Annotated in this window: 50 protein-coding genes, 1 pseudogene and 1 riboswitch (2 of these 52 only partly in view); of the genes and pseudogenes, 9 read left to right on the top strand and 42 right to left on the bottom strand. The window is 71.8% G+C overall.

The annotated features are described in order from the left end of the window. A protein-coding gene (locus ACQP2F_RS09935; RefSeq protein WP_433302711.1) for a hypothetical protein crosses the window boundary here: on the top strand, window positions 1–89 show its 3' portion. It extends 37 nt beyond the left edge of the window; the window shows 89 of its 126 coding nt (coding positions 38–126); its start codon lies off the left edge, out of view; the stop codon is at window positions 87–89. On the opposite strand, the gene hisF is transcribed toward ACQP2F_RS09935, so the two are convergent. Continuing rightward, window positions 86–847 carry an imidazole glycerol phosphate synthase subunit HisF gene (gene hisF, locus ACQP2F_RS09930; protein ID WP_433302709.1) on the bottom strand — a complete coding sequence of 254 codons (762 nt, stop codon included), beginning with the start codon at window positions 845–847 and terminating at the stop codon, window positions 86–88. The two genes, ACQP2F_RS09935 and hisF, sit on opposite strands and share 4 nt — an antisense overlap. Next, on the bottom strand, window positions 844–1,737 hold the full coding sequence (locus tag ACQP2F_RS09925) for an EamA family transporter (RefSeq protein WP_433302707.1): 894 nt from the start codon (window positions 1,735–1,737) through the stop codon (window positions 844–846). The genes hisF and ACQP2F_RS09925 overlap by 4 nt, the downstream gene beginning before the upstream one ends. Before the next feature lie 73 nt (window positions 1,738–1,810). Here ACQP2F_RS09925 and ACQP2F_RS09920 point away from each other — a divergent pair, with 73 nt between their 5' ends. Beyond that, window positions 1,811–2,746: a LysR family transcriptional regulator gene (locus ACQP2F_RS09920; RefSeq protein WP_433302705.1), complete on the top strand. Its 936-nt coding sequence runs from the start codon at window positions 1,811–1,813 to the stop codon at window positions 2,744–2,746. On the opposite strand, the gene priA is transcribed toward ACQP2F_RS09920, so the two are convergent. The 7 genes from priA to hisD are packed head-to-tail and all read right to left on the bottom strand — an operon-like array spanning window position 2,698 to window position 7,577. Further along, window positions 2,698–3,417: a bifunctional 1-(5-phosphoribosyl)-5-((5-phosphoribosylamino)methylideneamino)imidazole-4-carboxamide isomerase/phosphoribosylanthranilate isomerase PriA gene (gene priA, locus ACQP2F_RS09915; RefSeq protein WP_433302703.1), complete on the bottom strand. Its 720-nt coding sequence runs from the start codon at window positions 3,415–3,417 to the stop codon at window positions 2,698–2,700. The genes ACQP2F_RS09920 and priA overlap by 49 nt on opposite strands. Window positions 3,418–3,428: 11 nt before the next feature. Next, window positions 3,429–3,746, bottom strand: a complete 318-nt coding sequence (locus ACQP2F_RS09910) for a hypothetical protein (protein ID WP_433302702.1) — start codon at window positions 3,744–3,746, stop codon at window positions 3,429–3,431. A 6-nt stretch (window positions 3,747–3,752) separates the two neighbouring features. After that, entirely contained in the window at window positions 3,753–4,376 is a 624-nt protein-coding gene (gene hisH, locus ACQP2F_RS09905; protein ID WP_433302701.1) for an imidazole glycerol phosphate synthase subunit HisH, read from the bottom strand. A 51-nt stretch (window positions 4,377–4,427) separates the two neighbouring features. Then, window positions 4,428–4,586 carry a hypothetical protein gene (locus ACQP2F_RS09900; protein WP_433302699.1) on the bottom strand — a complete coding sequence of 53 codons (159 nt, stop codon included), beginning with the start codon at window positions 4,584–4,586 and terminating at the stop codon, window positions 4,428–4,430. Next, window positions 4,586–5,197 (bottom strand): imidazoleglycerol-phosphate dehydratase HisB, encoded by a 612-nt coding sequence (gene hisB, locus ACQP2F_RS09895; RefSeq protein WP_433302697.1) that lies wholly within the window; start codon window positions 5,195–5,197, stop codon window positions 4,586–4,588. Before hisB ends, ACQP2F_RS09900 begins: the two co-directional genes overlap by 1 nt. Then, window positions 5,194–6,270 carry a histidinol-phosphate transaminase gene (locus tag ACQP2F_RS09890; protein WP_433302695.1) on the bottom strand — a complete coding sequence of 359 codons (1,077 nt, stop codon included), beginning with the start codon at window positions 6,268–6,270 and terminating at the stop codon, window positions 5,194–5,196. Before ACQP2F_RS09890 ends, hisB begins: the two co-directional genes overlap by 4 nt. Beyond that, window positions 6,267–7,577 (bottom strand): histidinol dehydrogenase, encoded by a 1,311-nt coding sequence (gene hisD / locus ACQP2F_RS09885; RefSeq protein ID WP_433302694.1) that lies wholly within the window; start codon window positions 7,575–7,577, stop codon window positions 6,267–6,269. Before hisD ends, ACQP2F_RS09890 begins: the two co-directional genes overlap by 4 nt. Window positions 7,578–7,681: 104 nt before the next feature. Between hisD and ACQP2F_RS09880 the strand changes: the two genes are divergently transcribed. After that, window positions 7,682–8,398, top strand: a complete 717-nt coding sequence (locus ACQP2F_RS09880) for an LON peptidase substrate-binding domain-containing protein (RefSeq protein ID WP_433302692.1) — start codon at window positions 7,682–7,684, stop codon at window positions 8,396–8,398. 124 nt (window positions 8,399–8,522) lie between these two features. Here ACQP2F_RS09880 and ACQP2F_RS09875 read toward each other — a convergent pair whose 3' ends face one another. The 26 genes and pseudogenes from ACQP2F_RS09875 to mraZ form a co-directional block, all read right to left on the bottom strand. Next, window positions 8,523–9,455 (bottom strand): hypothetical protein, encoded by a 933-nt coding sequence (locus tag ACQP2F_RS09875; RefSeq protein WP_433302691.1) that lies wholly within the window; start codon window positions 9,453–9,455, stop codon window positions 8,523–8,525. A 291-nt stretch (window positions 9,456–9,746) separates the two neighbouring features. After that, window positions 9,747–13,283, bottom strand: coding sequence for a DNA polymerase III subunit alpha (gene dnaE / locus ACQP2F_RS09870; RefSeq protein ID WP_433302690.1), 3,537 nt, complete (start codon window positions 13,281–13,283; stop codon window positions 9,747–9,749). A 76-nt stretch (window positions 13,284–13,359) separates the two neighbouring features. After that, complete coding sequence (locus tag ACQP2F_RS09865) at window positions 13,360–14,838, bottom strand: MinD/ParA family ATP-binding protein (protein ID WP_433302688.1); 1,479 nt, start codon at window positions 14,836–14,838, stop codon at window positions 13,360–13,362. Window positions 14,839–14,961: 123 nt separating this feature from the next. Beyond that, on the bottom strand, window positions 14,962–16,029 hold the full coding sequence (locus tag ACQP2F_RS09860; protein ID WP_433302686.1) for a hypothetical protein: 1,068 nt from the start codon (window positions 16,027–16,029) through the stop codon (window positions 14,962–14,964). Between the two features lie 16 nt (window positions 16,030–16,045). Next, window positions 16,046–16,930: an RluA family pseudouridine synthase gene (locus ACQP2F_RS09855; protein WP_433307428.1), complete on the bottom strand. Its 885-nt coding sequence runs from the start codon at window positions 16,928–16,930 to the stop codon at window positions 16,046–16,048. A 38-nt stretch (window positions 16,931–16,968) separates the two neighbouring features. Continuing rightward, the gene (gene lspA / locus ACQP2F_RS09850) at window positions 16,969–17,652 is read right to left on the bottom strand and encodes a signal peptidase II (RefSeq protein ID WP_433307427.1); all 684 of its coding nucleotides are present in this window, start codon (window positions 17,650–17,652) and stop codon (window positions 16,969–16,971) included. Beyond that, entirely contained in the window at window positions 17,553–17,975 is a 423-nt protein-coding gene (locus ACQP2F_RS09845; RefSeq protein WP_433302684.1) for a TraR/DksA family transcriptional regulator, read from the bottom strand. Before ACQP2F_RS09845 ends, lspA begins: the two co-directional genes overlap by 100 nt. Before the next feature lie 299 nt (window positions 17,976–18,274). After that, window positions 18,275–19,834 carry a potassium/proton antiporter gene (locus ACQP2F_RS09840; RefSeq protein ID WP_433302683.1) on the bottom strand — a complete coding sequence of 520 codons (1,560 nt, stop codon included), beginning with the start codon at window positions 19,832–19,834 and terminating at the stop codon, window positions 18,275–18,277. Continuing rightward, a complete protein-coding gene (locus tag ACQP2F_RS09835; RefSeq protein ID WP_433302681.1) occupies window positions 19,831–20,145 on the bottom strand; it encodes a DUF167 domain-containing protein in 315 nt (104 codons plus the stop codon). Before ACQP2F_RS09835 ends, ACQP2F_RS09840 begins: the two co-directional genes overlap by 4 nt. A gap of 739 nt (window positions 20,146–20,884) precedes the next feature. Beyond that, window positions 20,885–21,076: pseudogene (locus ACQP2F_RS09830) on the bottom strand (hypothetical protein); the annotation flags it as partial. A 51-nt stretch (window positions 21,077–21,127) separates the two neighbouring features. Next, a complete protein-coding gene (locus tag ACQP2F_RS09825) occupies window positions 21,128–21,943 on the bottom strand; it encodes a DivIVA domain-containing protein (protein WP_433302679.1) in 816 nt (271 codons plus the stop codon). Between the two features lie 42 nt (window positions 21,944–21,985). Beyond that, window positions 21,986–22,291, bottom strand: coding sequence for a YggT family protein (locus tag ACQP2F_RS09820; protein WP_433302677.1), 306 nt, complete (start codon window positions 22,289–22,291; stop codon window positions 21,986–21,988). A gap of 23 nt (window positions 22,292–22,314) precedes the next feature. Further along, window positions 22,315–23,037 (bottom strand): cell division protein SepF, encoded by a 723-nt coding sequence (locus ACQP2F_RS09815; RefSeq protein WP_433302676.1) that lies wholly within the window; start codon window positions 23,035–23,037, stop codon window positions 22,315–22,317. Window positions 23,038–23,229: 192 nt separating this feature from the next. Further along, on the bottom strand, window positions 23,230–23,940 hold the full coding sequence (locus ACQP2F_RS09810; RefSeq protein ID WP_433302675.1) for a YggS family pyridoxal phosphate-dependent enzyme: 711 nt from the start codon (window positions 23,938–23,940) through the stop codon (window positions 23,230–23,232). Beyond that, the gene (gene ftsZ, locus ACQP2F_RS09805; protein WP_433302673.1) at window positions 23,937–25,070 is read right to left on the bottom strand and encodes a cell division protein FtsZ; all 1,134 of its coding nucleotides are present in this window, start codon (window positions 25,068–25,070) and stop codon (window positions 23,937–23,939) included. The genes ACQP2F_RS09810 and ftsZ overlap by 4 nt, the downstream gene beginning before the upstream one ends. Before the next feature lie 294 nt (window positions 25,071–25,364). Further along, complete coding sequence (locus tag ACQP2F_RS09800) at window positions 25,365–26,135, bottom strand: cell division protein FtsQ/DivIB (RefSeq protein WP_433302672.1); 771 nt, start codon at window positions 26,133–26,135, stop codon at window positions 25,365–25,367. A 1-nt stretch (window position 26,136) separates the two neighbouring features. Then, window positions 26,137–27,573: a UDP-N-acetylmuramate--L-alanine ligase gene (gene murC / locus ACQP2F_RS09795; RefSeq protein WP_433302670.1), complete on the bottom strand. Its 1,437-nt coding sequence runs from the start codon at window positions 27,571–27,573 to the stop codon at window positions 26,137–26,139. Further along, window positions 27,570–28,682 carry an undecaprenyldiphospho-muramoylpentapeptide beta-N-acetylglucosaminyltransferase gene (gene murG, locus ACQP2F_RS09790; protein WP_433302668.1) on the bottom strand — a complete coding sequence of 371 codons (1,113 nt, stop codon included), beginning with the start codon at window positions 28,680–28,682 and terminating at the stop codon, window positions 27,570–27,572. Before murG ends, murC begins: the two co-directional genes overlap by 4 nt. Next, a complete protein-coding gene (locus ACQP2F_RS09785) occupies window positions 28,682–30,067 on the bottom strand; it encodes an FtsW/RodA/SpoVE family cell cycle protein (RefSeq protein WP_433302666.1) in 1,386 nt (461 codons plus the stop codon). Before ACQP2F_RS09785 ends, murG begins: the two co-directional genes overlap by 1 nt. A 73-nt stretch (window positions 30,068–30,140) precedes the next feature. Then, complete coding sequence (mraY, locus tag ACQP2F_RS09780) at window positions 30,141–31,247, bottom strand: phospho-N-acetylmuramoyl-pentapeptide-transferase (protein ID WP_433302664.1); 1,107 nt, start codon at window positions 31,245–31,247, stop codon at window positions 30,141–30,143. Further along, a complete protein-coding gene (locus tag ACQP2F_RS09775; protein WP_433302662.1) occupies window positions 31,244–32,629 on the bottom strand; it encodes a UDP-N-acetylmuramoyl-tripeptide--D-alanyl-D-alanine ligase in 1,386 nt (461 codons plus the stop codon). The genes mraY and ACQP2F_RS09775 overlap by 4 nt, the downstream gene beginning before the upstream one ends. After that, complete coding sequence (locus tag ACQP2F_RS09770; RefSeq protein ID WP_433302660.1) at window positions 32,626–34,131, bottom strand: UDP-N-acetylmuramoyl-L-alanyl-D-glutamate--2,6-diaminopimelate ligase; 1,506 nt, start codon at window positions 34,129–34,131, stop codon at window positions 32,626–32,628. Before ACQP2F_RS09770 ends, ACQP2F_RS09775 begins: the two co-directional genes overlap by 4 nt. A 57-nt stretch (window positions 34,132–34,188) precedes the next feature. Further along, window positions 34,189–36,645 carry a penicillin-binding transpeptidase domain-containing protein gene (locus ACQP2F_RS09765; RefSeq protein WP_433302658.1) on the bottom strand — a complete coding sequence of 819 codons (2,457 nt, stop codon included), beginning with the start codon at window positions 36,643–36,645 and terminating at the stop codon, window positions 34,189–34,191. A gap of 6 nt (window positions 36,646–36,651) precedes the next feature. Then, window positions 36,652–37,422: a hypothetical protein gene (locus tag ACQP2F_RS09760; RefSeq protein ID WP_433302656.1), complete on the bottom strand. Its 771-nt coding sequence runs from the start codon at window positions 37,420–37,422 to the stop codon at window positions 36,652–36,654. 209 nt (window positions 37,423–37,631) lie between these two features. After that, a complete protein-coding gene (rsmH, locus tag ACQP2F_RS09755) occupies window positions 37,632–38,735 on the bottom strand; it encodes a 16S rRNA (cytosine(1402)-N(4))-methyltransferase RsmH (RefSeq protein WP_433302654.1) in 1,104 nt (367 codons plus the stop codon). Window positions 38,736–38,930: 195 nt separating this feature from the next. After that, window positions 38,931–39,362, bottom strand: a complete 432-nt coding sequence (mraZ, locus tag ACQP2F_RS09750; RefSeq protein WP_433302652.1) for a division/cell wall cluster transcriptional repressor MraZ — start codon at window positions 39,360–39,362, stop codon at window positions 38,931–38,933. A 388-nt stretch (window positions 39,363–39,750) separates the two neighbouring features. On the opposite strand from mraZ, the gene ACQP2F_RS09745 reads away from it, so the two are divergent. After that, window positions 39,751–40,923, top strand: a complete 1,173-nt coding sequence (locus tag ACQP2F_RS09745) for a DUF559 domain-containing protein (protein WP_433302650.1) — start codon at window positions 39,751–39,753, stop codon at window positions 40,921–40,923. A gap of 483 nt (window positions 40,924–41,406) precedes the next feature. On the opposite strand, the gene ACQP2F_RS09740 is transcribed toward ACQP2F_RS09745, so the two are convergent. Genes ACQP2F_RS09740 through ACQP2F_RS09730 form a run of 3 tightly spaced genes read right to left on the bottom strand, consistent with a single transcriptional unit; the run spans window position 41,407 to window position 44,112 of the window. Next, window positions 41,407–42,144 carry a TVP38/TMEM64 family protein gene (locus ACQP2F_RS09740; protein WP_433302648.1) on the bottom strand — a complete coding sequence of 246 codons (738 nt, stop codon included), beginning with the start codon at window positions 42,142–42,144 and terminating at the stop codon, window positions 41,407–41,409. 41 nt (window positions 42,145–42,185) lie between these two features. Beyond that, window positions 42,186–42,899: a type 1 glutamine amidotransferase gene (locus ACQP2F_RS09735; protein ID WP_433302647.1), complete on the bottom strand. Its 714-nt coding sequence runs from the start codon at window positions 42,897–42,899 to the stop codon at window positions 42,186–42,188. Beyond that, complete coding sequence (locus ACQP2F_RS09730) at window positions 42,889–44,112, bottom strand: MurT ligase domain-containing protein (RefSeq protein WP_433307425.1); 1,224 nt, start codon at window positions 44,110–44,112, stop codon at window positions 42,889–42,891. Before ACQP2F_RS09730 ends, ACQP2F_RS09735 begins: the two co-directional genes overlap by 11 nt. Window positions 44,113–44,531: 419 nt before the next feature. Then, window positions 44,532–44,664, top strand: a riboswitch (cyclic di-AMP (ydaO/yuaA leader). Between the two features lie 6 nt (window positions 44,665–44,670). Between ACQP2F_RS09730 and ACQP2F_RS09725 the strand changes: the two genes are divergently transcribed. Next, window positions 44,671–45,489, top strand: a complete 819-nt coding sequence (locus ACQP2F_RS09725; protein WP_433302645.1) for a C40 family peptidase — start codon at window positions 44,671–44,673, stop codon at window positions 45,487–45,489. 64 nt (window positions 45,490–45,553) lie between these two features. On the opposite strand, the gene leuS is transcribed toward ACQP2F_RS09725, so the two are convergent. Further along, window positions 45,554–48,367 carry a leucine--tRNA ligase gene (gene leuS / locus ACQP2F_RS09720; RefSeq protein ID WP_433302643.1) on the bottom strand — a complete coding sequence of 938 codons (2,814 nt, stop codon included), beginning with the start codon at window positions 48,365–48,367 and terminating at the stop codon, window positions 45,554–45,556. Window positions 48,368–48,540: 173 nt separating this feature from the next. Continuing rightward, complete coding sequence (locus ACQP2F_RS09715) at window positions 48,541–51,387, bottom strand: M36 family metallopeptidase (protein WP_433302641.1); 2,847 nt, start codon at window positions 51,385–51,387, stop codon at window positions 48,541–48,543. Between the two features lie 333 nt (window positions 51,388–51,720). Here ACQP2F_RS09715 and ACQP2F_RS09710 point away from each other — a divergent pair, with 333 nt between their 5' ends. Genes ACQP2F_RS09710 through ACQP2F_RS09700 form a run of 3 tightly spaced genes read left to right on the top strand, consistent with a single transcriptional unit; the run spans window position 51,721 to window position 56,523 of the window. After that, window positions 51,721–52,770, top strand: a complete 1,050-nt coding sequence (locus tag ACQP2F_RS09710) for an AAA family ATPase (protein WP_433302640.1) — start codon at window positions 51,721–51,723, stop codon at window positions 52,768–52,770. A gap of 1 nt (window position 52,771) precedes the next feature. Next, window positions 52,772–54,070: a DUF58 domain-containing protein gene (locus ACQP2F_RS09705; RefSeq protein ID WP_433302638.1), complete on the top strand. Its 1,299-nt coding sequence runs from the start codon at window positions 52,772–52,774 to the stop codon at window positions 54,068–54,070. After that, a complete protein-coding gene (locus ACQP2F_RS09700) occupies window positions 54,067–56,523 on the top strand; it encodes a transglutaminase TgpA family protein (protein WP_433302637.1) in 2,457 nt (818 codons plus the stop codon). The genes ACQP2F_RS09705 and ACQP2F_RS09700 overlap by 4 nt, the downstream gene beginning before the upstream one ends. A 25-nt stretch (window positions 56,524–56,548) precedes the next feature. On the opposite strand, the gene ACQP2F_RS09695 is transcribed toward ACQP2F_RS09700, so the two are convergent. After that, complete coding sequence (locus tag ACQP2F_RS09695; protein ID WP_433302635.1) at window positions 56,549–57,082, bottom strand: DUF402 domain-containing protein; 534 nt, start codon at window positions 57,080–57,082, stop codon at window positions 56,549–56,551. A gap of 52 nt (window positions 57,083–57,134) precedes the next feature. Here ACQP2F_RS09695 and ACQP2F_RS09690 point away from each other — a divergent pair, with 52 nt between their 5' ends. Beyond that, window positions 57,135–57,434 carry an antibiotic biosynthesis monooxygenase gene (locus ACQP2F_RS09690; RefSeq protein WP_433307423.1) on the top strand — a complete coding sequence of 100 codons (300 nt, stop codon included), beginning with the start codon at window positions 57,135–57,137 and terminating at the stop codon, window positions 57,432–57,434. A 199-nt stretch (window positions 57,435–57,633) separates the two neighbouring features. Here ACQP2F_RS09690 and ACQP2F_RS09685 read toward each other — a convergent pair whose 3' ends face one another. Continuing rightward, window positions 57,634–57,671, bottom strand: partial view of a DUF3040 domain-containing protein gene (locus tag ACQP2F_RS09685; RefSeq protein ID WP_433302633.1) — the final stretch only. 349 nt of this gene lie beyond the right edge of the window; only the last 38 of its 387 coding nucleotides appear in the window; the start codon falls outside the window, past its right edge; its stop codon occupies window positions 57,634–57,636.

Here is a 57,671-nt window from a genome sequence, read left to right as displayed (position 1 = left end):
AGGCCGGGCGGGCGGCGCAGGCCGGGCGGGCGGCGCAGGCCGGGCGGGCGGCGCAGGCCGGGCGGGCGGGGTCGGACGCTCGGGCCTAGCGCACCGGGTTACCGGCCTCGCGCAAGCTCTCCTTCACCTCGCCGATGCTCAGGTCTCCGAAGTGGAAGACGCTCGCCGCCAGCACCGCGTCGGCGCCGGCCGCCACCGCCGGTGGGAAGTGGTCGACCGCGCCGGCGCCGCCGCTGGCGATCACGGGGATGTCGACCACCGCCCGCACCGCGCGGATCAGGTCGAGGTCGAAGCCGGCTTTTGTGCCGTCGGCGTCCATCGAGTTGAGCAGGATCTCGCCGGCGCCCAGCTCGGCGACCCGGCGGGCCCAGTCGATCGCGTCGAGGCCGGCGCTGCGCCGGCCGCCGTGGGTGGTCACCTCCCAGCCGCTGGGCTGGTCGGCCGAGCGGCGCACGTCGAGCGAGAGCACCAGCACCTGGTTGCCGAAGCGCTCGGCGATCTCGGAGATCAGAGCGGGACGGTTGATCGCGGCCGTGTTCACCCCGACCTTGTCGGCGCCGGCGCGCAGCAGGACGTCGACGTCCTCGACCGAGCGGACGCCGCCGCCCACGGTCAGCGGGATGAAGACGCTCTCGGCCGTGCGGCGCACCACATCGAGCATCGTGCCGCGGTCGTCCGAGGACGCGGTGACGTCGAGGAAGGTCAGCTCGTCGGCGCCGGCCGCGTCGTAGGCCGCGGCCAGCTCGACCGGGTCGCCGGCGTCGCGCAGGTCGACGAAGTTGACCCCCTTGACCACCCGGCCCGCGTCGACGTCGAGACAAGGGATCACGCGCACCGCCACCGTCATGCCTCAACCCTAATGGGCGCCCGGGGCAGCGCCGCGGGGACGGGCCGGCGGCGGAGAAGGCCGAGCAGGATGCCGCCGACCACGAGCACGCCGCCGGCGACGCCCGCCGGGCGGATCGGCTCGCCGAGCACGAGCGCGGCCGACGCCATGCCGAAGAAAGGCACGAGCATGGAGAACGGCGCGACGGTGCTCGCGCCGTACCGCCGCAGCAGGAAGCCCCAGGCCGCGAATCCCGCAAGCGTCGAGACCAGCGCGACGTAAAGCACCGCCAGGACGGCTCGGCCGTCGATCGCGCGCAGCGCGGCGAGGTCGGACGCCGGACCGTCCACCGTGAGCGAGAGCAGGATCAGCGGGCCGCTCGCGACGGCCGAGACCCAGACCATGAACCGCAGCGTGTCGGGCGGGGACGCCTTGCGGGTGACGATGTTGGACAGGCCCCACGCCGCGGCCGCGCCGACGATCAGCAGGAACGCGCCGAAGCCCGCACTCATGCCGGCGGCGACCACCACGATGCCGGCCGCCGCCACCGCGAGCCCGGCGACCTGCACCGGGCGGGGGCGCTCGCGCAGCAGCAGCGCCGCGAAGATAACCGTGAAGACGGCCTGGCTCTGCAGCACGAGCGAGCTCAGGCCGGCCGGCATCCCGGCCGCCATCCCGGCGAACAGCATGGTGAACTTGACGACGCCGAGGATCAGGCCGGCGAGAACGATCCAGCGCCACGGCACCTGTGGGCGGCCGGCGAAGAAGATCGCCGGGAACGCGGCAAGGGTGAAGCGCAGGGCGTTGAACAGCAGCGGCGGGAAGTGGTCGAGGCCGGTCTCGATGGCGACGAAGTTGACGCCCCAGACCGCCATGACCGCCACGGCGAGCGCGATGTGACGCAGTTTCATGCGTTCGAGCCTGGCGAACAACGACCCATTAGCACCATCGAATAATGCTGAAGTGACGATGTAGGGTCGCTACATGATTGACCTCGGCCGGCTGCGCGCCCTGCACGCCGTGGCCAGCTACAAGACGGTTCTGGCCGCCGGCGAGGCGCTGCACTGCACGCCCTCGGCCGTGTCCCAGCAACTGGCCAAGCTGGAGCGCGAGACCGGCGCCACCCTGGTCGAGAAGGATGGGCGCGGGCTGCGGCTCACCGAGGCCGGCCGCATCCTGGCCCGGCACGCCGAGCGGGTGCTGGCCACCGTCGACGAGGCCGAGGCCGCACTCGCCGCCCATCGCGACACCGTGGTCGGGCGGCTGACCGTGGTCGCGTTCGCCACCGCCTGCCGGGCGTTGCTGCCGTGGGCACTGCACCGGCTGGCGGCCGAGCACCCGCAGCTGTCGACCGGGCTGATCGAGGCCAACCCGCACGAGGGCCTCGAGGCGCTGCACCGCGGGCACGTCGACCTGGCGGTGCTCGACGACTGGCCCGAGGTGGCGCTGCGCTACCCGGCCGGCATCGCGCACGTGCCGCTCGGCTGGGACGTCGCCGACCTGATCGTGCCGAGCGGCCACCGGCTGGCCGGGACGACGCTCGGGACGACGACGCTTTCCGCGCTGCGCGACGAGCGGTGGATCTCGGCCAAGGCCGGGGACATCTGCCACGAGTGGCTGACCCGGGTGATGCCGGGCGTGCAGCCGGATTTCCACGTCGGCGAGTTCGAGACCCAGCTGACGCTGATCGCGGCCGGCCTCGGCGTGGCGATCATCCCGCGGCTCGCCCGACCGGCAACCCTGCCGGACGGAGTGCGAGTTGTCGGGATAAATCCGGCGCCACGGCGCCGCGTCGTGATCGCTTGGCGAGAAGCGGCCGCGGCCCGCCCGGCGATCAAAGCCGCCGTGCAGGCATTACGCGAGTCCTGGAATCAGGCCAGCGCGGCCAGGGCCTCCGCCACCGTGAACGCCCCGGCGTAGAGGGCCTTCCCGGCGATCACGCCCTCCACCCCGATCGGCTCGAGAGTGGCCAGCGCGCGCAGGTCGTCCAGCGTGGACACGCCCCCGCTGGCGATGACGGGCTTGTCCGTAGCGGCGCACACCTCGCGGAGCAGGTCGAGGTTCGGCCCGCGCATCGTGCCGTCCTTGGTGATGTCGGTGACGACGTAGCGGGCGGCGCCCGCCTTGTCGAGCCGGGCCAGCACCTCGTACAGGTCGCCGCCGTCGCGCGTCCAGCCCCGCGCCGACAGGGTGCGGCCGCGCACGTCGAGCCCGATGGCCACCCGGTCGCCGTACTCACCGCACACCCGGTCGCACCACTCCGGGTCCTCGAGCGCGGCGGTGCCGATGTTCACCCGGGCCGCGCCGGTGGCGAGCGCGCGGGTCAGCGACGCGTCGTCCCGGATGCCGCCGGAGAGCTCGACCTTGACGTCGAGGCGGCGCACCACGTCGGCGAGCAGCTCGGCGTTCGACCCGCGCCCGAAGGCGGCGTCGAGGTCGACCAGATGCACCCACTCGGCCCCGTCGTTCTGCCAGGCGAGCGCCGCCTCGATCGGGTCGCCGTAGGCGGTCTCCGAGCCGGCGGCGCCCTGCACGAGGCGGACGGCCTGGCCGTCGGCGACGTCGACGGCGGGCAGCAGAGCGAGGGTCACGGTCTCTCCTTCTAGTTCTTTCGGCCCAGGACCAGGACGACCAGGGCCGGCAGGGCCATAACGATCACGATGGTGAGCACGATGCGCAGACCGAGATCGGGCACGAACAGCCAGATCGCGGCCGCCGCCAGCAGCGGGACGAGCACGATGCCGATCCGCTGCCCGCGACTGCGACGGTAGAGACGCCCGGGCCGGCCGACGCGCGGGGTGAGCTTCCGGACAACCGCGCGACGGCGCTGCCGGCGGGCCACCTTGCGGGCGCGGACGGCCTTCTCCCGCTCCAGCACGGCGAGCCGCTCGGCGCGCCGCTTCGCGCGCTCCTTGGACACCGTCCGCTACAGCCCGGCGACCCAGTTGCGCAACAGCGCGTAGCCGGCGTCGGCGGACTTCTCCGGATGGAACTGGGCGACCGCGATCGGACCCAGCTCGACCGCGGCGGCGAACGGCTCGTCGTGGCTCGCGGTGGTCACCTTGGCGCCGGCTCCGGTCAAGACATCAAGATCCGAGGCCGCGTACGAGTGGACGAAGTAGAACCGCGTCCCCGGTTTTATCCCCGCCAACAATTCTGACTTGTCCGGAATGTCAACGGTGTTCCATCCCATATGCGGGATGCGCTCCGCTGACAATTTGGACACAACGCCCGGCAGCAGACCCAGGCCCTTCGTCTCGACGCCGTGCTCGACGCCCGACTCGAAGAAGATCTGCATGCCGACGCAGACCCCGAGCACCGGCCTGCCCGCCGCCACCCGCTCGGCGATCATCGGGCCGGCGCCGAGCTCGTCGATGCCGGCCATGCACGCCGCGTAGGCACCGACCCCGGGGACCATGAGCCCGTCCGCCTCGGCCGCGGCCCGCAGGTCGCTGGTCACGGTCACGTCGACGCCGGTGCGGGCGACAGCCCGCTCGGCCGACCGCAGGTTGCCCGACCCGTAGTCGAGCACCACCACTCGCTTGGTCACCGCGTCACCAGCCCCGCTTCTCGTGCCGCCGCCGCTTCGCCGGTGGCCATGTCAGTTGTCCCCGGGGATCAGCCAGGCCACGCCGCCCGCGACCGCCAGCGCGGCGAGCACGCCGACCAGCGCCACGCTGAACTTCGTCGCGCCCGACCGCGCCAGCTGGATCACGCCGCCGACCAGGAAGCCGGCCACGATGAAGAGCACGATCGCCATCAGAGCACGCCCTTGGTCGAGGGCAATGCGCCGGCGTTGCGCGGGTCGATCTCGACCGCCTCGCGCAGCGCCCGGGAGAATGCCTTGAACTGCGCCTCCACCACGTGGTGCGCGTCCGGCTTGCCGCCGTCGCGGGCCGCCCGCAGGACGCTCACGTGCAGGGTGACCTTGGCCGCGAACCCGAACGACTCGAAGATGTGCCGGGTCATGCTCGTCGGGTAGACCGGGCCGATGTACGGCGCCAGCTCCGGCTCGTCGTGCACCACGTAGGGACGGCCGGAGAGGTCGACGGCCGCCCGGCAGAGCACCTCGTCCATCGGGATCGTGGCCGACCCGTACCGCCGGATGCCCGCCTTGTCGCCCAGCGCGCGCGAGAAGGCCTCACCGAGCGCGATGGCCGTGTCCTCCATCGTGTGATGCGCGTCGATCTCGAGGTCACCCTCGGTGCGCACGGTCAGGTCGAAGCCGCCGTGCTTGGCGAGCTGGTTGAGCATGTGGTCGTAGAAGCCGACGCCCGTGCTGAGGTCGCCCTTGCCGGTGCCGTCGAGGTCGATCTCGACCAGCACCTTGGTCTCGTTGGTGACGCGCTCGATCTTGGCGGTACGACTCACTTCATGGCCTCCAGCGCTGTTGCCTCGAGGAAGGCGTCGGTCTCGGCCGGGGTGCCGGCGGTGACCCGCAGCCAGCCCGGCAGGCCGACGTCGCGGATCAATACACCGCGGTCGAGCAGCCGCCGCCAAGCGATTTTCTGATCACCGCCGACCTCGAACAGCACGAAGTTGGCGTCGCTGTCGGCGACCCGGTGCCCGCGCTCGCGCAGCGTGACGACGATGCGGTCACGCTGCTCCTTGATCGCCTCGACCGTCGCGAGCAGGGCGTCGCGCTGGGCGATCGCGGCGCGGGCGGCGGCCTGGGTGAGCGAGCTCAGGTGGTACGGCAGGCGCACCAGCTGGACGGCGTCGACCACCGCCGGATGGGCCGCGAGGTAGCCGAGGCGGCCGCCGGCGAACCCGAACGCCTTGCTCATCGTGCGGGTCACCACGAGACGCGGGTGGTCGGCGATCAGCTCCAGGGCGGTCGGCGTGCCGGCCCGGGCGAACTCCGCGTACGCCTCGTCGACCACCACCATGCCGCGCGCCCGCTCGAGGACCGCCGTGATCACCTCGGGGTCCAGCGCGGTGCCGGTCGGATTGTTGGGCGAGCAGAGGAAGACCAGGTCGGGGTCGTGCGCCTCGAGCTGCTCGACCGCGGCCGCGACCGGCAGGCCGAAGTCGGGGCCACGCCGGGCGCCGATCCAGCGGGTGCCGGTGCCCTGGGCGAGCAGCGGATGCATCGAATAGGAAGGACCAAATCCCAGCGCCGTACGCCCGGGGCCCGCGAACGCCTGGAGCAGCTGCTGCTGTACCTCGTTCGACCCGTTCGCCGCCCACACGTTCGCCGTGGTCAGCCCGTGGCCGAGGTAGTCGGCGAGATCGGTGCGCAGGGCCACCGCGTCCCGGTCGGGATAGCGGTTGAGATCGCGCAGCTCGGCCTGCAGCGCCTTGCCGATCGCGTCGGTCACCTCGTCCGGCAACGGATACGAGTTCTCGTTGGTGTTCAGCCGGACCGCGACGTCGAGCTGCGGCGCGCCGTAGGGCGACTTGCCCCGCAGATCGTCGCGGATCGGCAGATCGTCGATGTTCATGCGCTGAACCTCGCCCTCACCGCGTCGCCGTGGGCGGGCAGGTCTTCCGCGTTGGCGAGCGCGACCACGTGATCGGCCGCGTCGCGCAGAGCGGCCTCGTCGTATTCGACGACGTGGATGCCGCGCAGGAACGACTGCACCGACAGGCCCGAGGAGTGACGCGCGCAACCGGCGGTCGGCAGCACGTGGTTGGAGCCGGCCATGTAGTCGCCGAGCGACACCGGCGACCAGGCGCCCACGAAAACCGCGCCGGCGTTGCGGACCCGCATGGCCCACTGCCGCGCGTCGCGCGTCTGGATCTCCAGGTGCTCGGCCGCGTACGCATCGACGACGCGCAACCCCTGCTCGAGGTCGCCGACCAGCACGACGCCGGACTGCTCCCCGGTCAGCGCGGTCAGCACCCGCTGCTCGTGCTTGGTCGCCGCCACCTGCCGGGTGAGCTCGGCCTCGACCCGGGCCACCAGCTCCTCGGAGTCGGTCACCAGCACGCTCGCCGCCAGCGGGTCGTGCTCGGCCTGGCTGATCAGGTCGGCCGCCACGTGCCGCGCGTCGGCCGTCTCGTCGGCCAGGATCGCGATCTCGGTCGGCCCCGCCTCGGCGTCGATGCCGACGGTGCCGCGCAGCAGCCGCTTGGCCGCGGTCACCCAGATGTTGCCGGGCCCGGTGATGATGTCGACCGGCTCACAGCGGTCGCCCTCGTCGACGCCGTCCGACCCGTAGCCGAGCATGGCGATCGCCTGGGCGCCGCCCACCCCGTACACCTCGTCGACGCCGAGCAGCGCGCACGCCGCCAGCACCCGCGAGTCGGGCAGGCCGCCGTTCTCCTTCTGCGGCGGCGAGGCCACCACGAGGCCCTCGACGCCCGCCTCCTGGGCCGGCACCACGCTCATGACCACGGTGGACGGATAGAGGGCGAGACCGCCCGGCACGTACAGCCCGACGCGGGACACCGGCACCCACCGCTCGGTGACCGTGCCGCCGGCCACCACCTGGGTCGTCACGTCCTGGCGGCGCTGGTCGGCGTGCACCTTCCGGGTACGCCGGATCGCCTCGAGCAGCGCGTCGCGTACCTGCGGATCGAGGGTCTCCGCCGCCGCGGCGATGGCCGCCTTGGGCACCCGCAGCCGCTCGATGGTGACGCCGTCGAACCGGGTGGTCGCCTCCGCGATCGCGGAGAAGCCATGCTGATGGACCGCCTCGACGGTCGGGCGGATCTGCTCGACGGCCTCGGAGACGTCGAGCCGGGCACGGGGCAGCAGGCCGCGCGGGTCCCGGAGGGAGCCACGCAGGTCGGTCCGATTCAGCACGGGGACAATTCTAGGCGGGGGGTATGACAAGGGCTTTCGCGCCACGGCATGGCCCAGGGCTTGAGACGGGTTGACCATGGTGAGGTGGCCGATAGGCTGAGCTGGTGAGCGAGCGGCTGCCGGTGTTCCCGCTGGGTACGGTGCTGTTTCCCGGGCTTGTGCTGCCCCTGCACATCTTCGAGGAGCGTTACCGCGCGCTGGTGCGCGAGCTTGTCGCCAGCCCGGTCGACGGCCCGCACGAGTTCGGCGTGGTCACCCTGCGCCGCGGCACCGAGGCGCCCAGCCCGGCGTCGTTGTCCGAGGACGACGACGCCGCCGCCGAGCCCGCCGTGGTGCAGGCGGCCGACCTCTACCCGGTCGGCTGCACCGCCGAGCTGCGCCAGGTGACCGAGCTTCCCGACGGCCGCTTCGACATCATGACGGTGGGCCGCCGCCGCTTCCAGGTCGTCGACGTCCACCAGGGCGACGAGCCCTACCTGACGGCCAAGGTCGAGTGGCTCCCCGACGAGACCGCCGACGAGGCCGCGGCCCTGCTGGCCCCGCGCGCGCTGGCCGCCTTCCGAACGTACCTGGACCTGCTGCGCCCCGACTCCGAGGTGCTGGACGCGGTGCCCGCCGATCCCACGGTCCTCTCGCATCTGATCGCCGCCACCGCCCAGCTCACCACCGACGAGCGTCAGCTGCTGCTGGCCGCCCCCGACACGGCGAGCCGCCTGCGCACCGAGCTGAAGCTGCTCAACCGCGAGGCCGGCCTGCTGGCCCGCGTACGCGCGGTTCCCGTGCCGCTCTCCGACCTGGCCCGCCCCGCCAGCCCGAACTGACCGCCGGCCCCTTTGCTCTGCGCACCAAAACGCGCAACCCGCCGCACGCGCGGCTCTGCTCACCAATACGCGCGACCGGGCCAAGCGCCGTCGAAGCGCGTATAGGTAAGCAGAGCAAAGGGGCTCAGGCGCGGGGCGGCTCGGCGGGCATCTGCGGCTGGTGGGCCGGCTCGACCGGCGCGGCATCGGGCGCCGGGGACGCCGGGTCACCGGGCCACGAGCCGCCGGCGGCGGCGGTGTTGGGGCCGTAACCGGGCTTGGCGCCGGGGTTCTCCAGGTCGGGATCGTTCGACCAGCCGGCCAGCAGCGTCAGCAGGATCGCGGCCGCGAACGCCGGCACCAGCATCGGCCCGGTCGAGTGCACCTCGGGCGGCGCCAGGTAGGTCGCGCCCCGGGTGGCCGTGTCCTGCCAGTGCTCGTAGGCGCTCTTCCCGATCATCTCGCCGACCCAGGGCGCTACCAGGTAGCCGGCGCCGAGCGTGCCCGCGACGACGCCGAGCAGCAGGAACGGGCCCCGGTCGCGGCGCAGCAGCAGCCAGGCCACGACCGCGGCCAGCAGCCCGAAGGCGAGCCCGAGAATCGTGTACCACCCGTCGGCCGCGATGTACTCCTCCGGCGACGGGTCGTTGACGACGATGTTCTCCCCCGTGGCGATGACCGGCACGCTCGGCGCGATCCACGCCCAGAGCAGCCCGAGCGGCCCGCCGAGCGCCATCACCACGGCCGCGGTCAGCACGGTGACCGCCACGGTCCGCCGCCACGGCCGCCGCGCCGCCGGCCGCATCCCCCACCACCGGCTGCCGTCCTCCGGCCCGCTGGGATGGGCGAGCCCGAAACCGCCACCCTCGCCACCGAACGCCGCCTGCCCGCTCGCCTCACCCGCGCCCTCGAACGCCGGCTGCCCATCGGGAAACGCCGGCTGCCCGCCCGCGAAGGCTGACTGCCCGCTCGCGGCATCCGAGCCGTGGGAAGGCTGCGGCCCAGGAGATGCGGGACCGCCGAGTGACGATGCTGGCAGGCCGGCGGCGTAGGCGCCCGGGTCCGCCGTCGGATCCACCGGCGGCCGGCCAAAGGGCTGCGGCCCGGCGAAGGGCGGCCCCGCGGCGGATGACCCGGCCGAGGGCGGGCCGGCGAAGGGCGGCCCCGCGGCGGACAGCCCGGCCGAGGGCGGGCCGGCGAAGGACGGCCCAGCGGCTGGCGGCCCCGCGGAGGGCGACCCCCCGGAAGGCTGGGACTGCGCCGGCTCCTGGCTCGGAGCCGACTCCTGGCTCGGGTTCACCCTACGATCCTGCCAGGTCTGGCCGCGGACCGTCGGCCACGCCCCGCAACGCCGCCACGACCAGGCCGTTCAGGCGACCGCGCTGGGCCCGAGGATCATCTTGAGGTCGGCGCGCAGCGCGGGCGTCGGCGCCACCCGCACGGCCCCGAGCCGCAGGACCGTCGTGCGGCTGCCGTTCTGCAGGTGGACGTGCACCTCGGAGTCGCCGGGGTGGCTGGTCAGGATCTCCTTCAGCTCGGACACCAGCGGCGGCGTGCACCGGGTGATCGGCATGGTGAGCGTGACCGGCTTGCTGTCCGGATTGTGACTGATGTCGGGCAGGGACATGTCCATCGCCATGATCCGCGGGGTGTCGTCGCGCCGGTCGACCCGGCCCTTCACGATCACGATCGCGTCCTCGGCGATGTACTGCCCGATCACCTCGTACGTGTTCGGGAAGAAGAGCGTCTCCACCCCGCCGGCCAGGTCTTCGAGCGTGGCCGACGCCCACGCCCGCCCCTGCTTGGTGATCCGCCGCTGCACGCCGGTGAGGATGCCGGCGAGCGTGACGACCTGCCCGTCCGGGACCGACCCCTCCTCGTTGAGCGACGCGATCGACGTGTCGGCCGAGTTCGCCAGCAGCTGCTCGAGGCCCGCGAGCGGGTGGTCGGAGACGTACAGGCCGAGCATCTCCCGCTCGAAGGCCAGCTTGTCGCGTTTGTCCCACTCGCCGTCACCGATCGTCGGCATCGCCACCGTTGCCGACGAGCCGCCCTCCCCGGTGTCGGCGAACGCCCCGAAGAGATCGAACTGCCCGGCCGCCTCGTTGCGCTTCACATCCGCGTACGCGTCGATGGCCTCCGCGTGCACGGCGAGCAGCCCCTTGCGGGTGTGCCCCATCGAGTCGAACGCGCCGGCCTTGATCAGAGACTCGATGGTCTTCTTGTTGCAGGCGACCGCGTCCACCTTCGACAGGAAGTCGTAGAAGTCCTGGTACTCACCCTTCTCCTGGCGGCAGCGGGCGATCGCCTCGACCACGTTGTGCCCGACGTTGCGGACCGCGGCGAGACCGAACCGGATGTCCTTGCCGACCGGGGTGAACGGCCCGGCCGACTGGTTGACGTCGGGCGGGAGGACCTGGATGCCCATGCGCCGGCACTCGGCCAGGTACATCGCCATCTTGTCCTTGTCGTCGCCGACCGACGTCAGCAGACCGCCCATGTACTCGGCCGGGTAGTGCGCCTTGAGGTAGGCCGTCCAGTACGACACGAGCCCGTACGCCGCGGAGTGCGCCTTGTTGAACGCGTACCCGGCGAACGGCACCAGCACGTCCCACACCGCCTGGATCGCCTCCTTGGAGTAGCCGCGCTCCATGCAGCCCTGCTGGAACGGCCCGAACTCCTTGTCGAGGATCTCCTTCTTCTTCTTGCCCATCGCCCGGCGGAGCAGGTCGGCCTGGCCGAGGCTGTAGCCGGCCAGGATCTGCGCGGCGCGCTGCACCTGCTCCTGGTAGACGATCAGGCCGTAGGTCGGCTCGAGGATCTCCCGCAGCGGCTCCTCGAGCTCCGGGTGGATCGGCGTGATCTCCTGGAGCTTGTTCTTGCGGAGCGCGTAGTTGGTGTGCGAGTCGACGCCCATCGGGCCCGGCCGGTACAGCGCCAGGACGGCCGAGATGTCCTCGAAGTTGTCCGGCTTCATCAGCCGCAGCAGCGACCGCATCGGGCCGCCGTCGAGCTGGAACACGCCCAGGGTGTCGCCGCGCGCGAGCAGCTCGTACGCCGCCGGGTCGTCCAGCGGCAGCTGCAGCAGATCGAGGTCGAACTCGTGGTTGAGCTTGATGTTCTTGACCGCGTCGTCGAGGATCGTGAGGTTCCGCAGGCCCAGGAAGTCCATCTTGAGCAGGCCGAGCGTCTCGCACGTCGGGTAGTCGAACTGCGTGATGATCACGCCGTCGGAGGCGCGGCGCATCAGCGGGATGTGGTCGATGATCGGCTCGGCCGACATGATCACGCCGGCCGCGTGCACGCCGGTCTGCCGGATCAGGCCCTCGATGCCGCGCGCGGTGTCGATCACCTTCTTGACGTCGGGGTCCTGCTCGTACATCGTGCGGATCTCGCCCGCCTCGCTGTACCGCTTGTGCTCCTTGTCGAAGATGCCGGCCAGCGGGATGCCCTTGCCCATCACGTCCGGCGGCATCGCCTTGGTGATCCGGTCGCCGACCGCGAACGGGTAGCCGAGCACGCGGGCCGCGTCCTTGATCGCGGCCTTGGCCTTGATCGTGCCGAACGTGGCGATCTGCGCGACCTTGTCCTCGCCCCAGCGGTCGGTCACGTACTTGATGACCTCACCCCGCCGGCGCTCGTCGAAGTCGATGTCGACGTCGGGCATCGAGATGCGCTCGGGGTTGAGGAACCGCTCGAAGATCAGGCCGTGCGGCAGCGGGTCGAGGTCGGTGATGCCCATCGCGTACGCCACCAGCGAGCCCGCCGCCGAGCCACGGCCGGGGCCGACCGCGATGCCGTTGCGCTTGGACCACTGGATGAAGTCGGCGACCACCAGGAAGTACGACGGGAAGCCCATCTGGATGATGACGCCCAGCTCGTACTCCGCCTGCTTGATGTGGGTGTCGGGGATGCCGCCCGGGAAGCGGCGGCGCAGGCCCTCGAACGCGACCTCGCGGAAGTACTCCTCCTCGGTGCGGCCCTCGGGGATCGGGAACCGGGGCATCAGGTTCTTGAAGGTGAACATGCCGTCGGTGTCGACCTTCTCGGCCACCAGCAGCGTCGTGCGGCAGCCCTCCTGCCAGGCGTCCGAGGAGTCGACCGCGCGCATCTGGTCGGCCGACTTCACGAAGTAGCCGTTGCCGTCGAAGCGGAACCGGTTGGGGTCGGCCACGTTGCTGCCGGTCTGCACGCACAGCAGCACGTCGTGGGCCTCGGACTGCGCCTCGTACGTGTAATGGGAGTCGTTGGTGACCAGCGGCTTGATGCCGAGCTTCTTGCCGATCTCGAGGAGCCCGTCGCGTACCCGCTTCTCGATCGAGAGGCCGTGGTCCATGATCTCGAGGAAGTAGTTGTCCTTGCCGAGCGCCTCTTGGTACTTCGCGGCCGACTTGAGCGCCTCGTCGAACTGGCCGAGCCGCAGCCGGGTCTGCACCGCGCCGGACGGGCAGCCGGTGGTGCCCATGATGCCCTCGGCGTGCTCGGCGATGATGTCGAAGTCCATCCGCGGGTACTTGCCGAGCTGACCCTCCATCGACGCCCGCGAGTTGAGGCGGAAGAGGTTCTTGAGGCCGACCGCGTTGCGGGCCCACATGGTCATGTGCGTGTAGGCGCCGTTGCCGGAGACGTCGTCGCTCTTCTGCTCGGGGCGGCCCCACTTCACGCGGGCCTTGTCGAGGCGGGACTCGGGCGCCACGTACGCCTCGACGCCGATCACCGGGATGACCTCGGCCGCCTTGGCCTGGGTGTAGAAGTCGTACGCCCCGTGCATGTTGCCGTGGTCGGTGATCGCCGCCGCCGGCATGCCCAGCCGCTTGGCCTCGGCGAGCAGCTCCTTGACCCGGGCGGCCCCGTCGAGCATCGAATACTCGGTGTGCACGTGGAGATGCACGAACGAGTCAGACACCCCGGGCCCCCTTAAATTTTGACGACGCCGCGACTCTAGTCGGCCCCTCCGACAGAAACGAGGGGGCGCGCGAGGATCACTCGGCGAAGGGCTCGACCATCATCGAGGCCGCCCGCAGCCACGCCTGCTTGGTCTCCGGCTGGAGCTCCTGGTACTCGATGGAGGACCCGACCTCGAGCGACGGGTCGTAGGGCACGATCGCGACCCCGCGCGTACGGGTGGCGAAATGCTTGGCGAAGTCGTCGAGCATCGGCAGGGGCCCCGGCGACGGGCAGGAGATCAATGTCACCGCGTTCGAGACCAGGTCGCCCATGCCGCTCTCGTCGAGCACGTCGAGCATCCAGTCGGCGGTGAAGGCGGCGTCCTCGCGCGGCACCGTGGTGATCACCAGCTGGTCGGCCTGGCGCATCACGGTCTGCCAGTTGACGCTCTCCACGTTGTTGCCGGTGTCCACGCAGATCACGTCGTGCGTGCGGCGCAGCAGGTCCATCACCCGGCGGACGGTGCTCTGGTCGAGCCGCTGCGCGAAGCGCGGGTTCTCCTCACCGGCGAGCACGTCGTAGGACCCGTCAGAGGCGTGCCGCAGGTAGCTGTCGAGCTCGCTGAGCAGTCCCTCGCCGTGCAGGTTCTCGATCTGCATGAGGTCGGCCAGCAGGTGCTTGATCGTACGGGCGTGCCGGGCGCTGCCGGCCCGCAGTCCGAGCGTGCCGCGCAGCTCGTTGTCGTCCCAGGCGAGCACGCCGCGGCCGCGGACGCTGCCGATGGTGGCCGCCGCCAGCACGGTCGCGGTGGTCTTGTGGACGCCGCCCTTGGGGTTGGCGAACGCCAGCACGCGTGGTTTGCCGAGCTTGCGGCGCAGCACCGCGACGGCCCGCCCGATCTCGTCGTCGGGCCGGGTCTGCCGCCACTCGATGCGGGCGCCGGCCGGGGAGGTCGGCGCGGGGGCGGGCGCCGGCGCCGGCGGGCGCACCGGCGCGGCCGCGGAGGCGCGGATCTGCGGATAGTCACGAGGCGCGGGCGGGGCGACCGGGGCCACGGGCGGTGGGGCCACCGAAGCCACGGGCGGCGGAGCCGGCGGGGCGACCGAAGCCACGGGGGGCGCCACCGGCGGCGGGGCGGGCGGGGCCACCGGCGTCGATCGGGCCGGGGCGGACGGGCTGAAGAAGCTGTGCGGCTGCTCGGCACGCCAGCCGTTCGCCTCCGGGGCCGGGGCGGGAGCGGGAGCGGGCGCCTGCCGGGCCTGGTGCCGGGGGTCGAGCGGGTTGATCGGGCGCTGCGGCATCGGCCGGCGTTGCTCGTACGGCGGGTCGGCCGGCCGCTGCTCGAAGCCGTTCGGCGCCGGCTGCTCGTAACCGCGCTGGTCGAGCGGGTTGTACGGCCGGCGGCTCGGCAGCGGCTGCCCGTACTGCGACGGCGGCGCCTGCTGCGGTTCCGTCTCGGCCTCGGCCGGCTGCTCCTCGGCGTTGCGGGCACCATGCCGGGCGCGGTCGAGCAGCGCCCGCCAACGCGGGGCTGGTTCCGCAGGCCGGCCCCAGCCGGTCTCGGTCCCCTCCACGGCTCGTCCTCCCTGCGCGTTGCTAGTCCCGGTGGTGCACACGGCCGGCGCCCGCCCACGGCGGCCCATGACAGGCTACGGAGCGAACCGTCTTCGGGCCACTGCCCGACCGAACATCCCCGGTCATTCTCCTCGATCGAACTCGAGCGCCACAGTCGTGATCGACTGGCCGTCCGTACGGGTGGCGGACGAGGAACCTAACGTGCGGACGACGCCCGAGATGCTGTCGATCAAGAACTTGGCAGCGCTCACGGATGTGGCTGACGGCACTGCGGGGCGCTCGTGCGGTGCCGGGAGAGAGGAATCGGGCAGGGGGCGGATGCTCGCCGGTGAGTCGGATGTCACAGGGAGCCCGGACGAAGACAGTATCGGCGCGGGCGTCCACGAGGCAATGGCTGAACCGTCGTTTGGCACAGGAATCGGAGATCCGCTCGGTTCCGCCGGGATCGTCCCGTCCTGCTCCGGCAGCGGCGGCCGGAACTCGGCCCGGTCGAGCCGCCACACCTCGGGCGCGGGATCGACGGCACGCACCCCCGGCCGGTCCGCGACCCCCTGCAACGCGCCGGGGGCGGCGCGGACCACGGCCGCGAAGACACAGGCACAACCGCTGCGGTACGCGTCGGCCTCCGTCCCGGCGGTGCGGGCGGCCGACTCGTACGCGCTGCGGGCCCGCGCCGCGTTCGCGTCCTCCCCGCCGATCCGGCGGCCGAGCTGGAGGTACTCCGCCTTCTCCCGGTCGCGCTGGAGGGCGGCGTCGAGCATGCCCGACATCACGTCGGCCGGCAGCCGGTAGGCCGCGATCCGCACCACCTGGGTGTGCCGCCCGGCCACCGGCACCCGGGTGTAGACCTGCGCGACCGCGACGCCGTCGAGCATGCCCGGCAGGGCGCCCGGCGGCACGTAGTCGTCGAGGCTGACCAGCGCCCACATGTCGCCGGCCGGAGGCGCCGACGGGTCGCCGAGGGCGGCCAGGTCGGCGCGGGCCGAACGGAGGTAACCGGCGACCGACTGCCCCGGCACGACGCCGACCTGGATCAACTCGCCGGCCGCGCCGGGCGCCTCGCCGTCCCGCCGGCTCGCCCAGACGATCGCCAGCAGCAGGGCGGCGGCCGAGACGATCGCGACCCCGATCATGGCGCGCAGCAGGACCGTGCCCGTCGTCGGCTCCCGCTCGTGTTCCGCGGGCCCCACGTGTTGCTCCCCGAGGTCAGCTCGCGTCCTGAAGCACGTCCAGCGCGTACTTCAGGTCGTCAGGGTAGTCGCTGACGAACCGGACCTCATCGTGCGTTCGGGGGTGGAGGAACCCCAATTCTCGGGCGTGCAGCCACTGCCGGCTCAGCTTGAGCCGGGCCGCGAGGGTGGGGTCGGCGCCGTAGGTGAGGTCGCCGGCGCACGGGTGGCGCAGGGCCGAGAAGTGCACCCGGATCTGGTGCGTGCGGCCGGTCTCGAGCTTCACGTCGACCAGGCTGGCGGCCCGGAACGCCTCGAGCGTGTCGTAGTGGGTGACGCTCGGCTTGCCCGACGACATCACCGCGTACTTGTAGTCGGCGGTGGGGTGCCGGTCGATCGGCGCGTCGATGGTGCCGCGCAGCGGGTCGAGGTGGCCCTGCACGACCGCGTGGTACCGCTTGTCGACCTCGCGCTCCTTGAAGGCGCGCTTGAGGACGCTGTACGCGATCTCGCTCTTCGCCACCACCATGAGCCCCGTGGTGCCGACGTCGAGGCGGTGCACGATGCCCTGGCGCTCGGCCGCGCCGCTGGTCGCCACGTTCTGCCCCATCGCCGCCAGGCCGCCGACCACGGTCGGGCCGGTCCAGCCGGGGCTCGGGTGGGCGGCCACGCCGACCGGCTTGTCGACCACCACGATGTCGTCGTCGCTGTAGACGATGGCCAGCCCGGTCACCGGCTCGGCCACCACGACCGGCGCGGTCGCCGGCGCCGGCAGGGTCACCTCGAGCCAGGAGCCGGCCGTGACCTTGTCCGACTTGGGCCGCGGGTAGCCGTCGACCAGCGCGTCGCCGGCCTCGACCAGGGTCGCCGCCGCCGTGCGGGACAGCCCGAAGAGCCGGGAGATCACCTGGTCGAGCCGCATGCCGTCGAGCCCGTCGGGCACCGGCAGGGAGCGCTGGGTCACGATGCGGGTTCCGCCTTCTTGCGTACGGCCCGCCGGCCGTCCCGTTGCCGCCCGGTGAGCTCGAGCACGACCGCGAGCGCCACGCCGACCGACAGGCAGCTGTCGGCCACGTTGAAGACCGCGAACTTCTCCGCGTACGGCGCGAAGAGGCTGATCATGTCGACCACGTGGCCCTGGAACGGTCCCGGCGCGCGGAACAGCCGGTCGGCCAGGTTGCCGAACGCGCCGCCGAGCACCAGCCCGAGCGAGATCGCCCAGGGCAGGGAACGCAGCCGCGTCGCCATGAAGACGATCCAGCCGATGACCACCAGCGTGATCACCGGGAACACCCAGGTGTGCTCGCTGCCCATGCTGAATGCCGCCCCGCTGTTGCGCAGGAGCGACAGGTAGACCAGCCCGCCGAGGATCCGCACCGGCTCGCCCTCGGTCAGGTGCTCGGTGCACAGCCATTTCACCCACTGGTCGAGCGCCACGGCCAGCGCGGCCGTGATGCCGAGCACCGCCACGGCACGGGGACTGAACCGGGGCTTCGCCTCCGGCTCGGGCCGCACCGCGGTCGCGCCCTCCGCCTCGTCAGCGTTCAGCGTCGTTCCTCCAACTGCTTGCAGGACACACAGAGAGTCGCGGACGGGAACGCCGCCAGTCGCTCGACCGGGATCGGGTTGCCGCACCGCTCGCACCAACCGTAGTTCCCCTCGCCGAGCCGGTCGATGGCGCGCTCCACCTGTGTGATCCGCTCGAGCAGGTTGTTGGCGAGGGTGATCTCCTGCTCGCGCTCGAACGTCTTGGTGCCGGTGTCGGCCTGGTCGTCGCCGGCCGAGTCGGCGAGCCGCTCCCGCTGGAGGTCGGAGATCTCGCTGAGGGACTGGTCGTACTCCTGCTGCAGCTCGTCGCGGCGCTCGGTCAGCGCCACCCGGATCTTCTCCGTCTCGGCGGCGCTGCGGGTCCGCTTCGTGGCGGCCTTGGCGGTCGTGGCGGTCCTGGTCTCGGTTGCCTTGGCCATAGTCGCTCCCTCGGCCGCACCCCCCGGCGCGGCGATCAGCGTGTCGTCAGGACGGGCGCGGGTCGCCCCGCCCGTCCCCTTTGTCGTGCCGGTGAGCGCCGGCATCCGGCGCCGCGAGCCCGACGCCGCCGTAGATCTTGCCCCACCTGCACAAACGGCGCGGCTGAACGGTCAGCCGCGCACTCCGGAGGGTGGCAAGGATACGGAACGTATCGGGAAGCGACAACACGGGTACACGATCTTGGCGCGACAAAGGTCGTAAATCTCCCGGTCGGATACCCGACCGTTCCCAATTCGATTCACCGGGCCGGCTCCTCCCGTCCCTCCTCGCCGAACCAGCGGGCCAGCCGCCCGCGCCGGCTCACCGCCCGCAGCCGCCGCTCGGCCGCGTCGCGCACGGCCGCCGTGGCCACGATGAGCAGGGCGTCCCCGGTTCGCAGGCGGGTGTCCGGGCCGGGCACGAAGCCGGCGCCGTCGCGCACCACCAGCGTCACCGAGGCGCCGGCCGGCAGCCGCAGCTCGTCGACGTAGACCCCGGCCAGCCGCGAGCCGGGCGACACGTCGAGCTGGAGCAGGTCGGCGTGCATGTTCTCCAGCGGCGCCGTCTCCACGTGGATCTCGGCCGGCTCGTCCGGCGCGGTGACCCCGAGCAGCCGCGACGCCGGGCCGAGGGTGCTCGCCTGCACCAGCGTGAAGATGATGACCAGCACGAAGACGGCGTCGAACAGGCCGTCCGCGCCCGCCGTGCCGGCCGAGAGCGGAATGGTGGCCAGCACGATCGGCACCGCGCCGCGCAGCCCGGCCCAGGAGAGGAAGGCGGTGCCCCGCCAGCCCACCCGGAGCGAGTCGGGCACGCCGCGCCGCCCGAAGAACCGGCCGCCGCGGGCCGGGCGGGCGAGGACGGCCGCCACGATCACCGACAGCGGACGGGCCAGCAGCACCAGCGCCAGGCCCACGACCAGGGCCGGCACCAGCGCGCCACCCAGCCGCTCGGGCGAGGCGAGCAGGCCCAGGAGCACGAACAGGCCGATCTGGGCGACCCAGGCGAGCCCGTCGGCGAAGCCGAGCACGGCCCGCCGGTGCGGCAGGCGGCCGTTGCCGAGCACCACCCCGGTCACGTAGACGGCGAGGAAGCCGGACGCGTGGACCACCGCCCCGGCCGCGTACGCGAGCACGGTGAGCCCGACCGCGGCGATCGGGTAGAGCCCGGCCGAGGGCAGCGCGGCGTGCCGCAGCGTCCAGCGGCCGGCCGCGCCCACCGCCAGCCCGATCGCGGCCCCGGCCGCCAGCTCGTAGGTGACCAGCACCACCTCGTACCACCAGGGGTGCCCGCCCTCGGGCGCCGCGCTCAGCAGCACCACCAGGATCACCACCGGGGCGTCGTTGAGGCCCGACTCGGCCTCGAGGGTGGCCACCAGCCGCGGCGGCAGTCGCAGCCGGCGCAGCGTCGCGAAGACGGCGGCGGCGTCGGTCGAGGACAGCACGGCGCCGTACAGCAGCGCCAATCGCCAATTCAGACCGAGGACCAGATGGACGCACAGCCCGACCACCGCGATGCTGACCAGCACGCCGACGGTCGCCAGGGAGGCGCTCAGCCCGAGCACCGGGCGCAGCGTGCTCCAGCGGGCGGTCAGGCCGCCCTCGGCGATGATCAGGATGAGCGCGCAGAAGCCCAGGGTGCGGGTCAGCTCGGCGTCGTCGAAGCGGATGCCGAAGCCGGACTCGCCGAGGGCCATGCCGATCAGCAGGTAGACCAGGAGGCTGGGCAGGCCGACCCGGGTCGAGAGACGCACCGCGGCCACCGCCACCAGCAGCACCGCGGCGCCGATGAGCAGCGCGAGGTCGAGGTTTCCCGTCACGGGGTTCCGGCGCCGTCGCGCAGCCGGGTCAGCCGGGCCCGGACGTCCTCGCCGGCCGGCACCGTGAAGACCTTGTCGCGGCTCGTCGCGCCGATCCGCAGCGTCACGTCGCCGGCCCGCACCGCCAGGGCGCCGGCCAGCGCCCGCCGCGCCGCCTCGGTGGCCTTGCCGTCGACGGCCGGCGCGCTCACCGCGACGATCAGCGCGGGACCGTGCGGACCCTCGTAGCGGCCGCCGACCCGGTCGCGGCCGGCGCCGGGCCGGACGCGGACGGGGACGGAGAGGTCTGCTGAGGAACGCCCGGAAACCATGCCCCATTGTGCCGATCACGGGGTGTGGCCGGGCACCGGCTCAACCGGCGGTTCTGCCCGCCCCGTTCGCCGCTCAGTGCCGGACGGCGGCGGCGACCAGGCGCTCGACCGGCCGGCACAGCCCGCACGGGCTGAAGCCGAGCTCGACCGCCTCGTTCACCGGGATCGGCTCGGTGAGCCGGCCGACCAGGTGCGGGCACTCGGGCAGGTGGTAGCGGGGCCGGCCGTCGACGACCAGGACCTCGGCGTCAAGCCGGGCCACCCGCACCGCGTCGGAGGGGCTGACCGCCTGCGGCAGCGGCTCGTCGGCCGGGTCGTCGTCGTCCGCATCGGCGAACTCGTGGTCGTCCGCGGCCGGTTCGGCCTGCGCGAACGCGGGCTCGGCGTGGGTACGCCACGGGGGCTCGTCGTCGTCCTCGGCCCGGGCCGAGTGGATCGCCTCGGCCGCGCGGTCGTAGTCGGGCTCGTCCTCGCGGCGCGCGCCCGCGGCGGCGGCCATGGCGGCGGCGGCGTCCCGGCGGCCGGCCTCGAAGGCATCGCGCTCGTCGAGGAGCGGAGCGTCGATCGGCCCGCCAAGATTTTCGTTGCCAGAATTTTCGTCGACCGCGTCCAGGCGGATCGTTTCCCGCCTATCTGACAAATCGGACTCGGCCGATTCGGCGGCGAACACCGGGCCCGGCCCGGCAAAATCGTCGGTGCTGCGCTCCGGCGGCGCGGCCTCCGCGGCGAACTCGGGAGCGGCGGGGTCCGGCGCCGTCTCGCCGGCGGCCGCCCGGCGGCCGGCGTTCTGGCGCGCGCCGATGACCAGCGCGACCGCGGCCAGCAGGCTGGCCACGATCGAGCTGATCAGGAGGGTGCTCGATCCGCCGGTGAGGCCCAGCGCGAGCAGCGTCACCGCGACGAGGATGAGCAGCAGGCTAACAACGATCATGGCTCATCCTCGTCGTGGTACCGGGGGCAACTTGCTAGGGGCGCTCGGGGATCAGCGTCCGGACTCGATGGCGCCGGTGCGGCTGCCGCCGTACGACCCGGCGAGACCGGCCGCGGCGAGACCGCCGGAGCCGCCGACCGCCCGGCTCGAGTCGGCGCGCGACATCTCGGCCTCGAGGCCCTGGCCCCGGCCGTCGAGGTCGCGCAGCTGGCTCTCCAGGTAGGCCTTCAGCCGCGTGCGGTACTCCCGCTCGAACTGCTTGAGCTCCTCGATGTGCTTCTGCAGCGCGGTCCGCTTCGCGTCCAGGCCACCCATGGCCTCCTGGTGGCGCTGGCGGGCGTCACGCTCGAGGGCGTCGGCCTTGGCGCGGGCCTCGCGGGTGACCTCCTCGGCCTTGGAACGGGCGTCGGAGAGGAGCTTGTCGGCCTCGCGGCGGGCGTCGGCGACGTGGTCGTCGGCGGTGCGCTGGGCCATCATGAGCACCCGCAGCGCCTGCTGCTCGCCGTCGCCGGTGCCACCGGCGGGAGCGCCGACCGGGCCCTGGGCCCGGACCTGCTCCAGCTCGGCCTGCATCTGGCGGGCCGCCTGCTCGGCCTGAGCCTTGTCCCGCTGCACACGGTCGAGCTGGGCCTTGACGTCGTTGAGCTCGGCCGCGAGGCGGGGGTCGGCGCCCGAGACGGCTGGCGCGCCGCCCCGTCCACCGCGCTCCACCTGGGCGCGCAGCTCGTTGTTCTCCTCGATCAGACGGGCGAGCTCGCGCTCGACCTCGTCAAGGAAGGCGTCGACCTCCTCCTCGTCGTACCCCCGCTTGCCGATCGGGGGCTTCTTGAAGGCGACGTTGTGCACGTCGGCCGGGGTCAGCGGCATCGAAACTCCTCGGGTCAGTTGCGGCCGCGGTGGGGCTGCTGTCTAGCTGTACGCGATGATCAGGCTTTGAAGCACGAATGTCATGAGCACGAACAGGATAACCAGCAGCACGATGAAAGCCAGGTCCAAGCTCACGTTACCAATGCGCAGCGGTGGGATCACACGCCTCAACGCCTTGAGAGGCGGATCGGTGACGGTCCACACCGCCTCGAGTGCCGCCGAGGCGCCGCGACCGGGCTGCCACCGCCGTCCGTACTGGAGCACCGCGGACAGGACGAACCGGGCCAGCAGGACCAGGAAGAAGAGGTAGACGATGAGATAGAGGACTTGGAACAGGATCGACAGCACGTCTGAGGGTCCCTCGTTCGGGGTCAGCTCTGGTTGAAGAACCCACCCTCAGCGATCTTGGCCTTGTCCTCCGCGGTGACCTGGACATTTGCCGGCGAGAGCAGGAAAACCCGGTTGGTCACGCGCTCGATCGTACCGCGTAGGCCGAACGCGAGACCGGCCGCGAAGTCCACCAGCCGGCGGGCGTCACCCTCATCCATCTCGGTGAGATTGATGATGACCGGAACGCCGTCGCGGAAGTGCTCGCCGATGGTCCGCGCTTCCCGGTATGTGGTCGGGTGCAGCGTGGTGATCTGGTACCGCTGCTCCTCCTCGACCGGTCGCGCCTGCGGCTGCGGGGTGTGCACCTGCTGCGGCGCGAGGGCCAGATTGTCCCGGGTGGCGTAGCTGAGCGGAGTCGCCGGCTCGCTCGACGTGGTCGACCGCGTGATGGAACGCACGCGGGCCCGATCCGCGGTTTCCACCCGATCGTGGTCGTCCAGGTCGGCCCGGGAGAGCCGCTCGGAGATCCGCGCGCGGTCGCTGCGGGCGCGCGGCACCGACCGCTCCTCCTCGACGTCGTCGTCCTCGTCCGCGAACTCGTCGGCGTAACGGTCGGACGAGTATCGGTCGCGATCCCGATCGCGGTCGCGGTCCCGGTCACGGTCGCGGTACGAGGTCTCGCGATAGCCACGGTCGTCGTACCCGCGGTCGTCGTCCTCCTCGACGAGGCCCAGCCAGACGCCCGCCTTCCGAAGCGCGCTCATGCCCCCACCTCATTCCGCACCTGGGCGAAAGTGCCGACCCGACCAGCCATGTCCCCCACCTTTTGTCCGCCGCGCGGCCCGCACCCCCTCGGCGTACCGCAGTCCCCCCTTGCACGAGCCGGAAGTCCGAAACGGACTGAGGCGACCCGCGGTGTCAAATAACACCTATGTAGTTTGCTGCCCGCCGCAAGGCTACCGCAGCGGGTTTCGCATTCCGAGCAAAGAAGTGCCGATCCGGACGTGTGTCGCGCCGTGCCGGACGGCCGCCTCGAGGTCGCCGCTCATCCCGGCCGAGATCGCGGTCGCGTCCGGATGCGCCTTCACCAGCCGCGCCGACAACACGGCCAGCTGCTCGAACGCACGATCCGGGTCCCAGTCGAGCGGCGCCACCGCCATGAGGCCGCCCAGCCGCAGCGACGACGAGGCCGCCACGGCGTCGGATATCCGCCAGAGATCGTCGCCGATCGCTCCGCCCCGGGACGGATCGCCGTCGATGCTCACCTGGACCAGCACGTCGATCTCCCGCGACCGGGCCTCGGCGGCGGCCGCGAGAGCGGCCGCCAGCCGCACCGAGTCGACCGACTCGACCACGTCGGCGTACCCGGCCACCGACTTCGCCTTGTTGCGTTGCAGCTGGCCGATGAAGTGCCACCGCGGCGTCAGGCCTTCGGCCCGCACGGCGCGAGCCTTGGGCGCGGCCTCCTGGTCGCGGTTCTCCCCGACGTCGGTGACGCCGAGCCCGGCCAGCAGCACGACATCGCTTGCCGGATAGGTCTTGGTCACCGCGACCAGGGTGACCTCCTCCGCCGGCCGCCCCGCGGCCGAACAGGCGCGGGCGATCCGCTCCCGGACCTCGGCGAGCGAGGCCGCGAGCTCGTCGCGGCGGCCGGCGGCGCCGGTCACGAACCGTTCTTGAGGAAGTCCGGAACGTCCACGTCGTCGAAGAGCACCCGGCGCGGCGTCTGCACCGGCGCGGCCGGCATCTGTGCGGCCGGCACCGGGGCGGCCGTGGTGGCGGCGGGCGCCGCGGTCGGCTGCGCCGGAGGCGCGACCTTCCGGGCCGGCTCGGCCGGCTTGTACGACGGGGTGCCGCCGTCGAACCCGGCCGCGATCACGGTGACCCGCACCTCGTCGCCGAGAGCGTCGTCGATGACCGCGCCGAAGATGATGTTCGCGTCCGGGTGGGCCGCGTCGGTGACCAGCTGCGCCGCGTCGTTGATCTCGAACAGGCCGAGGTCGGAGCCGCCGGCGATGGACAGCAGCACGCCGCGCGCGCCGTCCATGCTCTGCTCGAGCAGCGGGCTGGAGATCGCCTTCTCGGCCGCCTCGACCGCGCGGTTGTCGCCGCGGGCCGAGCCGATGCCCATGAGCGCGCTGCCGGCACCGCTCATGACGCTCTTGACGTCGGCGAAGTCCAGGTTGATCAGACCCGGCGTGGTGATCAGGTCGGTGATGCCCTGCACGCCGGACAGGAGCACCTGGTCGGCCTGGCGGAACGCGTCCATCATGCTGATGCCGCGGTCGCCGAGCGCGAGCAGCCGGTCGTTCGGGATCACGATGAGCGTGTCGCACTGGTTGCGGAGCTCGTCGATGCCCGACTCGGCCTGCACCTGGCGCCGCTTGCCCTCGAACGAGAACGGCCGGGTGACCACGCCGATGGTGAGCGCGCCGAGCTTGCGGGCGATGTTCGCCACTACGGGCGCGCCGCCGGTGCCGGTGCCGCCGCCCTCACCACAGGTCACGAAGACCATGTCGGCGCCCTTGAGCACCTCTTCGATCTCGTCCCGGTGGTCCTCGGCGGCGTTCTTGCCGACCTCGGGCTGGGCGCCGGCGCCGAGGCCGCGGGTCAGTTCCCGGCCGACGTCGAGCTTGACGTCGGCGTCACTCATCAACAGCGCCTGGGCGTCGGTGTTGATCGCGATGAACTCGACACCCTTGAGCCCCACCTCGATCATGCGGTTCACGGCGTTGACGCCGCCGCCGCCGATCCCGACGACCTTGATGACCGCCAGGTAGTTGTGTGGAGGTGTCATCAGGGCTCAGCCTTCCCTTCCGGGGTTGGCGGACGTCGTGGGCCCCGTGCGGTCCGGCCAGGAACCGCAACTCGACATCCGCTGCCGTACAAGGGAGGGCGAGGAAACCCTCACCCTCTACTAGAGGCTTAGGGTTATGTCAACCATTCAACCTCTGGAGGCAACGTAAGCGGCGGACTGGCCTCAACCAAGGACCGGCGCGGCGTGTCGAAGCCCGCTTGCGTGGCGAATATCCGACGCGGCCGTAACCTCTGGAAAAATACGCCGTTCCTGCCCCGATGTCCGAAAAGTCCGTCAGCGGATCGTGACCACTGTCGGGGCGCTGACGTCGATCTCCTTGCCCGCCTTCTTCAGCAGCGCGGTCGCCACCTGGCTCTTGGTCTCGCTGGCGGTGTCGTCGCCCCAGACCACCGTGCGGTCCTTGCTCAACTCGAGCTTGATCTGCGCCGGCGCCGCGGCCGAGACCGCGACCAGCTGCTCGCGCAGGTCGGGGCTGAGCGCGGCGAGCACCCGCAGCGCCGACCTGGTGTTCACATCGGAGGGACCGGGCGCGGTGAGGCGCATCAGCGGCAGGCCGTCGGGCTTCTTCGCGACTTCCCGGTACGGCACGCCGGTCCCGTCGATCAGCTGGAGCTTGCCCGGGGAGGTCGGCACGGCCGCGACCGGCGTGCGCTCGACGACCTCGATCACGAGCGTGGACGGCCAGCCGCGCTTGACGGTCACCCGGTCGACGGCGGGGATGGCCCGCACCCGGGCGCGCACGCCGTCGACGTCGACCCGGGCCAGCGGCTCGTCGGCCGGCACCGCCGCCGCGTCCTGCACCTGGACCGGGCTGATCAGCTGGACACCGACCACCTTGACGTCGCGCACGCCGAGCACCGACGTGCCGTAGACCAGCCAGGTCAGCGCGCCGGCGACGACCAGCACGCCGGCCGCCACCGCCCACGGCATCGCGGCCTTGAGCCGGCGCTGGCGGGCGCGCGCCATGAACCGCCGGGCCGAGGACGGCACCGCGTCGGTATTCGCCCGGACCAGCCGCCAGTTGCGCCCGCCGCCCCCGCTCATGTCAGGCCCCCGATTCGCCCTCTCCGGCCAGCGCGGCCAGCAGCTCGTCACCCATCAGCGAGATCGGCGGCGCGCCCATGGTCACCACCACGTCGCCCGGCCGGCTGCGGCGCACGACCTCGGCCGGCACGTCCTCCCAGTCGGGCACGAACACCTTCCGATCGGCCGGCAGGTCGATCGCCGCGGTCAGCGCGACCCCGCCCTCGCCCGGCTGGCGCACCTCGCCCGGCCCGAAGACCTCCATGACGACGGTCTGGTCGGCGATCGACAGCGCCTCGGCCAGCTCGGCCTGCAGGTCGCGGGTGCGGTAGACCCGGTACGGCTGGAAGACCACCAGCAGCTTGCCGTCGCCGGCCACCTCGCGCAGCGTCAGCAGCGCCGCCTTGACCGAAGTCGGGTGGTACGCGTACTCGTCGTAGACGCGCACGCCGGCCGCGATGCCCTTGCGCTCGAAGCGGCGCCGCACACCGGGGAAGGACGCCAGCGCCTCGGTGATCTTGTCGAGCGGCATGCCCAGGCGCAGCGCGGTGAGCACCGCCGCCGCACTGTTGAGGCCCATGTGCCGCCCCGGCAGCGCCAGCTTGATCTCGCCCAGCGACTCCCCGTCCAAGGCGGCCTGGTAGCGCACCCCGCTCACGGTCGAGACCACGTCGCTGAGGCGCAGGTCGGCGGAGGGCGACTCGCCGTAGGTGTAGACCGTCCGCCCGGCCGCGCGGAGTGCTGCGATCAACTCCTCGGTGCCGGGGTCGTCGGCGCAGGTCACGACAAATCCGGAGTCGTCGGTGAGGGAAGCGAACTCGAGGAAGCCGGCCTTCAGGCCGTCCAGGTCGCCCCAGTTGTTGAGGTGATCGGCCTCGATGTTGGTGATGATCGCGACGTGCGGCCGGTAGATCAGGAACGACTTGTCGCTCTCGTCGGCCTCGGCCACGAAGTGCGGCCCGGTGCCGTGGTGCCCGTTCGACCCCGCTTCGGAGATCTCGCCGCCGATCACGAACGACGGGTCCTGCCCGGCGTGCTGGAGGATCACCGTCATGATCGACGTGGTGGTGGTCTTGCCGTGGGTGCCGGCCACCGCGATCGTCTGCCGGTTGGTCATGGCGGCGGCGAGCGCCTCGGAGCGGTGCATGATCCGCAGGCCCCGGCGCCGGGCCTCGACCAGTTCGAGGTGGTCCTGCGGGATCGCGGTCGAGTAGACCACCGTGTCGACGCCGTCCAGGTTCTCCGCGACGTGCGACATGTGGATCGTGCCGCCGAGCGCGCGCAGGGCGGCCAGCGCCGGCCACTCGCGCAGCTCGCTGCCCGAGACCGGGACGCCGCGGGTGAGCAGCAGGCGGGCCAGGCCGCCCATGCCCACGCCACCGATGCCGATCAGGTGCACGCTGCCCAGGTCCTCGGCGGTCAACTCGCCGGCCGGGGTGAGCTCGGAAGAAGAGATCATCGCGCCTTCGCCACCGCTTCCAACACAAACTCCAGGAGGGCCTCGTCACCGTCGCGGCGTCCGTACCGCGACGCGGCCGCGCCCATCATCGCGAGCCGCTGCCGGTCGCGTGCCAACGGGATGATGTGCTGCTCGATCCACTCGGGGGTGAGCTCGCTGTTGTCGACCAGGACGCCGCCGCCCGCCTCGACCACGGGCAGCGCGTTGCGGCGCTGCTCCTGGTTGCTGTGCGGGTAGGGCACGTAGACGGCGGGCACGCCGAGCGCGGTCGTCTCGGCCACGGTGATCGCGCCGCCCCGGCACAGCATGAGGTCGGCGGCCGCATATCCGAGCTGCATGTCGGACAGGTACGGCACCACCACGTACGGGACGGGAAGGTCGTTGGGCACCTCGAACGGCTCGTTGCGCCCGCCCTGCACGTGCAGCACCTGAACGCCGGCGTGGGCGAGACGCTTGGCCGCCGCCGCCACCGCCAGGTTGATGGTGCGCGCACCGGACGAGCCGCCCGAGACGAACAGCACCGGCAGGTCGGGACGCAGGCCGAACTGGTAGAGCGCCTGCGGCCGCAGCGCCGCGCGGTCGAGATGCGAGATGGCCGTGCGTAGCGGCACGCCGACGACCCGCGCGTCCTTCAGCGACTCGGCCTGCTGCGGCTGCTGCGGGAAGCCGACCGCCACGTTCTTGGTGAACTTCATGCCCATCCGGTTGGCCACCCCCGGCGGCACGTTCACCTCGTGGATGACGATGGGCAGCTCCCGCCGCCACGCCGCCAGGTAGGCCGGGACCGACACGTAGCCGCCGAAGCCGACCACCACGTCGGCCTGCACCTCGTCGAGGATCTTGCCGGCCGCGTGCGCCGACTTCCACATCCGGTCGGGGGTGCGCAGCAGGTTCATGTTGATCGAGCGCGGCAGCTGGAACGCCGGGATCACCCGCAGGTCGTAGCCGGCCGGCGGGATCAGCTCGTTCTCCATGCCCTTGGGACTGCCCAGCGTCGTGATCCGCACCTGGGGGAAGTGCCTCCGCAGCGCGTCGGCGAAGGCGAGCAGCGGATAGATGTGACCGCCGGTGCCTCCCCCGGCGAGCACGACCGACCGCAGCGAGCTCATCACCGTCTCCTTCCGGCCCCCGCGCCCTCGGGCGTCCGGCCGGACTTCGGTCCCGGCTGCCGTTGCGGGGGTAGTGGCGGCAGCGGGGCCCAGACTAGCCGTACCCATCTCGAGGGCGGACGGGCGTTCAGGGCCTTGGCCGCGTCCGGCTCGGCGCGGGCGAAGGAGGCGAGCATCCCGATCGCCGCCAGCGTCACGACCAGGGCGCTGCCACCAGCGGAGATGAACGGGAGCGGGACACCGGTGATCGGCAGCATCTTGGTGACGCCGCCGATGTTGATGACGGCCTGGGTGACCAGCCAGGTGGTGATCGCGGTGGCGGCCAGGCGGCGGAACGGGTCGGCCGAGCGGCGGGCGATCCGGAAGCCGGTGTAGGCCAGCACCGAGAACAGCGCCAGGATCACCGAGCAGCCGACCACGCCCAGCTCCTCGGCCACCACGCCGAAGATGAAGTCGTTCGAGGCCTCGGGCAGCCAGTTCCACTTGAGCACGCCCTTGCCGAGGCCGACGCCGAACCAGCCGCCCTCGAAGATCGCCGAGCGGGCCTGGATGATCTGGTAGCACTCGTCGGCGAGGTTGCACTTCTCGATCGGCTGCAGGAAGTTCGTGAGCCGGGCGAGCCGGTAGTTCTCCCCGTCGGCCGAGCCCGAGCCGGCGCCGCCGGAGGCCGCCGCGATCAGCAGGCCGACGCCGGCCAGGCCGAGCACCCCGAGCGCGGCGAAGACCCGCAGCCGTACGCCCGCCGCCCAGAGCAGGCCGACGATCAGCGCGAGCAGGATCAGCATCGTGCCCAGGTCGTTGTAGCCGACCAGCACGAACAGGAGGCCGACGACCGGGAACAGCGGCCGGGCCAGCTCGCGCCAGTGCCCGAGCGCCGGCCCCTTGCGGGCGATCACGTCGGCGCCCCACAGCACCATGCCGAGCTTGGCCAGCTCGGCCGGCTGGAGGCCGATCGGGCCGAAGTACAGCCACAGCAGGTTGGTGCGGATCGGGCCGATCCCCGCGTGGCCGAGCACACCGACCGAGTAGAGCGCCCGGATCACGTCGAGGATGCCGAGCAGCACGACCGCCGCGCCGAGGATGTACTTGCCGAGGTCGCGCAGCGTGCCGGCGGGCAGCCGCTGGCAGATCCAGAACGCCACGAGACCGAGCAACGCGTACACGGCCTGGTTGGCGATCGCGGAGAAGGCGTTCCCGTTGTCCCGGTACGCCTTCACGCTCGTGGCCGAGAAGACCATGGTGAGCCCGATCAGCAGCAGCAGGCTCGAGCTGGCGATCAGCAGGTAGTACGAGGAGAGGGGTCGCGCGAGCAGCCCGTGCACGGCGGGCAGGAGCTGCCTGCTGAGCGACGGGCGAGCCACCTTTTGTGTCCGGTCGTCCGCCATGGACACATCATCGTGCGGCCGACACGCCAGTCGCCGTCACCGCGCTGGCGTGTCGTGCCTCGATGTGATCCACCTATCCCATGACCGCCAGGAAGTCCGAGTAGAAGAGCCCGAGACCGATCGCCACGCAGATGCCGGCCACGATCCAGAACCGGACGACGATGTTGACCTCGCTCCACCCGGCCAGCTCGAAGTGGTGCTGCAGCGGTGACATCCGGAACACCCGTTTACCGGTGGTCTTGAACGAGATGATCTGGATGACCACCGACATCGTGATGATCACGAAGAGGCCGCCGATGATGATCGACAGCAACGTGGTCCGGGTCGCCACGGCCAGGCCGCCGATCAGGCCGCCGAGGCCGAGCGCGCCGGTGTCGCCCATGAAGATGCGGGCGGGCGAGGTGTTCCACCACAGGAAGCCCACGCAGGCCGCGGCCGCCGCCGCGGCGATCATGGCGATCTCCAGCGGGTCGCGCACCTGGTAGCAGTAGGCGTTGGCCAGCCGGTAGTCGGTGTCACCGCACCAGTGCCGGTACTGCCAGAAACCGATCAGCGCGTACGCCCCGAGCACCAGGATCGAGGCGCCGGTGGCCAGGCCGTCGAGGCCGTCGGTCAGGTTCACGCCGTTCGACATCGCCATGATCACGAAGACGAAGACGATGACCGAGCCGACCTTGCCGACGTCGAGCCAGCTGATGTCCCGGATGAACGAGATGTGCTCGCTGGCCACGGTCTGGCCGTTGGTGCTGGCCACATAGAGCGCGGCGATGCCGAAGCCGGCGCCGACGATCAACTGGCCGAGCAGCTTTCCTTTGGCGCTCAGGCCGTCGGAGTTGCGGCGGCGGATCTTGAGGAAGTCGTCGAGGAAGCCGACCACGCCGCAGAAGACGAACAACCCGAGCAGCACCAGGGCCGTCATGGTCGGCCCCTCCTGCGCGATCTGCCGCTCGGGCAGAGTCGTCAGGGCCACGTGCCCGGCCACGTAGGCGAACACGGTCGCCACGATGAACGCGACACCACCCATCGTGGGGGTGCCCTTCTTGCCCTGGTTGCTGGCCAGGCCGAGCCCGCCGCGGATCGGCTGGCCGGCCTTCAGCGCGGTGAACACCCGGATGGCGACCGGGGTGCCGAACAGCGAGATGATGAACGCGACCGCGGCCGCGACGATGACTGCCCTCACGGGCGACCCTCCTCAGAACGCAGCCCGTCGACCACGTCCCACGTGCGGTACCTGGAACCCTTCACGAGCACGACGTCGCCGGCCCGCAGTTCCCCCCTGACGATCTCGAGCGCGGCGGCCTGGTCCGCCGCGAAGATCGCTTCGCCGGTCCACCCCGCGACCGCTGTGGCCCCGTCCAGGATCGGACGCGCGTTCTCCGCCACCGCCACCAGCCGGTCGACGCCGAGCGTGGCGGCCAGCCGGCCGACCTCCTCGTGCCCGGCGCGCTCGTGCTCGCCGAGCTCGGCCATGTAGCCGAGCACCGCGACGCGGCGGCCCTCCGCCCGCATCGCCGCGAGCGCGTGCAGCGCGGCCGCGGTCGACGACGGGTTGGCGTTGTAGCTGTCGTCGATGACCGTGACACCGTCCGGGCGGGTGAAGACGTCCATCCGCCGGCTCGACACGATCCCGATCTCGCCCAGCGCGCTCACCACGTCGTCGAACGGCATGCCCACCGACAGCGCGGCCCCCGCCGCCGCCAGCGTGTTCGCGACCTGGTGCCGCCCGGCGACCGCCAACCGGACGATTTCGCTCTTGTCCCGATAAGTGAGCCGGTAGGACGCGCGGCCCCGCTCGTCGAGCGAGACCTCGGTGGCCCGGACCGCCGCCTCCGGCGACTCCCCGGTCAGCAGCACGCGCGCTCGCGTGCGGGGTGCCATCCCGGCCACCAGCGGGTCGTCCGCGTTCAGGATCGCCACCCCGGTCGCCGGCAGCGCCTCGACCAGCTCGCCCTTGGCCCGGGCCGTGCCCTCGACCGAGCCGAACTCGCCGATGTGCGCGGCGCCGACGTTGAGCACCACGCCGACCTCGGGCCGGGCGATCTCGCACAGGTAGCGGATGTGCCCGATCCCCCGCGCGCCCATCTCGAGCACCAGGAACCGGGTCTCCTCGGTCGCCTGCAGCACCGTGTACGGGAAGCCCAGCTCGTTGTTGAGCGAGCCGGCCGGCGCGATGGTCGTACCCGCCCGCCCCAGCAGCTGCCCGATGTAGTCCTTGGTCGTCGTCTTGCCGGACGAGCCGGTCAGCCCCACGATCGTCAGCCCCGGCAGCCGCTCGACCACGGCCCGGGCCAGCGCGGCCAGCGCCGCCAGCGGCTCCTCGACGACCACGCCCGGCTCGCCGGTGTCCCGGGTGCTCAGCACGCCGGCCGCACCCTTGGCCACCGCGGCCGCCGCGAACTCGTGGCCGTCCACCTTCTCGCCCTCGAAGGCGGCGAACAGCCCGCCCGGCGCGACCTTGCGGGAGTCGTACTCCACCGGGCCGGTCACGGCCACCGACGGCGCGGCGTTGACGAGACGCCCGCCGGTGACCTTGGCGATCTCGTCCAGCGTCATGCGAATCACGAGCTGCTCCCCAGCGCTGCCGCCAACTCGATGCGGTCGTCGAACGGCAGCATCTGCCCGTTCACCTCCTGGCCCCGCTCGTGCCCCTTGCCGAGCAACGCGATCACGTCGCCCGGACCGGCGAGCCGGACCGCCTCGTCGATGGCGGCACGCCGGCCGGCCACCTCTATCACCTTTGTGTTCGCATCGGCTTGCTCGGCGCCGGCCCGGACCGCGGCCCGGATCGACGCCGGGTCCTCGGTGCGCGGGTTGTCATCCGTCACGATCACCAGGTCGGCGCCACGGGCCGCGGCGGCGCCCATCAGCGGCCGCTTGCCCTTGTCGCGGTCGCCGCCGGCCCCGATCAGGCAGATCACCCGCCCGCCGCGCCCCGCCGCGAGCTCGCGCAGGGCGGCCAGCGCGGCGACGATCGCGTCCGGCTTGTGCGCGTAGTCGACCACGCCGAGCACCTCGCCCGGCGCATCCACCCGCTCCAGCCGGCCCGGCACGCCCGGGCACGCGGCGATGCCGCGGGCCGCGACCGCCGGGTCTACGCCGATCGCCACCAGCGAGGCGAGCGCGAGCAGCGCGTTGGCCACGTTGTGCCGGCCGGGCAGCGAGACGCCGGCTTCGACCGCTGTCCCGTCCGGGCCGTGCGCGACGAAGCGCTGCCCGAACGCCGACGGCCGCACCTCGGACGCCCACCAGGTGGCCGCGGTGTCGCCGGCCGCCGAGTAGCTGATCGTCGACGGCTTGAACAGCGGCCGCAGCGCCGGGTCGTCGAAGTTGAGCACCTCGGCCCGGCTGCGCCCGTCGAAGAGCCGCGCCTTGGCCGCGAAGTAGTCGTCGACGTCGGCGTGGAAGTCGAGATGATCGAGCCCGAAGTTGGTGTAGCCGCCGACCGCGAAGCGCAGCCCGTTGACCCGGCCGATGGCGAGCGCGTGGCTGGAGACCTCCATCACCACGGCGGTGACGTCGCGCTCGGCCGCCGCGGCCAGGATCGCCTGCAGGTCGGTCGCCTCCGGCGTGGTGCGCACGCTGGCCACCACCAGGTCGCCCAGGCGCGTCTCGACGGTGCCGATCAGCCCGGTGACCAGGCCCGCGGCCCGCAGCCCCGACTCGACCAGGTAGGCCGTCGAGGTCTTGCCGGCGGTGCCGGTGATGCCGATCATGGTGAGCCGGGCCGACGGGTCGCCGTAGATCGCCGCCGCCGCCGCGCCCAGCACCGCCCGCGGATCGTCCGCCACCAGCACCGGCAGCCCGGCCGCCAGCGCCCGGTCGCGGCCGGCCTCGTCGGTGAGCACGGCCACCGCGCCCGCCTCGGCCGCGCCGGCGGCGAACTCGGCGCCGTGCCGGTTCGCACCGGCCAGCGCCGCGTAGAGGTCGCCGGGGCGGACCTCCTGGCTGTTGTGGGTGATGCCGGTGACCGGCACGTCGTCGCCGGTCAGCGCGGCGGGCAACAGCTCGGCCAGGCGCGCCAGCGGCAGCGGCGCGACGGTCTCGGGACGGGGAATGCCGGGCACGGCGTCAGACCCTACCCCGTGCCCGGCAATCGACCGAAAACGCCATCCTGCGTACGCTCATGGATGGATCTTGAAGGTGGGTGCCTTGGTGACCGACGGCGGCACCCGGTTCTGCAGCAGCGCGAACGACATCATCTTGCTGAACGCGGGCGCCGCCACGTCGCCACCGGCCCCGTGCGGCACCTCGGCCGACACCGCGATGACGAACCGCGGGTTCTCGGCCGGCGCCATGCCGATGAACGAGCCGTAGTTGCTGCTGGTGTACTGGCCGTCGATCAGCCGCTTGCCGGTGCCGGTCTTGCCCGCCACCCGGTAGCCGTTGACCCGCGCCTGGGTGCCGGTCCCGTCCTGCTCGTCGACCACGGCCTCCATCATCGTGCGCAGCTCGGACGCCACCTCCGGCCGCAGCACCCGGTGCGTCTCGGGCTCCGGGCCGGGCGTGACCTCGCCGTCCTTGCCGGAGATCATTCCCTTGATCAGGTGCGGCTGCACGTAGAGGCCGTCGTTGGCGATCGCGGCGTAGGCGGCCGCCATCTGGATCAGCGTGACGTCCATGCTCATGCCGACCGGCACCGAGCCCGAGGCCGAGCCGCTCCACTGGTCGGGTGTGAGGATCTTGCCGGGCTGCTCGCCGGCGACACCCTCGTTGGTCGCCTTGCCGAGGCCGAACTTCTGCTGGTAGTCGTACACCCGCTGCTTGCCGAGCCGGTCCGCGATCATGATGGTGCCGACGTTCGAGGAGAGCGCGAGCAGGCCGGGCATCGTCATCAGCGTGCCCTTCTTCTGCGGGTGGCTGTCCACGAACTTGTAGCCGCCGCGCACCAGCCCCGGGCCGATCGCCAGCGTCGACTGCGGCGTGATGATGCCCTCCTGCAGGGCGGCGCCGAAGATGATCGCCTTGTGCACCGAGCCGACGTCGGCCACGACCGCGCTCGGCACGTCCATCCGGTTCTCCGGCGTGTAGTTCTCCGGCTTCGTCGCGTCGTACGGCGGGAAGCTCGCCTGGGCCAGCACCTCACCCGTCTTCACGTCGAGCACCACGGCGCCGCCGATCGAGGCCTTCCACTCGCGCAGCTGGTCGCCCAGGATGCGCTGCACCTCGTACTGGAGGTCGGCGTCGATGGTCAGCTCGAGCGAGGCGCCCGGCTGCGGGGCCACGTAGTGCTGGTACCCGCCCGGGATCGGCGAGTTCAGGTCGCCCTTGCCGACCTCGTACTCCTGCTCGCCCGGCGTGCCGCGCAGCAGCGAGTCGTAGCGGGCCTCGAGCCCCTCGAGACCGGAGTTGTCGGCGCCGGTGAAGCCGATCAGGTTGGCGGCCAGATCGACGCCCGGCACGTCCCGCCGCTCGTCCTGCCGCACCACGATGCCGGGCAGGTTCATCGCGCTGATCCGGTTGCCGACCGAGATGTCGACGCCGTGCGCCAGGAACTCGAAGTGCGACTCGCCGCCGCCCGGGCGCTTGTGCCGGGTCATCAGCGGGACCAGCTTCGACTGCGGTACGCCGATTAGCGGCGCCAGCGTGGCCGCGACCTGCGACGGGTTCTTGATCATCGTCGGGTCGGCGCCGACGTAGCGCGCTTCGACGCTGTGCGCGAGCACGGTGCCGTCCCGGTCGATGATGCTGCCCCGGGGCGCGGGCAGGGTGAGGTCGCTGATCCGGGTCGCGCGCAGCTCGATGAGCCGCTTGGCGTCGGCCGGCGAGGAGGCGACCTGGAGGACGACCAGGCGGATGCCGATCATCACGAACAGCGAGAGCGCGAGCACGGTGCCCAGGCGCAGCCGCCGGGTGGGATTGGCGAGCTTGGGCGGTTCGGGCGCGATGGTGCGCACGGCGCGGCTCTTGACCGCCGGTTTTCCGGTACGCCGATCCCGGCCGGCCCGCGGCCGGACCGGCTCCCGCGTCCGGGCGCCACGGACCGCCGCGGCCCGCTCGCGGCGACGGGTGAGCTCGTCGAGACCGCGGTCGTCCCGGTCGTGGTTTCGATCGTCCGGCTCCGGCCGGCGGCTGCGCGGCGGCTCCCGGCGCTCGTCCCGGGCCCGCGTCTTGGCCACGGTCGTCCGCCGGTCCCTGGTCTCCCTGGTCTCCCTGGTTCCCTTGGTCTCCCTGGTCTCCCTGGTTCCCTTGGTCTCCCTGGTCTCCCTGGTTCCCTTGGTCTCCCTGGTGGCGCCGCCTGCCCTCGCGCTGCCGCCCCTCTCGCCGCGGCCGGCCTTTTCGCTCCCGCCGTTCTCGCTGTCGCCGTCCGGCCGCCGCCCGCGCTGGGGACGGCCGCCGTCGAGCACCTGCAGCGCCGGACGGAACGGGTCGCTCGTGCGGCCGGCCCGCGGCGAGCGGGTGCGCTGGTCGCGCTCGGCCACGGTGCGCCCGCGCGGGGTGTACGCCCGCGCGTCGCCGATGCCGCCGAAACCGCGGCTCCGGCCCTTGTCGGCCTCGTCGCCCTCGCTGGGGATGTCACGAGACGTACCGCGCCGGGGCTGAGTGCCCCGGCGCGGTGTGTCGTCGGATCGCGGCGACATGGCGGCCTAGTGCCCGGTGCCGGTGATGCCGCCGGTCGCCGCGGTCGTCGGCGTGCCGGCGCTGTCGCCAGTCTTTCCCGTGGCGGCGTCGCCAGTCTTTCCCGTGGCGGCGTCGCCAGTCTTTCCCGTGGCGGCGTCGCCCGCGGTGACCGCCGGCTTGCCGTTCACCGGCGTGAGCACGCCGATGATCTTGCCGTCGGGCAGCGTGAACAGCGCCGGGTTGTCCGCCTTGACCAGGCCGAGACGGCGGGCCGCCGCGTCCAGGTTGCCGATGCTGGAGACCTCGACCAGCTGGTTGTCCAGATCCTGCTGCTGGGTGTCGAGCTGGGTGTCCTGCTTCTGCAGGTCGGCGATGCGGAACGAGTTCTCGTTGGTCTTGGTGTTGATCAGCAGGATGCCGAGCACCCCGACGATCACCACGCCGATCACCGAGGCCACGAACGGCGCCCGCGGCGCGCTGATCGGCGCCGGCGGCGCGACCCGCAGCCGGGGCGCGCGCTCCTGCCCCACCTTGGGCTCGGCCTTGGCCCGCTCGATCCGCAGCGGCTCGGCCTTCGCCCGCTCGATCCGCAGCGGCTCGGCCCGCGCGTCCAGGTCGATGAACGCCTCCGGCTTGAGCGCGGCGGTGCCGTCCACCGGCGCGCCGAACACCGACGCGTCGAGCGCCGGCCGGCGGCCACCGGCCCGCTTCCGCCCGGCCTCGCGGTCCGCCGCTCCCAGCCCACGCACCCGGCCGGTCTCCCGGTCCGCCGCCGGCGTACGGCCGCGGCCGATCATCGGCTCCGGACGCCGGCCCTTGCCGCGCGCCGGCGTCGCCGCCCGGTCACGTTCCTCCCGCGAGACCCCCTGCGTCCCTGAGTGGCGCGTGTCGTCCGTGAAGTGGCGCGCCCCCCGGGCGTCACTTCGGGCGTCCGCATCGCGTGCCGGCATCGTTCCGCGCTGATCCGTGACCCGGCCCCCCGGCCGCGGCCCGCGCGTGCGCTCGCTCATGCTTTCCCCTCCCCCTCGTCGCGTTCCCCCGGGCGTAACCGCCCTCGTCCCCCGTGCGTTGACATGCGGGGCCGTTCGCGGGCGGCACCCGATGCCTGGTCCTGCCGGCCGAGTCGCTCCACCGCGCGCAGCTTCACCGAAGCCGCTCGCGGGTTCGCCTCGACCTCCTCGTCGGTGGGCGGCTCCGACCCCTTTGTCAGCAGCCGCAGTGTCGGACCGGTTCCGGGCAGCTCGACCGGCAGGTCGATCGGCCCGGTGCTGCGCGTCCTCGCGGTGAGGGCACGCTTGACGATCCGGTCCTCCAACGATTGGTAGCTCATCACCACAAGTCGGCCCTTAGCCGCCAATGCGTCCAAAGCGGCCGGTAGCGCCGACTCCAGTGCGGCGAGCTCCCCATTTACCTCAATACGTAGCGCCTGAAACGTTCTTTTTGCGGGATTTCCACCCGTTCGTCGCGCGGCGGCCGGGATCGCCTCCTTGACCAGCTCGGCCAGCCGGGCCGTGGAGGTGATCCGCCCCTTCGCCCGCTCGCGCACGATCGCCGAGACGATCCGCGGCGCGAACTTCTCCTCGCCGTACTGCCGCAGGATCCGGACCAGCTGACCCGGCTCGTACGTGTTGACGACCTCCTCGGCGGTGACCCCGGCGGTCTGGTCCATCCGCATGTCGAGAGGGGCATCCTGGGCGTACGCGAAACCGCGGTCCGCCTCGTCCAGCTGCAGCGACGAGACACCGAGGTCGAACAGCCCACTGTGGATCCGGTCGTACCCGAGGTCGGAGAGCACCTGCGGGAGCTCGTCGTAGACCGCGTGCACGAGATGGGTCCGGGCCCGGTACGGCGCCAGCCGGTGCCGGGCGTGCGTGAGCGCCTCGGTGTCCCGGTCGAGTCCGATCAGGACCACGTCCGGAAACCGCTCGAGCACCGCCTCCGCGTGCCCGCCCAGCCCGAGCGTGAAGTCGACGTGGACGGCGCCCGGCATGTCGAGCGCCGGGGTGAGCAGCTCGAGACAGCGCTCGAGCAGCACGGGCACATGCGTGCCACGAGGCTCCCCCACGTCGACCCCCTTTTGCCACCCCGGCCGTCCGCCATCGCCGCACATCGGCCCGGACGTCGTCCGTACCGCCAGATCCCCATCCGCTCGTGTCCGTCGGGCCGCCCGTTGCCGGCGGGCTTGCCTTCTCGGACACGCGCCTGGCGCCGGGGAAGAGGCGCCAGGTGCGGGAGCGGCTGGAGATCTCGCAGTACGGCGGCAGTGACGTCCGGGGCCGCCATCGACCCGGCAGGGTGCCACGCCCTACAGTCCGCCGGGCAGCACCCCCTCCTCGATGTCGGCGAACTCGTCTTCGCTCGCCGCGAGGTAGTCCTCCCAGGACTGCTTGTCCCAGATCTCCACCCGGGTGCTCGCCCCGATCACCACGAGGTCGCGGTCGAGTGCCGCGTATTCCCTCAGGTGAGCCGGGATGGTGACCCGCCCTTGCTTGTCCGGCACCTCGTCATGCGCGCTGGCGAAGAACACCCGGCTGTAAGCCCGGGCGGCCTTGTTGGTCACCGGCGCCTCACGAAGCTGGCCCGCGATGCGCTGGAACTCCGGCATCGGGAACACGTACAGACAGCGTTCCTGCCCCTTGGTGATCACGACACCTCCCGCCAGCTCATCCCGGAACTTGGCCGGAAGGATCAGCCGCCCCTTGTCATCGAGGCGCGGGGTATGGGTGCCGAGAAACATCGGCCGTCCACCCCCCTGCCCCAGCGGTTCGCGGTCCGCTTGTCAACTCGGGCCGACAGGCCTCCCAGGTCCAGTCCCCCTCAGCCCTGCCACTGCGCTCCACTCTACTCCACTTCCCTCCACCCGCAAGCGGAATGCGAGCCGACCCCGTTTGTCAACCGCCAAGAAACCCCAGCTCAACGCCTTGCCCTCCGGGTGGAGCGGCCCCCCAAGATCATCCCCGTCACGTTCCCGACAGCCGCCCTTCGAACCCCTCCATACCACCGCAAAATTTCGTATTTCTCCCGCTCCCACACCCTGTCAACCCCTCCCGGGGAGGAAAGTGGAGCCCTCCGGTGGAGCAAAGTGGAGCCCTCCGCCCGCCTCCACGACCCCCTAGCGCCGCTCCTTGCCGCCGCCCCTCACCGCCGCCGGCTTTCTCCGTCGGCCCCCTCCGCCGCCTTTCCCCGTCGTGCCTCCTGCCGCCCCCTTCGCCGTTCTGCTGGCGATCTTGATGACTCCCGGCACCCGCCACGCGCCAACTCATCAGCGCGAGCTGTTATCCACAGCGACCGAAGCGCCGGCTCACGCTTTGCGGCAAAGTCCTCTCGTGCTGCCGATTCCGGGTTTCGACGCCGGCGAACTCGACTGGCTGCTGTTCGAGCAGGCGGGGGTTCTGACGACCGCTCAGGCCGAGCAGGTCCTCACGCCGGCGACCGTCCGTGCACACCTTCGTCAGGGCCGATGGCGACGGTTGAGCCGCGGCCTGCTGCTCGCGGAGAACGGACTGCTCCGACCTGAGCAGCAACTATGGGCGGCCGTGCTGGTCGCCGGCCGGGACGCGCACTTGGCCGGAACGACGGCAGCCATCGAAGGCGGCGTCCAGGGGCTTCGGCCCGGTCCGATACAGGTGATCGTGCCGGCCGACCGGTGCCCGAGCGTACGACTGCCGCGGCTGCCCGGCGACATGCCCAGCGTCCGCGTCCGCCGCACCACCGTGTTTCCCGAGCGACACCGCCAGCTCGCTCGACCGCCACGCGTGACCATGGCACGGGCGGTGATCGACGGCGCGTCCTGGGCGACGGGCGACAACGAGGCTCGCGATCTGATCACGCGAGCCTGCCAGCAAGGTCGCGTCACCGTACGGGAGCTGCGCGAGGTGCTCCGTCACTTCCCGACGCTTCGCCGGCGGCAGCTGATCAGGACCACGATCGCCGACGTCGAAGGCGGCGCCACCGCACTGTCGGAGATCAACCTCGCGCGGCTCTGCCGCAGGCATCGGCTCCCCGGGCCCGACTTCCAGCAGCCACGTGCCGACGCAACCGGCCGGAACCGCTTCGTCGACGCGCATTGGACGAGCGCCCGCCTGCTGGTCGAGGTCGACGGAAGTCACCACATGGACGTCGAGCATTGGTCGGCGGACATGCTCCGGCAGAACGAGATCTGGATCGCCGGCGACCGGATCCTGCGATTCCCGGCGTGGCTGGTCCGCGACAGGCCCGCAACCGTAGCTGCCCAGATCCGAGAGGCACTGTCCGCCGGCCAATCTGAACTGCGCCCACCAGCACGCCGAGCACGATGATGAGTTGCGCGCCCTGAGTGGCGCCCCGAAGACGCGAGGTCATCAAGATCGCGAAGCAGGAGGAACGCGATCGGGCGAAACGACCCGAGGCTGTTGAGTTGCTGCGCGACGGATATCTCAAGTCATCAAGATCGCGAGAAGTGCCGTAGTAGGCGGCGCGCGAAGGCGAAAGCGCGAAGCGACGGGCAGCGCGACGGCGCGGCGAAACGCTGATGTGTTGCTGTGCGACGCGGCGTCGAAACTCATCAAGATCGCAGCGGCAGCGGGCGGGGGCGCCAGCAGGCGGGGGCGGTAGCGGGAGCGGGCGGCAACAGGAGGGGGCGACGGCGGGCGCGGGTGGCGGCGGGCGCGGGCGACAGCGAGCGGGTACGGCAACAGGCGCGGACGGCAACAGGCGCGGCGGGCGCGGGCGACAGCGGGCAAGGCCTCGGGAATGGGAACGGCCCGCCGCAATGGGTACGACGGGCCGTGGAAAAGCGTAGGTCAGGCGGTGGCCTCGGCGGCGGCCTGGCGGCGGGCCGAGCGCTTCCAACGCCACACGATGGTGGTTGTCAAGGTGAAACCGATCAAGGCCGGCGCGAGGCTCAGCGGGCTCATGCCGTGCGGGTTGGCGACCGCGGCGCCGATCACGGCGTAGCTCACGGCGGACGGGATGGAGGCCAGGAAGGTGCCGAAAAGGTAGCGCTTGCGGCAGACGCTGGTGGTGCCGTAGGCGTACCCGATCAGGCCGAACGGCGCCAGCGGGAGGAAACGCACCAGAAGCACCGCGGAGAGGCCCCGTTTGTTCAGCCAGCCGTCCAGGCGGGCGAGACGGCCGCCGGCGCGGGCGTGCAGCACGCCGCGGCCGGCCCAGCGCCCGGCGTAATAGGTGGCGGCGGCGGCGATCACCGCGGCGGCCAGCGCCGTCGCCGCGCCGGTGGCCGCGCCGAGCAGGGCACCGCACGCGATGGTGATGGCGGTGCGCGGGACCAGGACCGACAGCAGCAGGCCGCCGACCACGGCGATCGCGACCGGGGCCACGTGGCCGAGGGCCAGGATCGCGTCGCCGATCTCGCGGAGCGGGAGGAACGCGGCGGCGGCGGCGAGGCCACCGACAACGGCACCGAGGACGCCGAACCGGATCAGGCGGCGCTTCCAGCCCATGGCCGCCGGGGCGGCCGGCACGGGCACGGCGGAAGCGGAGACGGCCGGAGCCGGGAGAGCGAACAGGGTGTCAGTCATGCAGGCGTACCGCCCTACCTTGTCGTCGGTCCATGATCGGTTTATGCCCCCGCCGCGGCGAGCCGTTCGGCCCGAAGCCGGTCCGTCCAGGTGTCGTCAACGGGAGGAAGACTATCCGCGCCGATCGCCCAACGCAGTAGCAGATCGGCTATCGCTGGGTTGCGAGCGAGCGCGGGCCCGTGGGAGTACGTGCCCAGGATCTTCCCGTGCCACGCGCCCTCGGTCTGGCCGTCGTTGCCGATGCCGGCCGTGACCCGGGCCAGCGGTGAGACGCCCGGGCCCAGGTGGGTGCGGCCGCCGTGGTTCTCGAAGCCGCTGAGCGCCGGCAGCCCCAGCCGCGGGTCGATGTCGCCGCGGATCTCGCCCACGGCCCGGGTCTCGCCCCGGTCCGAGTGCAGGTCGAGGAGTCCGAGTCCCGGGCACTTCGCTCCCTTGGCGAAGAACGAGTGGCCGAACAACTGGTAACCGGCGCAGATCGCCAGCACCGCGGCGCCCTGGTTCACGGCCCGGTGCAGCCCACCGTCGGCGATCAGACGTTGCGCGGCCAGAGCCTGCGGCCCGTCCTCGCCGCCGCCGATCAGGTAGATGTCGGCGCTGGACGGCATCGGCTGGTCGGACCGGATCTCGTACGCCTCGACCGGCAGCCCCCGCATCGCGGCCCGGCGCGCCAGGATGAGCATGTTGCCCCGGTCACCGTACGTCGAGAGCAGGTCCGGATAGATCCAGACGATGCGCAGTGTGCTCTCAGTTGACACGGTCCAACTCCGCTCGAATGTCCTGGAACGCCGTGTAGTTGGCGATCACCTCGAGACGACCGGGCGGAACCGCCTGGAGCGCCTCGTCAAAACTCCTAACGTGCCGGAAGGGCACACCGTTCACCTCGAGACGAACGGCCAGGTCGTACGCCCGGTCGCCGCTGATCAGCACGGGCCGGTCCCGCAGGGGCGAGAAGTCGACGTCGTACAGCCACGAGGTGTCGAGACCGTCGGGGTCCCGGGCGTTGACGGCGAGCAGCGTGGGTGCGAGCTCGGCCATGTCGAACGCCTCGAGCCAGCTTGCCGGGTTCTTCGCCAGCAGCAGACGGACGTTTCGTCCGTCCCGGTCGACCTGCGCATAACGACCGGCGACCGAAGAGACCGTCGCCAGCCGCGGCAGCGCCTCGATCGGGCGGACCCCGAACTCGGCCGCGACGGCCAGGGCGGTCGCCGCGTTACCCAGGTTGACCTGCCCGGGGAGCTGCAGCTTGACCAGGTGCCAGTCGCCGCGCGGGTCGACCACGCCCTCGTCCTCGACGTGCCACTGGGCCTGCGGCCGGCGCAGCGGGCAGCCGGTGCACCACCAGTCGCCGTTGCTGCGCTCGATCGGGTCGCCGCTCTGCGGGCAGACGAACGAGTCGTCGAGCCAGCGCTGGCCGGCGCTGAACCAGGTGACCTGGCCGGCGCTGCCCTGCGCGGCCCAGACCACCATCGGGTCGTCCGCGTTGGCGACCACGCGCACGTCGGGGTGGCCGGCGAGGGCGTCGCGCCACAGCTGCGCCATCATCGCCACCTCCTTGGCCCGGTCGAGCTGGTCGCGGGAGAGGTTGAGCAGCGCCACCACCCGCGGGCTGGTGGCGTCGATCACCCGGGCCAGGTAGTGCTCGTCGACCTCGAGCACGGCGAACGGCGTCACGCCGGCCTTGGCCAGCGCCGAGGTGTGCCCGGTCGGCATGTTGGCGCCGAACGAGTTGGTGGCGACCCGGCCGAGCACCTCGAGGGCGGCCGCGGTGAGCCGGGTCGTGGTGGTCTTGCCGTTGGTGCCCGAGACCAGCGCGACCGCGCGGCCCGCGGCCAGGTGGGCCAGCAGGTCAGGGTCGATCTTGAGCCCGATCCATCCGCCGATGACCGAGCCGTCGCCGCGTCCCGCGGCCCGGGAAAGCGCGGCCGCGGTCTTCGACACGCCGGTCGCGACCTTGGCCCGCAGGGGCATCTTGCCGTCCGTCACCTGAGCGAGGGTACCGGAGTCGGCTGTTACGTCGAGTGGCCGCCGGGGCCGGCGAAACGCAACGGCCTGACCAGGGGAACCACTATTTGTGTGTTCTGTTTCACCCGTAACCTTCGACAAGCCGTGATCGCCCCCGCACTACCCGTCATGGCATTTGTCTCGCGGACGTAACAAACTGGACAGGCCCCAATGTGCCAAACACGGACAGTGACGAATTGGCTGCCGCCGATCAAGAGAAATTTCAGGTAGCAAGGTTCTGCCGATCCGCACGGAACGGCTCGCAACGATTCGGTTCACGCCGAGCCCTGCCCCGGGCCGATCGTCGCGACCACCGCAATCGCACAACCACAAAGGCATATGGGGGCAGGGACGGGGGACCCACAGCTTCTCGAGAGAGACAGCCGGTCCGCTCCGCGCCACCCGCTCCGGTGGCGGTCGACGGGGCAACCTCGGGGTGAAGTCGGCCACCACGGCGACCGGGCACACCTTCCCGCCCGAACCCGACAGCTAACCTCGCAGGCGTGCCGGAGGGATATCTCTACCGTGCACGAGCACACCTCGAGCCGGCGTCGACGGCTGTCCGTCGGCACCGGTACTGCCGCGCTGTCCCTGGGTCTCTGCCTCTGCGCAGGTCAGCTGATCGCGACGCCGGCGGCCGGCGCCGCAACGCCGGTGGCGGCGGTTCAGGCTCAGGCCGCGGCCAAGCCAAAGCCCACGAACCTGACCAACGTCAGTTCCCGGACCCTTACTTCCGGCCAGCAGGTTCGCATCACCGTCCGGTACTACAACCCGAAGACCGGCAAGCGGATCACGTCCGGCAAGGTCCAGCTCCAGGGCAACCGGGGCGGCAAGTGGGCCGCAGTGGGCACTGTCCGGGTCGGCAAGAACGGCATCACCAACCTCTACACGCGGCCGAGCACCAGCGTTAACCTTCGCGCCGTCTTCTACGGGAACAGCTCGTACCGGGCGTACTGGGGCAGCTCGATCCGCATCACCGTGCGCAGCAACGCCGGGGCTCGGGTGCTGGCCGAGGCCAAGCGGCACACGGGCGCGCTGTACAAGTTCGCGGCCGCCGGGCCGAAGCGGTTCGACTGCTCCGGCTACACCCTGTACGTCTTCAAGAAGACGCTGGGCGTCAAGCTGCCCCACAAGGCGAACTCCCAGCAGAAGTACGGCAAGGCGGTCGCCAAGAAGTCGGCCAGGGTCGGCGACCTGATCGTCTTCCGATCCGGCTCGTACGGGTACCACGCCGGCATCTACGCCGGTAACGGCTACATGTACGACTCGCCGCACACCGGCGCCCGCGTCGGCAAGCACAAGATGTACGGCAGCAACTACGTCGTGCGTCGCCTGGCGGCGTAACGAAGCAAGGAACGACCAAGGAACGAAGTGAAATGGGGGGCACCGGTTCGGTGCCCCCCATTCTTCACACCACGACGCTGACCAGCCGGCCCTTCACCACGATGACCTTCTTGGGGTCACGCCCGGCCAGCACGTCGGCGACGGCGGCCAGCGCTTCGGCGCGTACGGAATCCTCGGAAGCCTCCGGGGAGACCGAGACCCGCCCCCGCACCTTCCCGTTGATCTGCACCGGATAGGTGATCGACTCGGCCTTCAGGTGGGCCGGGTCGGCGACCGGGAAGTCCACGTAGGCCAGCGTGCCCTCGTGGCCCAGCTTGCTCCACAGCTCCTCGGCCAGGTGCGGCGCGAACGGCGACACCATCAGCACCAGCGGCTCGATCGCCTCCCGGGACGCGACCGGCAGCGGGGTCAGCGCGTTCGTCAGCTCGATCAGCTTGGCGATCGCCGTGTTGAACCTCAGCTCGTCCATGTCCTCGCGGACACCGGCGATGGTCCGGTGCAGGTGCTTGCGGACGGCCGGCTCCAGCGGCTCGTCGGTGACCCGCAGCGCGCCGGTCTCCTCGTCGACCACCAGCCGCCAGACGCGCTGCAGGAACCGCTGCGAGCCGACCACGGCCCGGGTCTCCCACGGGCGCGAGACGTCCAGCGGGCCCATCGCCATCTCGTACACCCGGAAGGTGTCGGCGCCGTACTGCTCGCACATCTCGTCGGGCGTGACGACGTTCTTCAGCGACTTGCCCATCTTGCCGTAGCTGCGCGTCACCGGCTCGCCGTCGTAGAAGTACTGCCCGTCGCGCTCCTCCACCTCCTCGGCGGGCACGTAGAACCCACGCTCGTCCTGGAACGCGTACGCCTGGATGTAGCCCTGGTTGAACAGCTTCCGGAACGGCTCGAAGGACGAGACGTGACCCAGGTCGTACAGGACCTTGTGCCAGAAGCGGGCGTACAGCAGGTGCAGCACCGCGTGCTCGACCCCGCCCACGTACAGGTCGACGCCACCGGAGTCGCCGTCGCGGGCCGGGCCCATCCAGTACGCCTCGTTCTCCGGGTCGACCAGCGCCTTGTCGTTGCGCGGGTCCAGGTAGCGCAGCTCGTACCAGCAGGAGCCGGCCCACTGCGGCATGGTGTTGGTCTCCCGGGTGTACGACTTCAGGCCGTCACCCAGGTCCAGCTCGACGTTGACCCAGTCCTTCTTGCGGGACAGCGGCGTCTCGGGCTCGCTGTCGGCGTCCTCCGGGTCGAAGGTGCGCGGCGAGAAGTCGTCCACATCGGGCAGCACCACCGGCAGCATCGACTCCGGCAGCGCGACCGGCAGACCGGTCTCGTCGTAGACGATCGGGAACGGCTCGCCCCAGTACCGCTGCCGGCTGAACAGCCAGTCGCGCAGGCGGTAGGTGGTGGCGCCGCGCCCGTGCCCGTGCTGCTCCAGCCACGCGATCATCGCGGCCTTCGCCTCGGCGACGCCCTTGCCGTCCAGCCAGTCACTGTTGATCGCCGGGCCATCGCCGGTGAAAGCGCCTTCAAAACCTTCAGGAGCCTGCACCGTACGGATGATGGGCAGTTCGAACTTCTCCGCGAACTCCCAGTCGCGCTCGTCCTGCCCGGGCACCGCCATGATCGCGCCGGTACCGTAGCCGGCCAGCACGTAGTCGGCGATGAAGACCGGGATGCGCGCCTCGTTCACCGGGTTTGTCGCATAGGCCCCGACGAAGACGCCGGTCTTCTCCTTGGACTCGGTGCGCTCCTCGTCGGTCTTGGCGGCGGCCTGCGCGCGATACGCGGCGATCGCTTCGCCGGGCGTGCCGTAGCCGCCGGTCCACGCCGGGTTCACCCCGTCCGGCCACTCCGCCGGAGCGATCTTGTTGACCAGCTCGTGCTCGGGCGCCAGCACCATGTAGGTCGCCCCGAACAGGGTGTCCGGCCGGGTCGTGAAGACGGTGATCTTGTCGGCGGAGGAACCGACCGGGAAGTCGACGTGCGCGCCCCGGGACCGGCCGATCCAGTTCCGCTGCATCAGCTTGACCGGCTCCGGCCAGTCCAGCGTGTCCAGATCCTCGATCAGCCGGTCGCCGTACGCGGTGATCCGCATCATCCACTGCTTCAGGTTGCGCTGGAAGACCGGGAAGTTGCCGCGCTCGCTGCGCCCGTCCGGCGTGACCTCCTCGTTGGCCAGCACCGTGCCCAGGCCCGGGCACCAGTTGACCGGGGCCTCGCTGACGTAGGCCAGCCGGTGGTCGTCGACCAGCTTGCGCCGCTCGACCGCGCTCAGCTCGGCCCACGGCGCGCCCGGGGCCGGGCGGGTGCCGGCCTCGAACTCGGCGATCAGGGCGCTGATCGGCCGGGCCTTGCGGATCTTCTCGTCGTACCAGGAGTTGAAGACCTGCAGGAAGATCCACTGCGTCCACCGGTAGTAGTCCGGGTCGGTGGTCGCGAACGAGCGGCGCTCGTCGTAGGCCAGGCCCAGCCGCTTCAGCTGGCCCTTGTACCGCTCGACGTTGGCCGCCGTGGTCACCGCCGGATGCGTGCCGGTCTGCACCGCGTACTGCTCGGCGGGCAGGCCGAACGCGTCGAAGCCCATCGGGTGCAGGACGTTGAAGCCGGCCATCCGCTTGTAGCGGGTGTAGCTGTCGGTGCCGATGTAGCCGAGCGGGTGACCCACGTGCAGGCCCGCGCCCGAGGGGTACGGGAACATGTCCTGGACGTGCAGCTTGGGCGCGCCGGCCCGGGGGTGCGCCGGGTCGGCCAGGTCGCCGGCCGGGTTGGGCGCGTCGAACGTCCCGTGCTCGGCCCACCGGGCCTGCCAGCGCGGCTCGATCTCGTTGGCCAGTGCGGCCGTGTACCGGAACCGCGGGGTCTCTGACTCGCTCATGATCGGCATCTCAATCAGTCTGTGGGCACAAAAAAGCCCCTCACGCAGGAGGGGTTCGCCGTGCTGTGCCCGTCGTTATCGGCGGTGGCAGCACGGCCGGCTAAGAAGGTCGAACGGCCGGGCCATGCGTGCATGATACCGGTCGCCGCCCGGGGGCGGCGACCGGTATCCGTGCGACTACGTCAGGCGGCCGGTCCGTAGACCGCCAGCTCGGTGGAGTCCAGGAACACGCAGCCGGCGTCGGCCGGCGGCTGGCCGGCCGGGCACTTGCCGGCCACCTGGGCCTGGGTGGTGAGCATCGTGTAGCGGATGAACCCGACGCCGGTGCCGGTGCCGGCGGCCAGGCCGACCGGGGTCGGCGTGACCGTGCCGGGCGGGAAGGTGCCGGCCGCGGCCTGCGTCCAGGTCTTGCCGTCGGGCGAGGTCTCCACGCGGTAGCCGGCGGTCGAGACGCTCGCCGGGTCACCGCAGGTCGCCGACGGGTTGATCACCAGCTGGCTGATGTTCACCGTCCCCGACAGCTTCAGCACGACCGTCTGGCCGGTGGGCGACACGTCCGAGCCCCAGCCCGAGCCCTGCGACTGGTCGATCAGGAACGCCGGGCCACACTGCGGGCTGTAGTCGGGGCCGGTGAAGCTGACCACCGAGCCGCCGCCCGACGAGGCCGCCCAGTCCTTGCGGACCGCCCAGTCCTTGCGGACCGTGTGCGACGGGATCGACAGCGTGGCGGTCTGCTGGTCGTAGCCGGCGCCCCGGGCGAACACCTTCGCGTACGTGCCCGGGAAGATGCCCGAGATGGTGTAGGTGCCGTCCGCGGCCGTGGTGGCCTGCAGGTCGCCGGCGAAGCCGGAGGCGTGCCCGCCGAAGCCGATGGAGAGGCCGGCCACCGCGGCGCCGGTGTCCTGGTCGGTCACCTTGCCGATGAGCGTGCCGCGCGGCGTGTTCGGGCCCGGCGGCAGCGAGAAGTCCTCGACCGGCTGCTTGTCGTCACCGTCGAGGGCGGCGGCGAAGTAGCCCATGCCCCGGTTGGCGAACACCTTCCAGATGGTCTTCTGCAGCTTGCCGCCGTTGACGACCAGGTCGGCCGCCAGGATCGAGTTGCGCTCGTCCAGGAAGGACGGGCTCGACGGGGACAGCTCCATCGCCCGGGTCACCAGCGACTCGGCCTTCTTGCTGCCGATCGCCTTGCGCAGGTCCCACAGGGTCTGCGCCCAGATCTCGCCGTCGGCGTGCACCTCGGCGCCCCGCGAGGAGATGCGGCCGAAGTCACCGTACGTGTAACCGCCCGGCCCGGCCGCCGCCGTGCCCGGGCAGACCGCCGCCGGCGCACCGACGGTGCAGTCGAGCGGCTCGCTGCGGATCGTGGTGCCGGCCGTCACGTACTTGCCGACCAGCACGTCGCCGATCTTGGCGGTGTCCTTCTCGAGGCCCTGGTTGACCAGGTAGTCCATGGCGTACCAGTCGCTCCAGGCCTCACCCATCGACCGGGGCTGCTGCTTGTTGAGCGTCGAGTTGCCGTTCGCGTCGACCACGAGCCGGTTGGACAGACCGTGCGTGTACTCGTGGTACACGATGTCCGCCTCGTCGCCCGAGTTGCCGGCGATGAACAGGTCGTCCGGCTGGAACAGGTACATCTGCATGGTCGGCGGGATGCCGTCCGGCGGCGTGTTCATGTTGGCGTTGTCGACGTGGTCACCGTCGGGCAGGCCGTTCGCGGTGTTCGCGCCGTCGTCCGACTGGCCCTGCACAGCGTCGTCGTCGACCGCCTCGAAGTTGCCGGCGCTGCGGGTGAAGCCGATCGGGTTCGCCGCCAGGTGGTCGTGCCAGGTGCCCAGGAAGTAGTACATCTGGACCGCGTTCTGCGCGCGGTTGACCTGCCAGGAGTTCGCGGTCTTCGGGTCCCACGAGCACTGGAAGGACGCCGAGCACTTGCCGCCGACCGTCGCCGAGAAGTCGGTGAACGGGTAGTCGAAGCTCTTCTTGGCCGACGGCGCGACCTCCTCCGTCGGGTTGGCGACGTTGTCGTCGTTGACGTCCGAGTAGACGTGCGCGACGTTGCCGGCCAGCCGGGGCGAGTTGTTCGGCAGCCACTTGCTCAGGCTGACCTTCACCTGCTTGCCGCCCCGCGGCGCGCCCGGGTAGTTCGGCCAGGTCTCGGCGGAATCGGCGTCGACCGTGCTCTGCCGGTACAGGACGTCGCCGGTGGCCGCGTCGACCACGTGCACGTAGCCCTCGTCCACCGCGATCGTCTGCCAGGCCAGGCGGGCACCGCCGGCGGCCTGGAACCAGACCAGCTTGGCGTTGCCGCCGTCGCTGAACGTGGTCTTCTTCGTCGCCCCCGCGTCGGTCTTGGTGACCTTGGCGGCGGAGGTGCCCTCGACGTCCTTGACCGCCGCCGCGCGGGCGCCGGCCGCCGATACGCCGGCCGCGCCGCCCGCCGCCGGGAGGTTCTTGAGCGGGGAGCCGTCGATCTGGACGATTCGCCCGTCCTTGGCGATGTGCGCCTTCAGTCCGTTCCCGAAGACCGGGATGCCGGCGGAGGTCTGCACGAAGCTCAGGTGGTGCGTGCCCGCGACGTCGACGTAGTCCTGACGGAGGGTCAGGTTCGCGATCGAGGCGGCGTCGAGGCCGAAGACGTCGGCGTGCGCGGCCAGATAGTCGCGGGCGATCTTCTCCGGCTTCTGCTTGCTCTTGCCGGTCAGGAACCCGTCCAGCCGGGCGACCCGGCGCGGCGTGCCGGTCGACCGGTCGATGTCCACGATGCCCTGGACACCGAGCTGGTCCCGCAGCTTGTTCACGGCCGAGCCGGACGCCTGCGGAACGATCCTGGCCTTCAGCGCGGCCGTCGGCTGCGCGGCCACGGCGGCGCCGAGGCTGGCGCGGCTGTCGTAGTCGGCACGGCGTTGTGGCTGCTGGCGCTGGGTCTTACCGGCGTTCTTGGCCGGGTCCGGCGCGGCCTGCGCGGTAGCCGGCAACAGTCCCGCCAGCAACACTGCGCCGGCGGCCGCCGCCCCCACCCGCCGGGTCACGGACGGTACGGATAACGGTCTCAATTCAGCCCCTCTCGACCGGGCATCGGCGCAGCCCGGACGCGATGAGGACCCCGCGCCGGCCGCACCTCACTTGTGTGGCCCGTCGATGGCTGACTCTCTCCGAAGATCCGAAAATATAACTAGAGCGATGTCCGATTCTTTACCCATCCGATATCTGAGTCCCGTTGACGCTTGCTTGACGGCATCCATTGCCCGCACTCGGCGAGTTGGTGTGATCGGGCTAACCTGTGGGGACGGGCGGCATGCCGCCCTGTTTCGCTGCGCTCTGTGCTGCGAAAGACGTGGCGGAATAGACCTTGGAGGAGGCCCGTGACAACCCCGACCTGGGACGAGCCCGGTGGACCGATGACCGCGGAGGACTTCCGCGCGGCGACGCAGGCCATCATGGCCAACATCGAGCAGGTCATCGAGGGCAAGAGCGCGACGGTCCGCCTGGCGCTCGCGGTGCTCCTCGCCGAGGGCCACCTGCTGATCGAGGACGTGCCGGGCGTCGGCAAGACCAAGCTGGCCAAGGCGCTGGCGCGGTCGATCGACTGCTCGGTACGACGCATCCAGTTCACGCCCGACCTGCTGCCCAGCGACGTGACCGGCGTCAGCGTCTACAACCAGGAGACGCGCGACTTCGAGTTCAAGCCGGGCGCCGTCTTCGCCAACCTGGTGGTCGGCGACGAGATCAACCGCGCGTCGCCGAAGACCCAGTCCGCCCTGCTCGAGTGCATGGAGGAGCGGCAGGTCACGGTCGACGGCACCACGTACGAGCTGCAGGCGCCGTTCATGGTGATCGCGACGCAGAACCCGATCGAGATGGAGGGCACCTACCCGCTGCCCGAGGCGCAGCGCGACCGGTTCACCGCCCGGATCGCCATGGGCTACCCGGACCCGCGGGCCGAGCTCGCGATGCTCAGCGGCCACGGCGCGCACGACCCGCTGAACGACCTGCGGGCCGTCGCCGACGCCTCGATGGTCCGGCGGCTGATCGCCACGGTTCGCGACGTGCACGCCGCCGACGCCGTCCAGCAGTACGCGATCGCGCTGGTCACCGCGACCCGGGAGGCACCCGAGATCCGGCTCGGCGCGTCACCGCGGTCGACGCTGCAGCTGGTCCGCACGGCCAAGGCGGTGGCGGCGCTCGAGGGCCGCGACTACGTGCTGCCCGACGACCTGCAGACGCTGGCCGTCCCGGTTCTCGCGCACCGCCTGATCCCGACCGCGGACGCGCAGCTCAACCGCCGCACCACAGACGCGATCGTGGCCGAGATCGTGCACCGGCTGCCGCTGCCGCACGAGCGCAACCGCTCGCCCTACGACACCCGTCCGGGCGCCGGCGGCGGCGCCCAGTACGAGCCGCGGGGGCACTGACATGCGAGAGGCCTTGCGGGGGCTGACCACGCGCGGCCGATCCTTCCTGGCCGCGGCCGCCGCGGCCGGCATCTCGGCGATCGTCCTCGGCGAGCGTGACCTGCTGCGGGTGGCGGTGCTGCTGGCCGCGCTGCCGCTGCTCGCCGCCGCGTACGTCGGGCGCAGCCGGTACAAGCTGGCCTGCACCCGCTCGCTGGAGCCCGGCCGCACCCCGGTCGGGTCCAGCGCCCGGGTCATCCTGCGCCTGCAGAACATGTCCCGGCTGCCCACCGGCACGCTGCTGCTGGAGGACAAGCTGCCGTACGCGCTGGGCAGCCGCCCCCGGGTCGTGCTCGAGCGGCTGGGCGCGCACCAGGCGAGCTCGGTGGCGTACACGGTCCGCGCCGACGTGCGCGGCAAGTACCCGATCGGCCCGCTGGTCATCCGGCTGACCGACCCGTTCGGCCTGTGCGAGCTGACCCGGTCCTTCCCGAGCGTCGACCGGCTCACCGTCATCCCGCAGGTGGTGCCGCTGCCGACGGTCCGGCTCGCCGGCGAGTACGCGGGCACCGGCGACAGCCGCGCCCGGTCGGTGGCCGTGCACGGCGAGGACGACGCCGCGACCCGGGAGTACCGCCGCGGCGACGACCTGCGGCGCGTGCACTGGCGGTCGACCGCCCGCACCGGCGAGCTGATGGTGCGCCGCGAGGAGCAGCCCTGGGAGAGCCGCGCCACGGTCGTGCTCGACACCCGGGTCTATGCCCACCGCGGCGAGGGCCCCACGGCCAGCTTCGAGTGGGCCGTCTCGGCCACCGCCAGCATCGCCATGCACCTGCGCGCGGCCGGCTACAAGCTGCGCCTGGTCACCGGCTCCGGCATCGACATCGACGCGGCCGAGATCGCCGGGGAGGGCGTCATCCTCGACACGCTCGCCGACGTGAAGCTCGCCCAGAACGGCGACGTCTCGATCCTGGTCGAGCAGGTGCGCCGGCGCTCCGACGGCGGCCTCGTGATCGGCATCTTCGGCTCGCTCACCGTCGCCGAGGCCGAGCTGCTGGCCGGCCTGCGCGGCAACGGCGCCACCTGCATCGGCTTCGCCATCGACAGCTCCACCTGGGTCTCGATGTCGGCCGGCGAGCGGCAGGAGGCCGACCGCGAGCACGCCGCCGCGGCGCTCGCCCTGGTGCACGCCGGCTGGCGCTCGGTGCCGGTGACCCACGGCGCCACGCTGCCCAACCTGTGGCCGGCCGCCGCCCGCGGCTCGAGCGGCTTCGCCTGGCGAGCCGCCATGGCCGAGACCGTCGGAGGGGTGATCCGATGACCGGCCGGCGACGTCTCGGGCTGGTCGCGGCCGGCGCCACGCTGCTGGCGGCCGCGCCGATCTCGTCGATCTTCGAATCGTGGAACTGGCTGGTCCGCTGCATCCTCGCGGTCGGCCTGATCGCGGGGGCGGCGATGCTCGCGCGCACCCTGCGGTTCCCGGTGTGGGCGCAGGCGCTCAGCGAGGTCGTGGTCCTGCTGCTCGTCCTCACCTGGATGTTCCCGAGCGGCCACGAGATCCTGGTGCCGCAACCGGCCACCTTCGGTCATTTCGCCGACCTGTTCACCCAGGCCGGGCAGGATACGAGGTCGTACGGCGTGCCGGTCCCCGATCGGGACGGCCTGCTGTTCGTCACGGTCCTCGGCATCGGCGGCGTGGCCATCGCGGTCGACCTGCTGACCGTCGTCGCCCGGCGCCCGGCGCTGGCCGGCCTGCCGATGCTGGCGATCTACTCGGTCCCGGTCGCGGTCTACGTCGACGACGTTCCGGTGCTGCCGTTCATCATCGGCGCGACCGGCTTCATGTGGCTCCTGGTCTCCGATAACGTCGATCGCGTACGGCGTTTCGGCCGCCGCTTCACCGGTGACGGGCGCGACGTCGACGTCTGGGAGCCCTCGCCGCTCGCGGCCGCGGGCCGGCGCCTGGGCGTGGTCGGCGTGGCCGCGGCCGTGGTGCTGCCGCTGCTCGTGCCGACCATCACCGGCGGCCTGCTGTCGCAGCTCACCCAGAGCGGCAGCGGTGTCGGCACCGGCGGGGGCGGCAACGGCAACGGCGGGCGGATCAGCCTGTTCGCGTCGCTCAGCGGCAACCTGACCCAGGGCAACACGGTCCAGGTGATCAAGCTGACGACCAACGAGGAGCTCCCGTTCTACCTCCGCTTCGGGGTCGCCGACCAGCTCACGAACCTGGGCTTCGGCAACCGCGCCCCGGTCGGCAACGCGGTCAACCGGGGTCTGCCCGACCCGCGCGGCGGCACGGCGGGCGGCGAGTTCCAGCAGTACCACGCGCAGATCGAGGTCAGTGACGCGCTGAAGCAGAACATGCTGCCGGTCTACGCGAACACGATCCGCGCGGGCGACCTCGGCGGCGGCTGGTCGTACGACCCGAACCAGCAGGTGATCTTCTCCAACCGGCAGACGACCAAGGGGAAGAAGTACTCGTTCGACTACGTGCGGGCGACCTACACGGAGGCCGAGCTGCGCACGGCCGAGCCGCTGAACAAGGACAACCCGCTGCGCACGCAGTACACGAACACCCCACGCGACGACTATGTCGACACCCTGGTGGCCGGCCTGATCAAGGGCAAGACCACCGATTACGACAAGATCCGGGCGCTGTACAACTACTTCTCGAAGGCGAACAACTTCAGCTACAGCCTGACGACCGAGTCGGCGGGCAGCAGCTCGGACATCGCCGCCTTCCTGAAGAACAAGGTCGGTTACTGCCAGCAGTACGCGGCGGCGCTGGCCTGGATGGCGCGGGTGGCCGGTCTGCCGGCCCGGGTCGCGTTCGGCTTCACCAAGGGCAACCCGGTCGACGGCTCGTGGATCATCACGAACCGGAACGCGCACGCCTGGACCGAGGTCTACCTGCAGGGCTTCGGCTGGATCCCGTTCGACGCGACACCCGCGTCGAGCGTGGCCGGCTCGGCCCGGTCGTCGTACGCGCCGAACGTCGACGAGACGACCCCGCTCCCGTCGTCGTCGACGAACGCCGGAGCGGCCGGGCCCGAGACGTCGGTGGCGCCCGGCAACCCGAACCGGCCCGACCGCGGGGCCAACGACCCGACCGGGGCCGGCAGCTTCGACACGGGTGCGGACAAGACGTCGTACAAGGCCCTCTGGATCGCCGGCGGCGTGGCCCTGCTGATCGCCCTGTTGCTGGTGCCGGCCCTGCGCCGGGCCCTGCTGCGACGGCGACGGCACGCGGCGACGGCGCCCAAGGCGCCCCGGGTGCTGGCGGCCTCGGGAGCCGGGCCACCGGGCGGCGAACACGGCATCGTGGTCACACCCGAGGCGACGCGGGCCCGCGAGGACGCCCACGCCGCCTGGGAGGAGCTGCTCGACACGATGATCGACTTCCGGATCCCGGTCGACCCGACCGAGACCCCGCGCGTCACGGCGCAGCGCCTGATCAAGGACGCGTACCTGCCCGACCGGCCGGCCGAGTCGGCGACGCTGCTGGGCACGGCCGAGGAGCGCGCGCGGTACGCCCGGAAGCCGCTGCAGGGTGGCGAGCTGACGTCGGCGCTGGGTCAGGTGCGCAAGGGGCTGGCCCGCTCGGCCAACCGGCGTACCCGGATCGCGGCGGTCCTGCTGCCGCCGTCGATCCTGCTGCGCTGGCGGCTGGGCCTGGCCGAGGCGTCGGCCCGGTTCGTCGGCTGGTCGGGCCGCGTGCGGGACTCGCTGTCCCGCTTCAGCCCGCGCCGCCTGCTGGCGAGCCGGGGGCGCTGAGCACCGTTGCCGGACGCCGTCCCCGTCACGCGGGGGCGGCGTCCGTTTCTTTTCCTTCGGTCCCGCGAAACCTCGCCAGCCAGGCGTCGCCGACGGCCCCGAACGGCTCCTGCCGGGCCGAGATCATCGCGACCAGCTCGTCGGCGGTGGCGCGGGCCTGCGCGATCAGCTCGGCCGGGTACCCGTACCGGCGCTGATGGTCCTCGAACTCGTCCTCGTCGAGCAGCTCGACGGTCCCGTCCCGGAGCCGCACGACGTCGAGGTCGAGATCGACCGCCTCGATGCTGCCGTCCGCCGTCCGCGCCGGCACCGTGGTGACGTCGACGTAGACCTCGACCTCGCGGTGGGCGGGCCCGTTCCAGGACGCGACCCAGCTGCCCTCGGCCGGGCAGAGCACGATGAACTCGTACTCCGGAAAGATCGGCTCCTCGTGCCCCCGGTGCATCGCGATGCCCGCCCGGCACCCGTACCACCAGCCGAACCGGTCGCTCCCGAGCGGCTCCGCCGCGAAGGTCCAGTGCTTCTTGCCGCCCCACTTGGTGTACCGCAGCTCGGCCACGCCCGACCCCCCGAATTTGTCGTAGGCAGGGTCTAGTGTCGCCCGCGTGACGATGACCGTGGAATTCGCCCGCTTCACCGTGCGCCCCGGCGCCGAGGACCGCATGATCGCCGACCGCCCCGCGATGCTGGCGGCGCTGCGTGCCCGGTTCCCGGCCTGCGAGGCCGCCTACCTGACCAGGGAGGAGGACGGCACCTGGCTCGACGTGATCGTGTGGCGCACGCGCGAGGAGGCCGCGGAGTCGGCCAAGCAGATCATGACCATCCCGGAGTGCGCGGCGTGGTTCGAGCACATCGACACATCGCTGGGCCTGAGTCACGCCGAGGTCCTCGACGCCTGGCCGGCCTCCTAGCCGCTCGCCCTTGCGTGTGGCCGACCCGCACATAGCCGGCGCTCGCAGCGCGGCCACGACCGCCGGCCACGCCTCGCGCGGGTGACGGCGGGCGCATCGACAAACGGCGATGGCGGCCCGTGGCCGCCATCTGCCGGTCGCTGGACGTCTCGGACGCCAGCGTGTTCAGGAGTGCGCGCTCGTCAGCGAGCGCGCCGGGTCAGCGGTGCCCTTCCGGACGCTGACGCCAACGGTCCT

Source organism: Actinoplanes sp. CA-030573 (assembly GCF_050951115.1).
GTDB lineage: Bacteria > Actinomycetota > Actinomycetes > Mycobacteriales > Micromonosporaceae > Actinoplanes.
Note: the sequence above shows the minus strand (reverse complement) of the source record. Positions and strands in the feature narration are given on the sequence as shown.

Coding starts and splice junctions, on each gene's coding strand:
- ACQP2F_RS09690 (WP_433307423.1), top strand. CDS start 57,135: ATGACCGTGGAATTCGCCCGCTTCACCGTGCGCCCCGGCGCCGAGGAC.
- ACQP2F_RS09815 (WP_433302676.1), bottom strand. CDS start 23,037: ATGAGCGCGCTTCGGAAGGCGGGCGTCTGGCTGGGCCTCGTCGAGGAG.
- ACQP2F_RS09705 (WP_433302638.1), top strand. CDS start 52,772: ATGCGAGAGGCCTTGCGGGGGCTGACCACGCGCGGCCGATCCTTCCTG.
- ACQP2F_RS09800 (WP_433302672.1), bottom strand. CDS start 26,135: ATGAGCGGGGGCGGCGGGCGCAACTGGCGGCTGGTCCGGGCGAATACC.
- ACQP2F_RS09890 (WP_433302695.1), bottom strand. CDS start 6,270: ATGAACATCGACGATCTGCCGATCCGCGACGATCTGCGGGGCAAGTCG.
- ACQP2F_RS09730 (WP_433307425.1), bottom strand. CDS start 44,112: ATGCCCCTGCGGGCCAAGGTCGCGACCGGCGTGTCGAAGACCGCGGCC.
- murC (WP_433302670.1), bottom strand. CDS start 27,573: ATGATCTCTTCTTCCGAGCTCACCCCGGCCGGCGAGTTGACCGCCGAG.
- ACQP2F_RS09835 (WP_433302681.1), bottom strand. CDS start 20,145: ATGGTTTCCGGGCGTTCCTCAGCAGACCTCTCCGTCCCCGTCCGCGTC.
- ACQP2F_RS09900 (WP_433302699.1), bottom strand. CDS start 4,586: ATGGCGATCGTGCTCTTCATCGTGGCCGGCTTCCTGGTCGGCGGCGTG.
- leuS (WP_433302643.1), bottom strand. CDS start 48,367: ATGCCGATCATGAGCGAGTCAGAGACCCCGCGGTTCCGGTACACGGCC.
- ACQP2F_RS09765 (WP_433302658.1), bottom strand. CDS start 36,645: ATGTCGCCGCGATCCGACGACACACCGCGCCGGGGCACTCAGCCCCGG.
- murG (WP_433302668.1), bottom strand. CDS start 28,682: ATGAGCTCGCTGCGGTCGGTCGTGCTCGCCGGGGGAGGCACCGGCGGT.
- ACQP2F_RS09700 (WP_433302637.1), top strand. CDS start 54,067: ATGACCGGCCGGCGACGTCTCGGGCTGGTCGCGGCCGGCGCCACGCTG.
- ACQP2F_RS09825 (WP_433302679.1), bottom strand. CDS start 21,943: ATGCCGCTGACCCCGGCCGACGTGCACAACGTCGCCTTCAAGAAGCCC.
- mraZ (WP_433302652.1), bottom strand. CDS start 39,362: ATGTTTCTCGGCACCCATACCCCGCGCCTCGATGACAAGGGGCGGCTG.
- ACQP2F_RS09740 (WP_433302648.1), bottom strand. CDS start 42,144: ATGACTGACACCCTGTTCGCTCTCCCGGCTCCGGCCGTCTCCGCTTCC.
- hisF (WP_433302709.1), bottom strand. CDS start 847: ATGACGGTGGCGGTGCGCGTGATCCCTTGTCTCGACGTCGACGCGGGC.
- ftsZ (WP_433302673.1), bottom strand. CDS start 25,070: ATGACACCTCCACACAACTACCTGGCGGTCATCAAGGTCGTCGGGATC.
- ACQP2F_RS09785 (WP_433302666.1), bottom strand. CDS start 30,067: ATGGCGGACGACCGGACACAAAAGGTGGCTCGCCCGTCGCTCAGCAGG.
- ACQP2F_RS09925 (WP_433302707.1), bottom strand. CDS start 1,737: ATGAAACTGCGTCACATCGCGCTCGCCGTGGCGGTCATGGCGGTCTGG.
- ACQP2F_RS09760 (WP_433302656.1), bottom strand. CDS start 37,422: ATGATCGGCCGCGGCCGTACGCCGGCGGCGGACCGGGAGACCGGCCGG.
- ACQP2F_RS09845 (WP_433302684.1), bottom strand. CDS start 17,975: ATGGCCAAGGCAACCGAGACCAGGACCGCCACGACCGCCAAGGCCGCC.
- ACQP2F_RS09920 (WP_433302705.1), top strand. CDS start 1,811: ATGATTGACCTCGGCCGGCTGCGCGCCCTGCACGCCGTGGCCAGCTAC.
- ACQP2F_RS09855 (WP_433307428.1), bottom strand. CDS start 16,930: ATGCGGCTCGACCAGGTGATCTCCCGGCTCTTCGGGCTGTCCCGCACG.
- rsmH (WP_433302654.1), bottom strand. CDS start 38,735: ATGTGCGGCGATGGCGGACGGCCGGGGTGGCAAAAGGGGGTCGACGTG.